Source organism: Mycoplasmoides alvi ATCC 29626 (assembly GCF_000701785.1).
Lineage (GTDB): Bacteria > Bacillota_I > Bacilli_A > Mycoplasmatales > Mycoplasmoidaceae > Mycoplasmoides > Mycoplasmoides alvi.
In genome coordinates, this window is sequence record NZ_JNJU01000007.1 from 1 (window position 1) to 57,671 (window position 57,671).

At 26.5% G+C, this 57,671-nt stretch carries 40 protein-coding genes, 3 tRNA genes and 3 rRNA genes (1 of these 46 running past the window's edge); 6 read left to right on the plus strand and 40 right to left on the minus strand.

Annotation, left to right across the window (positions count from 1 at the left end; all coding sequences use genetic code 4):
- Positions 1–57 precede the first annotated feature (57 nt).
- From T383_RS0101885 to cas9, 4 genes are read right to left on the minus strand one after another with little or no spacing between them, the layout of a single operon-like run.
- Positions 58–816, minus strand: coding sequence for a hypothetical protein (locus T383_RS0101885; RefSeq protein ID WP_033160003.1), 759 nt, complete (start codon positions 814–816; stop codon positions 58–60).
- The gene (gene cas2 / locus T383_RS0101890; RefSeq protein ID WP_052664010.1) at positions 817–1,146 is read right to left on the minus strand and encodes a CRISPR-associated endonuclease Cas2; all 330 of its coding nucleotides are present in this window, start codon (positions 1,144–1,146) and stop codon (positions 817–819) included. It lies immediately after the preceding gene.
- The gene (gene cas1, locus T383_RS0101895) at positions 1,139–2,026 is read right to left on the minus strand and encodes a type II CRISPR-associated endonuclease Cas1 (protein ID WP_033160005.1); all 888 of its coding nucleotides are present in this window, start codon (positions 2,024–2,026) and stop codon (positions 1,139–1,141) included. The genes cas2 and cas1 overlap by 8 nt, the downstream gene beginning before the upstream one ends.
- A 14-nt stretch (positions 2,027–2,040) precedes the next feature.
- On the minus strand, positions 2,041–5,676 hold the full coding sequence (gene cas9 / locus T383_RS0101900) for a type II CRISPR RNA-guided endonuclease Cas9 (RefSeq protein WP_033160006.1): 3,636 nt from the start codon (positions 5,674–5,676) through the stop codon (positions 2,041–2,043).
- 405 nt (positions 5,677–6,081) lie between these two features.
- Between cas9 and T383_RS0101905 the strand changes: the two genes are divergently transcribed.
- Complete coding sequence (locus T383_RS0101905; RefSeq protein WP_033160007.1) at positions 6,082–7,047, plus strand: hypothetical protein; 966 nt, start codon at positions 6,082–6,084, stop codon at positions 7,045–7,047.
- 634 nt (positions 7,048–7,681) lie between these two features.
- On the opposite strand, the gene T383_RS03950 is transcribed toward T383_RS0101905, so the two are convergent.
- The 3 genes from T383_RS03950 to T383_RS0101920 form a co-directional block, all read right to left on the minus strand.
- On the minus strand, positions 7,682–9,832 hold the full coding sequence (locus T383_RS03950) for an MAG2960 family serine endopeptidase lipoprotein (RefSeq protein ID WP_033160008.1): 2,151 nt from the start codon (positions 9,830–9,832) through the stop codon (positions 7,682–7,684).
- Positions 9,833–10,417: 585 nt separating this feature from the next.
- Entirely contained in the window at positions 10,418–11,770 is a 1,353-nt protein-coding gene (locus T383_RS0101915; protein ID WP_033160009.1) for a hypothetical protein, read from the minus strand.
- A 12-nt stretch (positions 11,771–11,782) separates the two neighbouring features.
- Positions 11,783–13,123, minus strand: a complete 1,341-nt coding sequence (locus T383_RS0101920; RefSeq protein WP_033160010.1) for a hypothetical protein — start codon at positions 13,121–13,123, stop codon at positions 11,783–11,785.
- Positions 13,124–13,387: 264 nt separating this feature from the next.
- On the opposite strand from T383_RS0101920, the gene T383_RS03895 reads away from it, so the two are divergent.
- Positions 13,388–13,534, plus strand: a complete 147-nt coding sequence (locus T383_RS03895; protein WP_156940244.1) for a hypothetical protein — start codon at positions 13,388–13,390, stop codon at positions 13,532–13,534.
- Positions 13,535–14,250: 716 nt separating this feature from the next.
- On the opposite strand, the gene pepF is transcribed toward T383_RS03895, so the two are convergent.
- The 14 genes from pepF to T383_RS0101990 all read right to left on the minus strand — a co-directional run bounded on the left by pepF (position 14,251) and on the right by T383_RS0101990 (position 28,086).
- The gene (pepF, locus tag T383_RS0101925) at positions 14,251–16,095 is read right to left on the minus strand and encodes an oligoendopeptidase F (RefSeq protein ID WP_033160011.1); all 1,845 of its coding nucleotides are present in this window, start codon (positions 16,093–16,095) and stop codon (positions 14,251–14,253) included.
- A 3-nt stretch (positions 16,096–16,098) separates the two neighbouring features.
- Positions 16,099–17,322, minus strand: a complete 1,224-nt coding sequence (tyrS, locus tag T383_RS0101930; RefSeq protein WP_033160012.1) for a tyrosine--tRNA ligase — start codon at positions 17,320–17,322, stop codon at positions 16,099–16,101.
- A 16-nt stretch (positions 17,323–17,338) separates the two neighbouring features.
- A complete protein-coding gene (locus T383_RS0101935; RefSeq protein ID WP_033160013.1) occupies positions 17,339–17,965 on the minus strand; it encodes a ribonuclease HII in 627 nt (208 codons plus the stop codon).
- Positions 17,952–18,779, minus strand: a complete 828-nt coding sequence (gene ylqF, locus T383_RS0101940; RefSeq protein ID WP_033160014.1) for a ribosome biogenesis GTPase YlqF — start codon at positions 18,777–18,779, stop codon at positions 17,952–17,954. The genes T383_RS0101935 and ylqF overlap by 14 nt, the downstream gene beginning before the upstream one ends.
- Before the next feature lie 2 nt (positions 18,780–18,781).
- On the minus strand, positions 18,782–20,203 hold the full coding sequence (locus T383_RS0101945; protein WP_052664011.1) for a DUF2179 domain-containing protein: 1,422 nt from the start codon (positions 20,201–20,203) through the stop codon (positions 18,782–18,784).
- Positions 20,204–20,259: 56 nt separating this feature from the next.
- Complete coding sequence (gene rplS / locus T383_RS0101950; protein ID WP_033160015.1) at positions 20,260–20,643, minus strand: 50S ribosomal protein L19; 384 nt, start codon at positions 20,641–20,643, stop codon at positions 20,260–20,262.
- Positions 20,633–21,337 (minus strand): tRNA (guanosine(37)-N1)-methyltransferase TrmD, encoded by a 705-nt coding sequence (gene trmD / locus T383_RS0101955; protein ID WP_033160016.1) that lies wholly within the window; start codon positions 21,335–21,337, stop codon positions 20,633–20,635. Before trmD ends, rplS begins: the two co-directional genes overlap by 11 nt.
- A 17-nt stretch (positions 21,338–21,354) precedes the next feature.
- Positions 21,355–21,636 (minus strand): 30S ribosomal protein S16, encoded by a 282-nt coding sequence (gene rpsP / locus T383_RS0101960; protein WP_156940245.1) that lies wholly within the window; start codon positions 21,634–21,636, stop codon positions 21,355–21,357.
- A gap of 76 nt (positions 21,637–21,712) precedes the next feature.
- Complete coding sequence (rlmB, locus tag T383_RS0101965) at positions 21,713–22,462, minus strand: 23S rRNA (guanosine(2251)-2'-O)-methyltransferase RlmB (protein ID WP_156940246.1); 750 nt, start codon at positions 22,460–22,462, stop codon at positions 21,713–21,715.
- Between the two features lie 11 nt (positions 22,463–22,473).
- On the minus strand, positions 22,474–23,781 hold the full coding sequence (cysS, locus tag T383_RS0101970; protein WP_033160017.1) for a cysteine--tRNA ligase: 1,308 nt from the start codon (positions 23,779–23,781) through the stop codon (positions 22,474–22,476).
- Between the two features lie 116 nt (positions 23,782–23,897).
- Positions 23,898–24,638 carry a P-loop NTPase family protein gene (locus T383_RS0101975; protein ID WP_033160018.1) on the minus strand — a complete coding sequence of 247 codons (741 nt, stop codon included), beginning with the start codon at positions 24,636–24,638 and terminating at the stop codon, positions 23,898–23,900.
- Positions 24,639–24,644: 6 nt separating this feature from the next.
- On the minus strand, positions 24,645–25,298 hold the full coding sequence (gene rsmG, locus T383_RS0101980; RefSeq protein WP_033160019.1) for a 16S rRNA (guanine(527)-N(7))-methyltransferase RsmG: 654 nt from the start codon (positions 25,296–25,298) through the stop codon (positions 24,645–24,647).
- Positions 25,299–25,301: 3 nt separating this feature from the next.
- Complete coding sequence (gene mnmG / locus T383_RS0101985; RefSeq protein ID WP_033160020.1) at positions 25,302–27,173, minus strand: tRNA uridine-5-carboxymethylaminomethyl(34) synthesis enzyme MnmG; 1,872 nt, start codon at positions 27,171–27,173, stop codon at positions 25,302–25,304.
- A 7-nt stretch (positions 27,174–27,180) separates the two neighbouring features.
- The gene (locus T383_RS0101990; protein ID WP_033160021.1) at positions 27,181–28,086 is read right to left on the minus strand and encodes a hypothetical protein; all 906 of its coding nucleotides are present in this window, start codon (positions 28,084–28,086) and stop codon (positions 27,181–27,183) included.
- Between the two features lie 196 nt (positions 28,087–28,282).
- On the opposite strand from T383_RS0101990, the gene T383_RS0101995 reads away from it, so the two are divergent.
- On the plus strand, positions 28,283–28,726 hold the full coding sequence (locus T383_RS0101995; RefSeq protein ID WP_052664012.1) for an Ohr family peroxiredoxin: 444 nt from the start codon (positions 28,283–28,285) through the stop codon (positions 28,724–28,726).
- Here the strand turns inward: T383_RS0101995 and ligA are convergent, their stop codons facing one another.
- From ligA to T383_RS0102010, 3 genes are all read right to left on the minus strand, one after another.
- Positions 28,727–30,721, minus strand: coding sequence for an NAD-dependent DNA ligase LigA (ligA, locus tag T383_RS0102000; RefSeq protein ID WP_033160044.1), 1,995 nt, complete (start codon positions 30,719–30,721; stop codon positions 28,727–28,729).
- Positions 30,722–30,734: 13 nt separating this feature from the next.
- Positions 30,735–32,600, minus strand: coding sequence for a hypothetical protein (locus T383_RS0102005; protein WP_156940247.1), 1,866 nt, complete (start codon positions 32,598–32,600; stop codon positions 30,735–30,737).
- Positions 32,601–32,636: 36 nt separating this feature from the next.
- Positions 32,637–32,710 (minus strand) — tRNA-Gly (locus T383_RS0102010).
- Positions 32,711–33,530: 820 nt separating this feature from the next.
- Between T383_RS0102010 and T383_RS0102015 the strand changes: the two genes are divergently transcribed.
- Entirely contained in the window at positions 33,531–34,013 is a 483-nt protein-coding gene (locus tag T383_RS0102015) for a hypothetical protein (protein ID WP_033160023.1), read from the plus strand.
- A 74-nt stretch (positions 34,014–34,087) separates the two neighbouring features.
- Here T383_RS0102015 and T383_RS0102020 read toward each other — a convergent pair whose 3' ends face one another.
- Positions 34,088–35,797, minus strand: coding sequence for a ribonuclease J (locus T383_RS0102020; RefSeq protein WP_033160024.1), 1,710 nt, complete (start codon positions 35,795–35,797; stop codon positions 34,088–34,090).
- 271 nt (positions 35,798–36,068) lie between these two features.
- Here T383_RS0102020 and T383_RS0102025 point away from each other — a divergent pair.
- Positions 36,069–36,152 (plus strand) — tRNA-Leu (locus T383_RS0102025).
- A gap of 118 nt (positions 36,153–36,270) precedes the next feature.
- Here the strand turns inward: T383_RS0102025 and T383_RS0102030 are convergent.
- The 6 genes from T383_RS0102030 to ptsP all read right to left on the minus strand — a co-directional run bounded on the left by T383_RS0102030 (position 36,271) and on the right by ptsP (position 44,617).
- Positions 36,271–38,316, minus strand: a complete 2,046-nt coding sequence (locus tag T383_RS0102030; RefSeq protein WP_052664014.1) for an APC family permease — start codon at positions 38,314–38,316, stop codon at positions 36,271–36,273.
- A gap of 38 nt (positions 38,317–38,354) precedes the next feature.
- Positions 38,355–39,569 carry an arginine deiminase family protein gene (locus T383_RS0102035; protein ID WP_033160025.1) on the minus strand — a complete coding sequence of 405 codons (1,215 nt, stop codon included), beginning with the start codon at positions 39,567–39,569 and terminating at the stop codon, positions 38,355–38,357.
- Between the two features lie 98 nt (positions 39,570–39,667).
- Positions 39,668–40,891 (minus strand): aminotransferase class I/II-fold pyridoxal phosphate-dependent enzyme, encoded by a 1,224-nt coding sequence (locus T383_RS0102040; RefSeq protein WP_211246831.1) that lies wholly within the window; start codon positions 40,889–40,891, stop codon positions 39,668–39,670.
- Between the two features lie 54 nt (positions 40,892–40,945).
- Positions 40,946–41,179, minus strand: a complete 234-nt coding sequence (locus T383_RS0102045; protein ID WP_033160026.1) for a hypothetical protein — start codon at positions 41,177–41,179, stop codon at positions 40,946–40,948.
- Between the two features lie 106 nt (positions 41,180–41,285).
- The gene (locus tag T383_RS0102050; RefSeq protein WP_169735592.1) at positions 41,286–42,722 is read right to left on the minus strand and encodes a phospholipase D-like domain-containing protein; all 1,437 of its coding nucleotides are present in this window, start codon (positions 42,720–42,722) and stop codon (positions 41,286–41,288) included.
- Positions 42,723–42,883: 161 nt separating this feature from the next.
- The gene (gene ptsP, locus T383_RS0102055) at positions 42,884–44,617 is read right to left on the minus strand and encodes a phosphoenolpyruvate--protein phosphotransferase (protein ID WP_033160028.1); all 1,734 of its coding nucleotides are present in this window, start codon (positions 44,615–44,617) and stop codon (positions 42,884–42,886) included.
- Between the two features lie 454 nt (positions 44,618–45,071).
- Between ptsP and T383_RS03955 the strand changes: the two genes are divergently transcribed.
- Positions 45,072–47,039, plus strand: coding sequence for a hypothetical protein (locus tag T383_RS03955; protein WP_033160029.1), 1,968 nt, complete (start codon positions 45,072–45,074; stop codon positions 47,037–47,039).
- 99 nt (positions 47,040–47,138) lie between these two features.
- Here the strand turns inward: T383_RS03955 and T383_RS0102065 are convergent.
- The 9 genes from T383_RS0102065 to tmk form a co-directional block, all read right to left on the minus strand.
- Positions 47,139–47,215: transfer RNA gene (locus T383_RS0102065), tRNA-Arg, on the minus strand.
- Positions 47,216–47,369: 154 nt separating this feature from the next.
- Positions 47,370–47,474: ribosomal RNA gene (gene rrf / locus T383_RS0102070) — 5S ribosomal RNA — on the minus strand.
- Between the two features lie 58 nt (positions 47,475–47,532).
- Positions 47,533–50,444, minus strand: a 23S ribosomal RNA gene (locus T383_RS0102075).
- Between the two features lie 281 nt (positions 50,445–50,725).
- Positions 50,726–52,240: ribosomal RNA gene (locus tag T383_RS03640) — 16S ribosomal RNA — on the minus strand.
- The 16S, 23S and 5S rRNA genes sit together here with 1 tRNA gene alongside, the layout of an rRNA operon.
- Before the next feature lie 292 nt (positions 52,241–52,532).
- The gene (locus tag T383_RS0102085) at positions 52,533–53,867 is read right to left on the minus strand and encodes a DUF2130 domain-containing protein (RefSeq protein WP_033160030.1); all 1,335 of its coding nucleotides are present in this window, start codon (positions 53,865–53,867) and stop codon (positions 52,533–52,535) included.
- 242 nt (positions 53,868–54,109) lie between these two features.
- Positions 54,110–54,898, minus strand: a complete 789-nt coding sequence (locus tag T383_RS0102090; protein ID WP_033160031.1) for a TatD family hydrolase — start codon at positions 54,896–54,898, stop codon at positions 54,110–54,112.
- On the minus strand, positions 54,898–56,256 hold the full coding sequence (gene mnmE, locus T383_RS0102095) for a tRNA uridine-5-carboxymethylaminomethyl(34) synthesis GTPase MnmE (RefSeq protein WP_052664015.1): 1,359 nt from the start codon (positions 56,254–56,256) through the stop codon (positions 54,898–54,900). The genes T383_RS0102090 and mnmE overlap by 1 nt, the downstream gene beginning before the upstream one ends.
- Positions 56,249–57,097: a DNA polymerase III subunit delta' gene (locus T383_RS0102100; protein WP_052664016.1), complete on the minus strand. Its 849-nt coding sequence runs from the start codon at positions 57,095–57,097 to the stop codon at positions 56,249–56,251. The genes mnmE and T383_RS0102100 overlap by 8 nt, the downstream gene beginning before the upstream one ends.
- Positions 57,078–57,671 carry the 3' portion of a dTMP kinase gene (gene tmk, locus T383_RS0102105; RefSeq protein ID WP_033160033.1) on the minus strand. The gene runs 69 nt beyond the window's last position, so only the last 594 of its 663 coding nucleotides appear in the window; its start codon lies off the right edge, out of view; the stop codon is at positions 57,078–57,080. The genes T383_RS0102100 and tmk overlap by 20 nt, the downstream gene beginning before the upstream one ends.

Consider the following 57,671-nt stretch of genomic DNA (forward strand, 5'->3'; position numbering starts at 1 on the left):
AGTTTAAGTCTACTAAAGAATGCTATCACACCAAAATGTCAAAATCAACCATTTTTTTTAAATGTTTTTTAGAAAAAAATTAATTTTGTGACTTTTTTCATCATTATGTTTAGATAAAAAATTGTTCAAATCTTTTTGATCTATGGGCAAAGATGTTTTCATTTCTAAATAAGAAATAAGTTTGTCAATATCAATAATTTCAAAAAAATCATTTTCTTTTACATAGGCACAAATTTCTAATTCATTAAAATGATTTATCACTTCTCTAATATCAGTTGTAATTATTAACACATTAAAATTATTAAGAAGTTTTTGGCAATTTTTATATGTTGCATTTTTAACATTATCAAAAATAATTAGTTTCTTTTCATCAAATTCTAGTTTCAAAAAGAAATCAAAAAAAGTTTTTGAATCAATATTTGAAATATCATTGATTTCCATAGATGAATTAATTAATTTATAGACATCATATTGTGGAATCAAAAGATCATTTATTTGAAAATCTTTATTAATTTTATTAATTACAAAATTTACTAAATTGTTATCTATTAATGTTTTATCACCTATTATCTCAACAATTTTTTTATACAAAACATTAGATTTGGACAATGACAAAAAATCACTATATTTAGATAATTCATTTACATAAATAACATTTTTTCATTTTATTACTTTACTATCAACTACTAAATGATGGTTTTCATTATCATCAGTTAAAATTGATTTAATAAAATGAGTTGGAAAAGTTGTTTCTAATATTTTAATTCCATTAAAATCTAAATTATGTCAATTATTTTGATAATAAATTTGTAACATTTATATTTTTATATACCTTTTAGAGTTATTGTAAATTTCATTTACATTTTTATGACCTAAAATAATTTCCATGTTTAGATATTGTTTTTCTGTTACATGTAAAATTCTAACATTCCCTGAACGAGGAATAACTTTACGAAACTTATCTATTTCTCGATCTAGTTTACTATATGAATTAGTAGCTTTAACATAAACAGAAAACTGCATCATTACATAACCGTTTTTAATTAATGCATTGTGAAACTTACGATATTCCTTTTTTTCGTAATCTTCTCTAGATGGCAGATCAAACATTAAAATAATTCTCATATATCTAACTTTGTTACTCATAATATACCGGAAATTGCAACTCTGGAATTGTTTGTTCTTGAACTATTGAATCAATAAAAATATCAATTGCATTATTAATAAATTGCTCTTTTTGATTTAACAAAACTTTTTTATTAAAGCATTCAATAAGTTTTTGCTTAGATTCAAATCAAGGATTTTTCATCTTCTCAATTTTAACAATTTTTAATACTTCATTATCAATAATAACTCTAAATACTTCCATCAAATCTGAGGCTAAAGCAAAATGATTATGAAATGATTTATGAAAAATAGAAATTCTTGGATCTAAACCTTTTTTAACAATTGATCGCGAAAAATAACTTCTTAAAATTGAATATCCATAATTTAAATATTTATTAATTATATTGTCATCATCATGTCGATTAAAATCTACACCAAATAAAGTGTGTCAATAAATTTTAGATGCATGCCCTTCACGATTTGTAACATCATATTCTTTAACATTTTTATACAAATTTTTCATTTCATAAATTATGGTTTTATTTGGTTCAAAATGATTAAGAGTTGAAATTTGATTTAAAATCTTTTGTTGAACAATTGCTTTTCATAATTTTGCTTTAAAAATATGATTTCATGATAATTGAGCATTTAAAATTTTTAAAGAATTATAATTACCAATCATTGGAATTAAATGTACATTAGGCAAATGCCGATTATCACAAAGTATAACATTTACATTAAAATCAGCTAATTTATTTAACAATTGAATTGATAAAGTAATTTCCACATTATCAATTATTAATGTGTCAATATCATTGATTGGAATTGTTATTTTATTATCTTCACGATAAATAACTAAATTATTCAAAAATAAACGTAATCGTTCTGCTTTTTGTATTTCTACAATTTTTCAACCCATAAAAATAAAAATAATTATTTGTTTAATGATATTTTTGTTTTTGCTAAATTATCAAAATATTCACCAAAAGAAATTACATCATAAATATTGCCTAAAGAATCTACTTTACATAATTTAAATGTTTTGGTAATTGTAGAAATTGCTACATTCTGTTGCAATCTTTTTTTCATATTATCATCTTTTTGTAACTTAAAAATTGGTTCAATTTCTAATTTATCAGAAGATCTGTCCCCTCCGCCTACAAAGCAATATAAGTTATCTTTTTCTACTTTAAATTTTTTATTATTAACATCTTCAATACCTAAAATTGCCATTCCTCGTTTAATAAATAAATAATTATTTGGGTCTACATCTTTAGGAAGAATTTTTTGAATTTTCTCTTCATTAGGTATAAGTTTCTTTTTATTTTTATCTCAATTCAAAGTTAATGCATTTAAAAATATAGTTATGTATTTCCCATTATTTTTTCTATAAATTCGTACCCCTATGGGTTTCAATGAATCATAAAATGATTTGCCGTTACTCTTACTTTTATTTTGGGGTTTAATATTTTTAGAGCATAATAATTTATCACTAATATCAACCTTATCACCTTTGATCTTTAAACTTTTTATTAAATGAGTAATTTGATTTTTGTCATTAAAAATTGGTAGTTTATCAATTAACTTAATTTGATCATCTGTATAATTAAAATCTTCTCCCTTATATGTTTTCTCAATATATTTCCTAAAAGGATTGGTTTTATCATTTGGATCAAAATTATCATTAAAAATAGTGTTTAACTGTTTGTATAACTTTTTTTCTTTTGTGTAAATTAGTAATTTGCTGAGTTCTTTTTCATTGCATGAATCACCAAAATATTTTTTGAGCTCGTCAATTTTTAAACTTTCATCTAACAAATTTAACTTAGTTATTTTATAAGAGTCTTCAATCCTTTCATGAGTTTTCTCATCTATCCTAGAATAAGTTCGTAATGAATACAAGGTATCATTTGCTAAAGGTGAATTTTCTTTTGAAATAATCATTCGAGAAAATTTAATATTTTTTTCTTGAATGTTTTCATTTAAAAAATCTCTCATTTGATTTCTAAAGTTTAAAGCAACTGCTTTCAATTTATCATCAAAAATATTTAACACATCATTTTCTGTAAATATTAATTCATTATTTTCTGAATTATCTTTGTGATAGCCATCACCTTTTTTTATAACTTTATATCTTAATAACTTAAAAATTGTTTGATTCAAGCCTAAAAAACCAATAATACTTGCATCAATCGCATGATGATTATAAATATCACGATTTTTATTTAATAAGAAGCCTTCTTCTTTACTTTCTTTAAACAAATTACGTCTAGCATATGTTGTTATTGCGCCATTAACTGCATGAACAATAATTTTATTTGATTTTCATTTTATACTTTGACTAAAGAACATTTTTAAATATTTTATAAATTCTCTAGAAATATATCTTGTATCATTCAATTGACGAGAAACAAATCCTAATAATTCTTCTTCTAAATTGCCTTTGTATAATAGATAATTTTTTACCTTAGATTCTAGTTTTGAACGTCTTTTCTTGTCATTAACTTTCATTTGTTCAGAAAGTTTATTACATCTGTCTTCATAAGCTTTAAAAGCATTACCATCCAACCACTTATAAGGAGTTCTTTCTCCTTTAGCTTGATTATTTTCTGCACTAGTTAAAACTTTATTTTGCATAGAATCAATAAATGACAAAGAATAAGGCAATACATGATCAATATTGTATTTATTGGGTTTGTTTAATAATTCATATAAATCTATTTCTTTGTCATCATACAAATCTCGTCCATTTTGCTCTAATCACAATAAAAACTTAAGACGATTTTCGCCTTTTTTTAATAATTCCTCATTTACTTCTGGGTGTCGATCAATTTGTTTTTCTAAATATGATTTATTTCTTTTTAGTTCATTTTTTATTTCTTCTTTTACTTCTTTAGAATTAAGTTCTCGAGCCATTTCAACCATAACATATGCAAGTTCATATTTTTTAGAATACTTTCGTAATATCTCATTTAAAACTTTAGTTGTTTGATTAAATGCCCGCTTTACGGTCAATGGCATAATTTCATTTGCAAAATAATTTTCGGGAAAGTATGTATAGTTAGCAAAAATACTTTTTTGTAAGTGATTGACATTTTCTTCAAAAAAATTCATTTGATTTTTGCCAATATTATCAATATTAGAATCTAAAGTAAATTTAATAAATTCTTTTTGTGCTTTAATTGATAATGATGATGTTCCTGAAGAAAAAATATTTGCCTTCGCTAACTCTTTAATTGATTCTTCATCTAATTTATTTAATGAAAATTTATTTAGAATTGGATTTTCGTTAGAATTAAATTTTTCATTAAAACCATTTATACGTTCCATTGAATTTTGAAAACTAGATCCTATTTTAAAAATTTCATGTAATAAATCTAAATCATCAAAATTATTTAAATCAATTTTAGATGTAATTTTGTTCTTAATTAACCAATTTCCAATTTTTTTAGTAGATTCACATTTTTCTATTTCAAATTTTTCGTTTTTATCTTTTCTAAGGCCTGAATAAATGCCATTTTTTGTGTCTATTTTGAAGTGTTTGCATATTTTATCTAAGGTAATCTTAGATAAATCAAATTTAAGAATTTCAGATTTTTCTTTACTATTAAATTGTCTAATTTCGCCATTTTCATCTACAAATTTCATATTTGCTAAATCATTTAGCAAATTAAATATTTCTGTAATTGGTGATTTTTTATAATTACGTTTTTCTTCTGGATAGTAAGTACATTTACCAATTAAATTATCCCAAAGGTTACCACCCTTTCATTTTTTAGGTTCTTTGGTTTTTGGATCAATTTCTCAACGCCCATAGGGACTAAAACTTTTCTCTGAACCAGGACCTTCTGAATAATGACGATGGCGTGCAAATAAACCTAAATGTTCTTCTCCGTCTTGCACATACCCAAGAAATTGATTTTTAAATTCATCTGAAAGATTTTGATTTCTAAAAATTTCGATAATTTCTTTTTTAAAATCTTCATTACTAATTCCTAAATTGCCTCGGTTTCCCAAAACTTTGCCACTAATTTTAAACCATTCGAATTGGTTTTCACAAGGAAATTTATTTGAGTCAAAAAACTTACTTGCCTCGTTTTTTTCTTTTTCACTTTCTTCTGTTTCAATTGTTAATAATTGACCACGATGTTTAATGTAGTTATGAAGTATTAATACAAGTTCATGATTGCTTAGTTTATTTTTTAAACCTTTAATTTTGATTTCAACAGGCATTAAATATTTACTATAATTTTCATCATAAAATGATGTTGTTATGTACTTTTTAAATTCATCTTCATTTGCAACAAGTTTTTCTTTTATACATAATTGCATTAAATCTTTTTTTCGTTGTTGCAAACGACGAATACGTCTTCTTGTCCCTCTATATTGGCGACGTTTTTCTGTATTTGAATCATTTTCTGCTGGATCATCAAATAATCTAACTCCCATATCAACAATATGGAAATTTGTTTTCTTATCATTTTCACCTTCATCATATTGGATTATTGATCAGCCTACTGATGTAGTGCCCAAGTCAAAAGCAATTGCTATTTTAGGTTTAGTATTCATAATTATTAAAATTTTATATATTTCTCTTTTTGATAAATTTTTAAAAATTTATAACTAAATTGTTATAGGTTATATTGTAAAAAAAAAAAAAAAAAGAGAGAGAGTCCTCATTGAAGTTCTAAATTTTTTGTATGAATTAACTAAAGTTCTTTATGCTTGATATAATGAATGCATAATTAAAGACATTAAAAATAAATCTATTAGAAAAAAGTATTATTTGACTAAATCTATATTAAGAGTACTTAAATTTGTGTTAAATATTTTAGGTATCTCTACTCCTAGTGAAATAAAGCATATACAAAGTTAAAGTTTATCTTGGGCTAAACTTATTAATGTTTATTTAGTAAAATAAATAAAATTTTTAAGTATTAAAAATATTTACAAATTAATTGTAGAAGGTAAAAAATGAGCAAGAGAAAAATAAAAAGTTTTAAATTATTTGGATTAATGTCTATATTTTCAATTCCATTAATTGTTATGCCATTATTTTTGACATCTTGTTCTGAATCATCACCAGAACAAAATGAATCAAATAATTCTAATGATAATTCAAGTAATAATTCAAACAATAATTCAAGTAATAATTCAAACAATTCATTAGGAATTAAAGTAAGTGATATAGTTCAACTTACTTTAAAAGATAGTACACAAACAATTGGTCGTGTTTCTCAAATAAACTTAAATGATTTTACTCTTGACACAAATAGAAATTTTAAATTTAGTGATGTAAAAAGTGTTTCTAAAATTTTAATAAATGTAAACAAGGATATACTTAAGGTTCTTTTAAATGATGACACATTTATTTTTGGTCTTGTTACAAAATTAAATTCTGATGGTTTGCAATTAGCAAATAAAGATTTTAAATTTAGTAATATTAAATCTATTGAAAATATCACTTTTTCTGCTGGAAACTATGTTCAAATTGGAAAAGAATATCCTTTTCAATTTGGATATGTAAATAATGTATATTCAAGTGGTATTATCATAAACAACTCAACTGATTTCATAAATTGAAACGACATTAAAGATATTCAAAAATATATTCCGCCTATCAATAAGTATGTTCGAATTTGAGGGAAAGACACATTACTACGTCATAAATATGGTTATTTGTCTAATTGCATTGAAAATAAATTAATATTATCTGACAATAGATCCATTGATTTAAGTACAATAACCTATGTGGAAGTATTAGATCTTAAAGAAGGTGTTCAAATAAAAGTTGAAACAAGTAAAGGACCTTCTTACACTGGGACTATAAAATCAATTTCTAATACTCAAGTTGTATTGGGAATTCAACAAACCGATGGTTCTATGAAAGATATAGAAATAAGTTGAAGTGATATAGACTACATTAAAATACAATCATAATATAACATGATGTTGATTTTGAACCTAGTGTTGTTAAAGATCTTAAATTTAAATGAAATAGAATTGTATTTTAATTTGTAAACAATTTAATAAGTAATGTACATATAATTTATGATATGCATTGTTAAATAATTAATAAATTATTAGTCTCTTTCAAAATCATCTTTATTTTTAGTTTGATCTTTTTGTTCTGACACTAAAATACCTTGAGCTTGAAAGAATTCATTTAAATCTAAATGGTTCTTGCTTAGCAAGAAATCACTTAATTATAATGGATTATATAATGGATTGCTTTGCAACAAATCAAATTAATTTTTAATAGACATAACCAAAAATAATTTAAATAATTCATCTAGTGACAGAAAATATGCTGAAGATATTTTTAATTCTAATATTAATGATAAAAACATTAGAAATATAAATGTTGATAATGCCAATATTTTTATAATATTAATAACATTAATATAAATAAGTTAAATTAAACACTTAATATTTCCTTAAATCATAAAGTTTAGTCAAATCATTAAACATATCAATAAATAATGGAAAATTTTTATGAAGAAATTTTGCGTAAATTTAATAAGAAAATAACAATAGTAAGGGGATAAAATACAAAAGTTAAAACATAGAACAATTATGGGTTCAATTTGTATGTTTTTATATTATCTCTAACTAATTTTTTTAAAAAATCATCAAAAATGCTACCATTTCATTCTGAATCATCATTTTCTTTAACAGATTTAAATAATGTAATAGCATTACCAACACCATTATTACTTGAATTATTTAGATCATTATATGCGTAAAGACTTAAAACTCCAATGGGTTCAAAGCGTGAATTAATAGCAAGTGAACCACTAGCTCCTTGTTCTAAGTATTCATCATTTCATGGTTTAAAATAATAAGTAGAACCTTGCTGATTAGCATATGTTAATGTCATTCCATGATCAAAATCTTTAAATTTTTTTTGATATCATTTATACCTATTATTAATTTTATTCCGCTCTAAGTTTATTGCTTCATCATATCGTGCCCAATAACTAAAAAAATCAAATGAAGTTGTTTCTTTTGATACATATCTTTTTTTAACATTAACTCTGCCACTACTAGAATATGTATTTTCTCAATTTCCTGATAAAGGGAAGCCGCCAACCATTATAGACTCACTTGGAGAAATATGTTCCCCTTTATGATTTAAACCTATATACCAACTAGCCTCATCTTTAGTGTTTAAAACTTCATATAAAGATGGAAATAATTTTTGAATTTGATTTTTAGTAAATTGCATTTTAGAAATAGCAAAATCAATTCCACCATTTTTAAGGGTGCCAATTCTAGTACTTTTATCAACACAATCACTTTCAAAAATTTGATCAACATCAGCTGCAAATTTAGATTTAACACCAGAGGATTCAAACAAAGGAGTATAGTACACAAGATCTATATATGTACTAGAGTTTTGGTTATTAACATTTTCTCAAATTGGTGTTGAACTTTCAGATAAATCAGTTACATTTTTTTCATCATATTTCATAACTTGAACTGGAATAGGAGTAGTTCTTTCTTGTTTACTTAACCCCTCATAACTTTTTCCCTTAACTATGTATTGTTGAGTTGTATCCTTATAATCATTAGATCAAAAACCAGCATTTCAATATTGTTTAAATGCTTCACTTGCTGAGTAATAAGATTCATTTGCATACATATCATATGTATCATGTAAATCAAATACATGTGTGTTTGAAGCTACTAAAAATTCATAAATATCTGAATTATCATTTTTAATACGATCTATTATTCAACCTGTACCCATTTGTTTATTCTTGATAAATTTATATTTTGGTGTTTCATAAGTTGATGCAACATTTTTGTAATTATATACATCAAATCTAATCCTAAAAGATCGATCATAAATATATTGTCAAAAATCACTAACTTGTTTTAATGCACTATTTTCTTTGTTAAATAAATACCTCAAAACATTGTTGCTAGTGTCTTTAATAATTAATTCAAAAATACCAAGTTCATCATCAAAATTGGCCTCAATAACTGCAATATCATTTACTAAATTAAACAAAGTTTTTAAATCACTTAATTTAGTGTAATAAAAAATTTCTGACAAATTTGATGGTAAATATCCAAATGGATTATTTTCAATAATTTTATTAAGATTAACATTTGTAGAAATGGAAATTGATGAATAGTCTTGTGATAATTTAGGTAAAGTTTTCTTTTTAGTAAAATTATCAAATGTTTCATAAATAGGGGATTTATTCACTCTCTCCTCTATTGTGTTTCCAATATTTCCATAAAAACCATATTCTTGAATTTTTTCAAAAAAAGACTTTGTCATTGTCTCTTCATCAGTTAATCTTTCAAAATTTATTGTTGGATCTAATAAAATTGAATTAATAATTTTTTCTTTAGTTGATTTAAATCATTCAGTAGATTCAATAACTTCAATAGAACTATTTTTACTCAAAATACTTTTTAAATCTAAACAATGTGCGTCCTTGCCATCACTCGAAACTGGAGGTTTAGGTTCTGGTCCAGGTGTTGGATCAGGAGTGGGCTCTGGTGTTGGTTCTGGTTTTGGGTCTGGTGTTGGAACCGGAACTTCAGGTTTTGGATCAGGTTCAACTGATGGCTTATTTGTATCTAAATTATTGTCAGTTCCAGTTGATTCTGAAGAATTTGTATTTGAAGAACATGAGACAATAAAAAGACTACTTGATGCAAGAAAAGCAAAAAAACTTAATGTTAAAAATATTTTTTTATATCGCATAATTTAAAAAATATTAAATAAAAAATAAATTATTAAATAACAAATATTATACTGAAATTACACTTAAAGCGCAATGCCTATATTAAAATACATAGTAAATATAATTTTATTTTAGCTCAAAGAAAATATTAAAAATGTTTCTATCATAAATATCTTTTTCACAATAAAAAGTATTTTGAGTTTAACATTTTTTAAACAATATTGTGCATGTTGCCAAGACAAATTTTTAAATAAATTAAAAGTGATAAATTATTTATTAAAAAATAAACTAAAAGTTAAAAGTATAACAATTGATAATTAAATTGAATTTAAAAAAATATCTAATGAGGAATTAGATGAAGTATTTAATTTAATTAATAAGTTGCCTAAAAAATTTTGAATTGAAAAACTAGGATTTAATTATTTAATCAATTAAATCTTAATTAAGTCATTTTAAATACATAACAAAATGCACCCATTGTTTTTTTGTGGATGCATTTTTTATTTTGATGATTATAATAACAACACAACATCTAACATAATATTGTAAATGTAAGGGTTACAGTTAGAGTGTCGCTCTGAGTAAAAATAAAAAATTTTTAATAATTATTCTAACACCATTAAGTTATACAAACTAAAACCTAAACTATAATAATAACCAACAACATTGTGCAATAAAGTTTGTAACTTTTTTGCCATTTCTGGAATTGTTATTTGTGCTTGACCTTGGCCTAAATCATCACTAGTTTCTTTATTAGTCAAAACATTTTGTTGTTCTTTAAGAAGATTAGTTAATTTTTGATCAAGGCTAGTTGCATCAGCAATTAAAGTACTTTCATCACCAAAAATTTGTTTTAATAAGGCTGCTAAATCTGTATAAATAGATGGATTATTAGAATCATTAAGTTTAGATATAAAATCCTTAAGGTGATCATTAGTAACTCTACCAATTTTTTTAAAACTATCAACAATATTAACAAATGGTTTGTTACTTGAAGTATCACCCAGACTTGCTACATCTAATAGATCAATTTTCCCTTCAATAAACGATGGTGAAATAGTCAATTCAGAATTTTGTTCTAATTTACTAGCTTGATCTAAGGTTGATGAAATATCTTTAAAATATTCTGTTTTTTGCAAATCAACATATTTTTCAATTGTATCTTGAACTGTTTGGGCACTAACACGTGCTAATTCAAAAATATTAATCATGTTTGAAGTTTTGCTTTGGGTTGTTTGTTCACCAATTAATGCTAATGTTCTTAAATCTCCTAAAGGAAAATTTACAGTTGCATCACACAAAGATAAATTATGAATTGAGATTGTATAAATGTCTTTTGTTTTATTTTCAATAGATGGAATAAAAGATGAATCTTTATATGTTGACTGAGTGTATGGAACATTTTTTTGGATTTGAGTTGTAAAATAATCCATTTTAAAAATTTTATCTTTTAATGCATTATTTGAAACAATAGGCGCAAATCACTCAGTAACTGGAGTATATTGATTAGTTGAGCATTCAACATAAGGATAAAGACCAAGTTCTTTGCCCCCTTGTTGTGAAGTAACAACAAAATCATCATTGTGCATATTAATAACATTTGTAATTAATTTATCTAAATTACTAGGATTTGTATAATCATACAATCAAACTAAATGTTTTAAAATAGCTTGATTTTCTTTTTGTTTGTTACTTAATCATTCTTTCAAGTAAACGGGTATAGTCTCTTCATTGTCACCAGTTGAATCTGATCCTGAATTAGAATCTGAATTGTCTCCAGAACCTGAACCATTATTGTCTGAACCTGATGAATCACCACCTTGATTAGGATTATCACTTGGATTATCTGAAGACTGTTGTTCTTGAGCACAAGAAACAATAAATGGAGAGATAATGCCAAGCAAACTAAATAAACCTAATAATGGTGTTAAAAATTTAATTAGTTTTATTTTTTTCATAAAAAATATATGTTATTTCTTAGAAATAGAAACAGGGTTAGGCATATTAACTACTTGTACACAATTTAATGCCAATTGATAAAGTTCTTTAGCAAAACCTACATAAAATAGTACTGTTGAATATAATACCTTACCAACTTCATCTACTATTTGAACCACTTGGTTATCTGTTATTCCAACTGGATTGGTATTGTTACTAATGTTTGGGTTTCCTCGATAATGTTCTTTTATTTCTGTTAAACCATCAACAATAGCTGAAACAATACTAAATAACTTATGATCTTCATTATCCACTACATTAAACAATTGATATATTATGCCTTGAATTATTTGAAAAACTTTAGCATCTTTCACACTCAAAGAACTAATAACATCAACAGCATTACTCATATTGTTTATTTCACTAAATTCCTTAAAAAGATTTTTTAAATCAACTTCATTAAAAGGTTGGACACCTGCTTTATCATCTAAGCCATCTATGGTAGTAATAAAATGATTTATTTGTTGTAAATAAGACATATCACTACCAGTAGATGGAACTGTTGCAATATTTTGGTACTTTTGCATAAGATTTTCAACACTAGTTGGATTTGGTCTTTTCATATCTAACAAAACCAATGAATTATCAATTTCAGCCTTACCACTAGTTTGTTCAACAGTTGCCATAGTTCTAGGGTCTCCATTAGGAAACTCAGATGTAGAATCACTTAGTGTAAGTTTATGAATAGTCAATTTATAAGAATCTTGATATGAAGTATCCAAATTATCACTTGATGATTGTTGTGTCGATGGAACATTAGCAAGAGCAACAGTTGGTATAAAATAATCCATAGTTAAAATTTTACCTTTTAATGCAGGATTATCATTAGCAACAAATCAGCTATTTTTAATTTCAGTTCCAGTGGGACTAGTAGTAACTACATTTATTGGTGTGTATTGATTTTTACCACACTTAACATATGGATAAAAATTTAAATTGTTACTACCATTTTGCATATCTGTAATGATTTTATCATCACCATTAAGATCATAAACTTGTCCAATGGCTGCATCAAGATTTTTAGGAGTTAAATCTGCATTAATTGAATCTTTATCGCTTTGTGTGTTTGATGACTTATAAAACCATCTTATATTTTTTAAAATTTTTTCATTTTCAATTTTTTTATTTGCAGCTCATTCATTAACTACAGATGTAGATGTAGAATCAGTTGCTTTTGATGAATCATTAGCAACAGTTTGGTTTTGATTATTAATTTGTTCTTGCCCACAAGCTGTTGTCACAATTGGAATAATCGTTAATGAACCAACACCCAATAAAGGTAATAAAAAATTTATTAACTTAATCTTTTTCATAATAACTCTCTTTTTAAATGCATTTAGTAAATTTAATATTTTTTTTAATATGTAAGGGGTATTGTAAAAAAAAAAAAAAAAGCAAATTTTGGAAAAATTACAAAATAAAAACTTTTAATTTCTAAAATGACATTTAAAGTACAATGCCTATATTAAATCATTTAAATAAAAAGTAATTTTTACCAAAACTAAAGAGCAAAACAGACATGAAAGAAGTTAAGGAACGATAACAATTTTTGAAAAACAAAAAAATTGGGTTTGATGATGATCATAAAACCACCTCAACAAATAATTTTAGCATGGTTTAAAATGTGGAATGAACAAGTATTTGTTTTACTTGTTCAAGATATTAGATATCTAAAAGAAAATGCAGTGATGGAAGATAAGTTTAAGAAATTTAAAACTCTTTAAAACCATTTGCTTTTAAATCTAAAAAGTAATTGCTATTCCCTAATTTCAAAATCTATTATTGCGAGTAGCAGTAATAGGTTTTGCATTATGTAAATAAAAACAAAGAGTTATTTCACAAACTCTTGGTTATATGAATTTTTAAATTTGAATTTCCTAATAGACACTTCAATAATATTGAAACATTTTTAATTCAAAATAAATATTTTTAAACAATTTTAATAAATTAAAAAATTTATGTAATTTTATATATTTAGTAAACCTAAATACAAAATCCTAAAGTGACACCTAGGAAAAAAATTTTTTATATCTTATTATTTATGTTTTTACTAATTTGATTTTAAGTACATATAAATAAAAAACATCTGCTTTAAAGGCAGATGTGGTTGCGGCACTAAGACCTTGTCTTGGCATGCATAGACATTCTTTAGTAGACTTGGATACTATAAAAGAATCCACTCTTATTATAGCACATAATTATAAAAAATAAATAACTGTTAAATTTTGTTTGTTGCAACATCCCTAATATATAAAATTTGCTCTAAAAAAATTACTAAATTTGTCTACTCAAAATTATAAGTCTTAATTCATTTTAGTTTGTTAATAAATTAAACATATCATCATATATACTTTTAGAAATCTTCAAAGCTAATTTAAACATTATTAAAACCAAGGTTAAAACAAAATAATTAAAAATTATTAAAATACAAATCAGTTTATTATTTGATCAATTTTATTTTTTTAAGTTCTATTTTTAATAATTTAATTCAATCTTGAACAATTTCAAATGATTCTTTTCAAATTTCTTTACTAGTTAAATCAATATCTAATAAACTTATTGTTTCTAAAGGTGGTAAAGAATTTCCAGAAGACAAGAATTTCATAAAGTTGCTTAAAGCATTTGACTTTTTGTCCATAATTCGCTTAGCTGCAATAATGGCTGCAATCTGACCCACAGCATATTTATAAACATAAAAAATACCAGCATAAAAGTGAGGTACAGCTGTGATAATAGATAATCCTTTTTTATAATCTCCAGATTTTAATTTTTTTAGTTGTGTTTTTGAATAACCTAAATATTTTCTATACATTTCTGCATATAAATCAAATGCTGTTTCACTACTAAATTCTTCACCTTTGTTAATTTTTTCATTAGCTTCAAACTCAAAATTACTAAACATAATTTGGCGTGTGGTTGTAGCAAAAAAATTTTGAATCATTTCAATTAAAATAATGATTTTCATTTTAGAATCATTTTTATACTTATCTAGCAAATAATAGTTTAAAAACATTTCATTTGCAATAGAAGAAATTTCTGCATAAAAAATTGAAACATCAGTATAAATTTTTTGATTTTCCAAAAGTTTTCATGTATGCATTGAATGACCTAATTCATGAACAATGGTATAAACTGATCTTAAAGTTTTATCAAAGTTCATAGAGATGTAATACTTAGTTAATCCTTCGGCACTTCCTATTGAATAAGCTCCTGTTTGTTTTCCAGGTTTGGGCAACCATGATATTCATCTATCATCAAAAGCTTTTTTAACCATATTTACATAATTTTGTCCTAATGGTTTTAAAGCTTCAAGTGCAATTCTTTGAGCATCTTCAATTGAATACTTAGTATTTTTTTTAAAAAGAGGTATAGAGACATCTCAAGGTTCTACTTTATTAAGATTAAATTTATTTTTAATTGCAATCTTAGTTAGTAAACCAAATTCTTTAACCAATGTTGTAAATTTAGATGTTTCTTCATAAATTAATTTAATAAAACTTACTGGGATTTCATCATTGAAAGCAGTTTCGCTCACATAATCATCATGTTTGCGAATTTTAGCATTAGTATTAAAATTCAAGTAAGCATGATATAGTAATTTAGTTAATGTTTCTTTATATCGATAAAATCCATTATATTCAGACAATCATGCAGATTTACGTAACTTTCTATCTGAAGATTTTAACAAAGGAGCTACATCTGATAATGTTTTAATTTTATAGTGTTTACCTTTTGATGATATGGCATCTTCAAATTGAATCTCAGATCTAGTTAATGTATCAAAAATGTCTTCACTTGCATGATTTAAAATAGATAGTTTTGACAAAACTTGTTCTTCTTCATTAGTCAAAATGTGCTTTTCATTTCTAAATGATAAATAAAAATCACGTTCGTATTCTTTGTATTTAGGTAATTTTAAATATTCTTTTATTTGCTTTTTGTTTTTAATAATGTCATTAGATAAATTAGATAATTTTTGTCCTAATTGATTAGATTCAATTGTTATTTGTTGCGATCATCCATTTCATTTAGAATCGGCAATATTTTCATTTAAATTATTGGAAACATAATTAATTAATCTATTAGATAAAAGTTGTAATTTCTTAGATTGTTTTAAAAAATTATCAAATTTATTCAATGTTGAAAAACATTTACCATTATCATAAATATCAATTAATTTCTGATAACTATTTTTCCATTCTTTATGTAAGTCTTCTAATTTAGATTTTTCTAAAATCGCATCAAGGTCTCATGTATATTTGTCATCTAATTTTTTTTTATTCATAAATTAATCTTTTAAAACCACCTTTATATGTTGTTTTTTGCCTTTATGAAGAACAAAGTATTTTGTACTTACTAAGTCTGCAGCTAAAATTGATTGTGGATCAGTTATTCTAGTGTTATTAATACTTATACCTCCGGCTAAAATTAATCGCCTAGCTTCACTTTTAGATTTTGCTAATTGAGATTCAACCAATAAATTAGCAATTGAATAGTCTTCCAAATTAACTGTAATTGTAGGCATATTGTCAATATTATTGTCAGAAAAAGCAGCAATAGATTTTTCTTTTGCATTATCCGCAGCATTTTTTCCATGAACCATTTTAGTTAAAGTATAAGCTAATAGCTGCTTAGTCTCTACAATATCTTTGCCACATTTATTTACAATTTGGTTAATTTCTTCTTCTTCAAAGTCTGTTAACATTAAAAATAATTTTTTCAATTCTTTATCATCTACATTAATTCAATATTGATAAAAAGAATACGGACTTGTTTTATTTGGATCTAACCATAAAGCTCCACTTGCAGTTTTACCTATTTTAGTTCCATCAGATTTAGTCAAAAGAGTCAAAGTCATTCCGTATGCAGTTTTTAACTCTATTCTTCTAATCAAATCCACACCTGCAATAATATTAGATCATTGATCATTACCACCTAATTGCAAAGCAACATCATAATTTTGATTTAAATACAAAAAGTCATAACCTTGCATCACCATATAATTTAATTCTAAAAATGTTAACCCTCTTTCTCATCTAGATTTATAAGCATCAGTTGAAAGCATTTTGTTAACTGAAATATGCTGTCCAATTTGACGTAAAATATCAATTCACTTTAAATTAAGAAGTCAATCAGCATTATTTAAAATAATTGCTTTATTTTCTCCTGAAAAATCTAAAAATTGCTTAATTTGTTTTTGAAAGTTAGTTACATAACCATTTATGTCATTAGTTGATAACATTTTTCTCATGTCAGTTCTGCCTGTTGGATCGCCAATATAACCAGTGCCTCCACCAAGAATTACATATGGTTGGTGACCATGTTTTTGTAAAATATGAGCAACTCTTAAGGTCAATAAATGACCAATATGTAAACTATCAGCTGTTGGATCAAATCCAATATAAAATTTAATCTTTTTATTATTTACCAAGTCTTTTAATTCATCAGGAAAAATAGTTTGAGCAATTAATCCTCTATTAGATAAATATTCAAATACTTTTTTTTTATCCATATGTAATGACCAACTTTTATTCTTCAAATAATTTTATCAATTTAATTGGTTTATAACTAAAACGATGTACATTCATAATAGGCCCATATTTTTTTAATGCATTTGTATGTTGTTTAGTTCCATAACCTTTATGATTTTTAAATCCATAATTTGGATATTTTTTATCAAGTATAATCATTTCTTTGTCACGGTACTGCTTTGCTAAAATACTAGCCATAGCAATTGCATAAGAGGTACAATCGCCTTTAATTAAAGCTTGATATTTATATTTGGAATTTGGTAAATTTTCATAATCTATTAAAATTTTAGAAGCTAAATGTCCATATTCATTAATAATTTCAGTCATTAAAATTTGGCTCCCTAATTTAGGACCATATTTGTCAACTTCATTAGGATTTAATGATTTAATAAAATAAGTAATCTTGTTTTTATTTATGTCATTTACTATTTCTTCACGTTCACAAAAAGAGAGCAATTTACTATCTTTAATCTTCTCATTAAAATAATTACCATTTACTAAAACTCCGCAAACAATTAAATTTCCAGCTCAACACCCTCTGCCCACTTCATCAAGTCCTAAAACATATTCATTTATTTTTAAATTTTGGCGATCATAATGATAATAACTGTTAGTCTTTTTCATAATTTATTTTACCAATAGTACCATTTACTATATTGTTAAATAAAGTTATTAAAGCCTTATTAAAATCTAACTCATTTTTATTAGTGATAAAATTTCTTTTTTTAGCTAAATCATATATAAAATCTTCAAAAGTACATGAAGTTGTAAAATTATCTAAATAATTTATTAACAATTTGGGATAAAAGGTTTTTAAATAATCAAAAGCCCAAATTAAAATATCAGCAATAGGAACAACATGCTCTTTAATAATTCCCATTAAAGTTAATTTTGCACCAGTTATAAATTTATCTATTTTTTTAAATAAAATTCCTGGAGTATCAATTAAGTTAAACATTGAATTTAATTTTATAACTGAAATTGATTTTGTTACTCCGGGTCGATTTTCAGTTTTTACTTTAGTTTTTTTAGATAAAACATTAATAATTGTACTTTTACCAACATTTGGTAGTCCAATGACCATGACATTATAGTTAGGCAATAACAAACCTTTGCTATTTAATTTTTTTGTTTTGCTAAGCATTTTTTGCTCAAATTGATTTAGCAACAAGTGCCGTAAATTATTTTGATACTTATTTGCAAAAATAATTGTGTGATCTTTGGTAACACTTAAATCTGCTAAATCATTCTTTAATGCCAATTTAATTATAGGTTTGTTTGGAAATAAATTTAATAATTCTAGATTACTAGATACACAAATTCCTCTAGCATCTATAATTTCTAAAATTAAATCAATTTTTTTTGCCATATTTTGAATTGCATCTGTTGCAACCTTCATATGACCAGGAAATCAATTAATTTGTGTTTCTTTATCCATTCTTATATCTTCTTCTTATCAGGTTCTGATAGGTAAATATACCCATCAATACCTCTAATAGAAGTAATTGATACTAAACATTTGTCATCAATTGCTCGAATTTTGCGAATTAATCTAGGCACATCAATATACATTGATATGGTAACAATGACTTGACGTTTATCTAGACTATATCCGCCCCTAATATCTTCAATTGATAAACTATGTTGATGACCATCATCATTTAGCATTAAATTGCGAATTTCCATTGTTTTATCAGTATAAATTTCAACTCTTGCTAAACGGTATTTTGGGAATAAAGAGTTCATTATTTGAGAAAACAATACTAAAGATATCAAAGTTCCAACTATGTTAGGCGAAAAGAAAATAGGAACTGATCATGCAAGTTCATCTAAAGTAATAGGTTTTACTTCGCCTGACAATAAAGTATCATATGATCCTGTACCAATGCCTGAATCTTTAAATCTTTCTAAGATCATACTTCCAGGAATATAAGAACCTAATAAAACACCTAAAAGTAGAGTTATCAAATTCACATATACAATTATTGTGGCAATTGATTTATATTTTTTGGTGGCATATCATTGAGTAATAAAATCTGATCCTCCAGATGAACCTCCTGAAATAAAAATAATTGTGTAAAAAAATGAAGATGTCAAAGCAAATAATAAACCATAGCACAATAAACCTACATTTCTTCCAACATCAGCATTAACTTCTCAAAGTCCGGGAACAAAACTTAAACTATTTAAAAAAGCTTTATCATTAAATAAATTAATTACAACTGGATTGGGGTTATCTTTATAAGCTTGTAAAAGTAAATTATGAACTGCATTATTGTTTACATTAGTAAATAATGACAAATCTTCAATGCCAGGTATTTGACCCAGTGCAAAACCAAAAAGATTAGTAATAACTAGATAAATTGTTGTATATAAAGTAAATCTACGCCCAATTTTAAATCATGAAAAAAATATCAAAGGTATATTAATAAAAAGATATAATAATCAAAAAACTAATTGATAAATTAAATTAATATCAATTTTAGCTCCAGTCAATGATAATTGAACGTATGTTATTCTTGCTAACCCCTGAGTAACAGAAGAGATACCAAAGTTGTATAAACCAGTATTTTGAATTAAAAGAATTGATAAAAAACCTTGTATTAAAGCACAAACAATAATTATAAAAATTCGATATCAGGAATTTTTTAATTCATAGAATGAAGCAAAATGTAATAAAGAAGTTGTTAAACGTACTCTTTTAACGTTTGTATATTTATCCGTACTATTGCCAGAAGCAAATGGATTATACTTAACTATTGTTGTGCCAATACTTTTATTTTTAATTGGCAAATCATAAGTGTTTTTTGCTTCCTCATTTTTGAAGTTATTATTTAAATCCATATTTTGTTTATTGCTCATATCTTAAGTTAACAACTAACTTATTAAAAGTTGATTTAATAAAATTTTAGATATATTTAGTTAGTTGTTGCAACAATTTTGTTTTTTTCTTTAATTCTTGCTGATTTACCAGAACGTTCACGCATGTAACTAATGTATGCTCTTCTTACACGACCCTTCTTCTTTAGTTCAATAGAGATATTGGGATTATGAACTTGAAAATTTTTTTCAACCCCAATTCCATCTGTTTCTTTTCTAACAATAAAAGTTTCAGAAATTCCTCTACCCTTTCTTCTTAAAACAACTCCTTCAAATTTTTGAGTTCTAGTTTTTTTATTTTCTATAATTTTGATAGATACAACTACAATATCTCCAGCTTCAAATGCAGGTACATTAGTTTTTAGTTGTGATTTTTCAATACTTTTTAAAATTTGATTTCGATTAATTTTTTTATTTTCCATGGTTTTTTTCCTTTTTAAATTTTAAGTATTTTAAATATAAATCTGGGCGTTTCTCTTTAGTGATACGAATTTTTTCTAAATTATTAAATTTTTTAATTTCCTTGTGATTTCCAGACAATAAAATTTGTGGTACTTTGTACCCATCATAAATACTTGGTCTAGTATATGATGGTTTATCTAATAAATAATCATCAAAAGATTCACTTAACAAACTATCTGAATTAATTACATTAGGTAATAATCTAACAATTGAATCACAAACTACCATTGCTGGCAATTCCCCACCTGTCATAATATAATCACCTATTGATAATGCGCCATCTACATAGTTATAAATGCGATGATCAAATCCTTCATAATGACCAGCAACTAAAATTAAATGTTCAATATTCTTAGACAAATCATATACTAGTGACTGATCTAATTTGGTGCCATCAGGTGATAATAGATAAACTTTAGAATTTTGTGTCCTTACATTTTTTAAGCACCTTACAATTGGATCAAGCATTAATAACATTCCTGCCCCACCACCAAAAATATTATCATCAACTTTTTTGTGTTTTTCAATTGAAAAATCGCGAAAATTAGTAACTTCAATTTGAACTAACTTTTGATCAATTGCTCGTTTAATGATTGAAGTTTCTAGAAATGACTTAATCATTTGGGGAAAAAGTGTTAAAATTGTTATTTTCACAAAAATGCTTACAAAATTTATTTACTTTCTTTAGATGCTTTTTTTACCTTAGAAAGCATAAATTTAGACCAAATACCATGCTGACTTAGTATGTTTTTAACTGTATCAGTTGGTTTAGCTCCTTTATTTAATCATTCCAATACTAATTCTTCATCAATAACAAATTTACCATCAATGGGGTTCATATTGCCTAAAAGTGCAATATACTTACCATCACGTTTAACTCTAGAATCAACTGCAACAATTCTAAAACTAGGTAAACGCTTACGACCCATACGCATTAATCTTAGTTTAACCAATGTTTTAACTCCTAATATGAAAATTAATTCATTCTAACAAATGAATATTTATGTGTCAAGGTAAAATACCTAACACTTATTTATTTAAATTAGAATATTGAAATAATAAAATTCCCGTTGCAACTGAAACATTTAAAGATTCAATTTGAGAATTTATAGGAATATGAACTCTATAATCTGCTTCCTTGACTAATATAGGGCTTATTCCCTTTTCTTCATTTCCCACAATTAATATCATTTTGTCAATATTAATATTCTTATAATTTTCACTACCAGACCCTAAGTAAGAAGCTACTGATCAAAAACCAACATTTTGCAATTTTTGAATTGCATATCGTAAATTAGATACTACAACTAAATCTAAATAAAAAATTGCCCCCATACTCGCTTTAACAACATGAGTATTTATGGGTGCTTGATTGTTATTTTTGTATATTATTCCATCAACATTTGCAGCCAAAGATGTTCTTAAAATAGCTCCAAAATTACCTGGATCCATAATTTCATCCAAAACAAGAATTAAACTTTTATCTTTATCTTTAACTTTATCAATTAATTGATCAATACTCTTATGTAAATTTTGTGTCAAAACTCTAGCAACAATTCCTTGATGATTAACAGATTTCCCAATTTGAGTATCAAATCAATTAATTGAATGCATTTCAACTTTAATGTTGCCTTGTTTTGCTAATGAATAAATGTCTTTGTCTTGTTTTAGCAAACATACTAAATCAATATTTAAATTATTTTTAATAGCATCATAAACACTTTTTTTACCTATCAAATAAATAGGTGAATTTGATATTTTATTTTTTTTATAAGTCATAATTTATAAATTTATATTAGCTTTTTAAGAATTAATTTTGAACGTAATTTATCTGCAATTTCAAATTCTTTATTTTTTATTTTTAAATTTCATTCTTTAATTAATTCAATATTAGATTTTGTATGAATGTTTGGAACTTTAATTGCATAAATTGATAAACATCATAACAACTCTTCACACAAAGTAATTAATTTATTGTAATCTTTGTTATTTTGAGCAGCATTGATATTTGAAACTAAACTTCAAATTGCTTTCGTTGCATTAGCAAAATTTAAATCATTTTCAATAGCTAAACTAAATTCATAATTAGGAGTCAAATTAGTAGGAAGTGATTTATTTGCTAATATTAACAAGGTTTTACTTTTGTTTAAAGTTAAAAAAATTTTATCAATATCTTTAATTGCAGATTGCAATAATGAATTATTAAAATTTAATGGTGATCGGTAATGTGTTTGATAAAAAATTCATCTTATTACTGAGTAACTATAATTTTCTAATAGATGTTTTACGTATATAAAATTATTTGTTGATTTAGACATTTTTTCATTGCCAATGGTTAAATGCCCAATGTGCATTCACACTTTAGCAATATTTTCATCATAAAGTGCATAATGCTGAGCATTTTCATTTTCATGATGAGGAAATCTCAAATCTATTCCGCCACCATGAATATTAATTGATTTGCCATTAAAATGTGTGTTAATTAAATAAGAACACTCTGTATGTCAACCCGGTCTTCCTTTACCTCACGGAGATTCTCAAACCTTTCCAATTGATGTTTTTTTTCACAAAACAAAATCTAAAGGATTTTTTTTATCTGGATTAACATCAATACGCTCTCCAATAGATAATTCTTCTAATTTCATTTTAGATAAACTGCCATAGTGTGGAACAATTGAAATATCAAAATAAACATTCCCATTAATTACATAAGCAGCATTTTTGCTTATTAATTTGGAAATATAATTAATTATCCCATCAATGTTTTCTGAAACACGAGGATTTTCCATAGAAGTAACATTTAATTTATTGATTAACTCTAAGTAAGCATTTGTATAATTTGCAGATAAAACAAGTTCTGGAATGTTTTCAATTTTAGCTTGATTGATAATCTTATCATCAATATCTGTTATATTATGAACATAATTAATTTTTATTTTTTTAAACTGTAAATATTTAACTAAAACATCAAAAGTTATTAAAGGTCTAATATTGCCTAAATGAACATTATTGTAGACTGTTGGACCACACACATATAAGCTTATAAATTTATCTTTTAATTCATAATATTTTTCTAAGTAATTATCAAAAATTTTCATACTTTAAATTGTTTATGAAACCATTAATTCTGTTAATCTATAATTTTTATCCAGGATTGATTATAAAATTTAACCTAAAATAAAACAAAATTATGCATTGCTGTGTTTTTTTAAAATTAAATTAAACCTAACAAATGGACAATTTTAATAAAAAATTTTCTTGTTTTAGTTAATCATATTTTAGTAAAAATAAGTTCATCCATATTACTAATATAAATAAGTTCTTTAATAATTGGTATATGATATTCAATTAAAGCATCTGAAAAAGCAAAACTACAATGTTCTGTAACTTGCATTGTTTTTTTTGAAAATTCAATAAATTTATTAAACAATAAATGAAATTTAATTTTTTTATTTGTTTTTATTTGAGCATATTGAAAAAGTAAATTTAAATTTTGATTTTCAAATTCTAAAGGATTAATAATAAAAAATAAGTTGTTTAAATGATTAAACAAAATTTTATTTAATTTATTAGTTACAGACTCAAAAAAATTTATTATTACAAAATCATATTTTTTAAAAGAATATATAGTTTTTAAAAAATTAGATATTAGAGTAGATAATGAATTCTTATCCATTGACATTAATCATTTATAGTCAGATTCCTGAAGATTAATTAAGTCTAAATTGATAGAGTGCACTCTTGTTATAATATCTTGAATTTTATTCTGTTTGTTTACATAATTTGTAAAAGTTCCATTGCAATATGTTGTTAATAAGCTATTATCTTGACATAAATAATTTAAATTTATAAACAAAACATTGTTGCCGGCCACTATTAAAGAGTCTGCTAATCCTAGTGCAACTGATGTTTTTCCTGTTTTGTCAGTAGAAGACATAATGCCAATTATAGTCATATAAAATTAACTAAATTTAATTTCTTTTCAAGAGCGAGGAAATTTTGAAGCAGTTTTTTTTATTTTTTGAAATCATACATTAACATTTAATTTAGGTTTTAAAGAAATTATTTCATTTTTTAAAAAAACTAATCCCAATTCATTTAACATGGGTTCAGCATTTAAAATTTCTTTTTCAAAATTTAAAGATTTTAAATGTAATATGTATTTACCTTGTTTTATTCATCTACAAAACAATTCATTCATTATAGAAATAGAACCAACAGCTCTACTAATTCCTAAATCAAAATTTTCAGTTAAAGTAAAATCTAAATTTTCAGCTCTTTTTGAAATTATATTCACATTTTTTAAATTTAATTCATTAATTACTTTTTGCAAAAATAAACACTTTTTTTTGTTAGCTTCCACCAATGTTACTAATATATTTGGATAAAAAATGGCTATTACAATACCAGGTATGCCATTCCCAGAACCGATATCAATAATTTTATTAATTTTAAAAATATTATCATTTAAAAAAACTATTGAATTTAATGTATCTAAAATTAAATTGGAATTAATATCTTCTTTATTTTTAAAACCTGTTAAATTAAATTTTTGATTAAATTCAAAAATAAGATTGACATATTTTTCTGCCAGTAATTTATTGTTTTTTTGCATTTTTTATTTTTTGCCTTTTTTTAGATTTAGTAAATTAAATTTAATTGCAATTAAATCTGGTAAATTAATTCCGCTAATTCTAGATGCCTGTGATAAATTTAATGGTTTAATTTTAGTAAGTTTATCAATAGCTTCGTTGGATAAATTAAGGACAGAAGAATAGTCAAAATTCTTTGGTATACAAATTTTTTCTAAATTATTCATGGAATTAAATGTTTTTAAATTATTTTTTATATATCCTTCATATTTAATTTCAATTTCAATAATACTAATTTCATTTTCAGTTAACTTAAAATTGTTTAAGTTTAATTCATTAATAAGTTCTTTTAATTTAATTTCTGGGCGCTTTAAATATTGGTATAAAGTAAAATTGGTATTTTTAGTTTGCTTTCTTAAATTTTCATATTTACCAACGTTATTTTCTTTTAAAAAAGAAATAAATTTTTTAATTTTTTTACTTGAAAATAAATAATTTGAATAAACTGCATGGCTTACTAATCCAATTTTTTTCCCATAAGTAATCAATCTTAATTGAGCATTATCATGACGTAAAATTAACCTATGCTCTGCTCTTGAAGTCAAAAGTCTATATGGTTCAGTCACTCCTTTTGTTACTAAATCATCAATCAATACACCTATGTATGCTTCATTTCTTTTTAAAATTAAAGGTTTTTTATTTTGAAGTCTCAAAGCTGCATTAATACCTGCCATTAAACCCTGTCCTGCAGCTTCTTCATAGCCGCTAGAACCATTGATTTGACCAGCAGTATATAAATTTCTTATTAATTTGGTTTCTAATGTTGGCAAAAGTTGCAAAGGATCAATAGCATCATATTCAATTGCATAACCATATGAGATAACTTTACAATTTTTTAAACCTGGTAATGTTCTTATTAACTTATCTTGAATATCTATAGAAAATGAAGTAGAAAAACCACCTAAATACATTGTATTTAAATTTAATGATTCCGGTTCTAAAAATAATTGATGTCTTTCTTTGCTTGAAAAACGAAAAATTTTATCTTCAATGCTAGGGCAATATCTTGGACCGACACTTTTAATTTGACCAGAAAACATTGCTGAATCTTTAAAATTTTTTTTAATAATATCATGTGTTTGTTTATTTGTATGTATCAAATAACAAGGAAGTTGTTTAGATAAAGGAATAAATTTGTTAGTTGAATAACTAAATGAATATTTCCCAGAACTTCCTAATTCCATGGATGTTTGAGAATAATCAATTGTTTCCTTGGCAATACGTGGGGGGGTCCCTGTTTTTAAACGAATTAATTTAAATCCTAATTCTAATAAATTTTTAGATAAACCATCACTTCTTAAAAATTTTTGCGGCCCTTCTTTGAATTGATTTTTACCTTGGTGAACAATAGATTCCATATATGTTCCAGTTGTTAAAATCACAGCATCGCTTTTTACAGTTTTTTGCTTTCTTAAACAAACACCATAAACTTTATTATTTTTAGTTAAAATTGAAACCACTTCATCTTCAATAATTTTAATATTTAAGTTTTTTTTAATTTGTGCCAAAAACCACTTATGATATTTAACCTTATCTATCTGGGCGCGCAATGCTTGAACTGCTGGACCTTTAGAACTATTTAATAATTTCATCTGTAATTGACAAGCATCTGCTGCCAATGCTTGCATTCCACCTAAAGCATCTATTTCCCTAGTAACAATACCTTTAGCAGGACCACCAATAGAGGGATTACAAGGACAATTAGCAATATATTTTTTGCTAAGAACAATTAAAAGCACTTGGCATCCCATTTTAGCACTACTAAATGCTGCTTCTAAACCAGCATGACCTGCTCCAACTACTGCAACAATTGGTTTTTGGTTATTAATTTTTGGCATTATTTATCTAATTTAAATCTAATAGTATTTTATTGACTATTGGAATATTACTCTTTATTTGATTACTTAAATGCTTTCAAAAACTAGTAGACAAGTCTAAAATGTTGGCATTAACATTTTTTTCAATTAAATTAATTGCTTTTAAAGAAATATCAAATTTTTTATTATATTCATAATCATCACTTAAAAAATTTACCACACAAACAGTATTAAATTTTAAAAAATGATTTTTATGCATCTCTTTTTCATAAATAGACTGAATCTTGTTAAAAAGATCTATTTTAATTCTACTAATGTCAGTGTTTTCTAAAAAAATACTAGAACCATATATAGGCATTCATTGTGTTTCCATAACTTCAAAAGGTAAATTAAAAAAATTCCCTAATTCTACTAACTGTTCTTTAGTAAGATTACGCAAAGGTTGCAAAATAAGTAAATTTAATTCTTTTAAGCTTTGCATATATTGCAAATAAATTTCTTTGCTTTCGTTGTAAACATTATTAAAAAATGTTCCATCAGATATACAATAAATAGGTAAGTTTAAATCATACATAGTTTTAGACAATACATCAATAAATGTATTAGTAATGGTTGCCAATTGATTTTGTAAACCCATTGTTTGAGAAATATTAGTTCAAAATGCATCATTTGCCTTAATAGTTATAAGTTTTAAATTCAAAATTTTTTCAAACAAATTGGAAACTTTAGTTTTTTCATCTTCTGAAATTAACCCTGTATCTATATGAACAAATAAAACCTGATGACCAAGAGCTTGTCTCAAAATGGTAGCAAGAATAGCTGAATTTAAATCATAATTCACTAAACAAATTACATAATTTTGTCCTATTCTTGATCGAATAGAATAAATTTTATCTTTAAGGTATGAACTAGGATTTCAACTACTATTTATCATTATAAAACTTACTGCCCTTGTAAATGTTTAATATACAAAATATTTATTTCATAGTGATTATTATAAATAATTAATTTATTTATTTGTAATTAAGACATTTTGAATTAAAATAGAATGTAAATAACAAGACAAACAAACAAATAAAATATAAAATTTAAGTTGAATAATACATTTATATATTTACGAGGTTCTTAATATGTCATTAAAACAAGTTTATGAAGCTATTGGAATGGCTGATACAGGTAGAATTGGATACGTTCATAGTGATGATGAAAAATGTCATGTTGAAATTGATTTACCAAAAAGTGTAGGCGGCAAAGGTGAAAAAAGTAATCCTGAGCAATTGTTTGCTTGTGGATATGCTGCATGTTTTTCATCAATTGCATTGTATACATGTAAAAGATGAAAACTTAATGTTGAATCTCTTCCTGTAACTGTTAAAGTAAAACTATACAATGAAGATACTAATCCTTTTGCTTTTCATTTAAAAGTTGAAATTCATGCTTGAATAAAAGATGTAAGTCAAGAAGATGCTGAAAAAATAATTAAAGAAGCTCATCACAATTGTGCATACTCAAATATTGTAAAAGATGGAGTAGTAGAAAAATTATTTGTTAATGATAAAGAAATTATGCTTTAATTAATCTTTTCAAATTTCTTCAAATAATATAGGAATGCCCAAATCTTGGGCATTTTTTATTTTTAAATTTGTGGGATTTTTGCCAGCAAGAACATAATCTATGTTATGACTAACTGTACTTTTAAATGTAGCATTAAATTTATTTTGCATTATTTCTTTTATTTCGTTTCTTGAAATTGAAAATGCACCTGTAATTAAAAATGATTTATTTAAATATGGAGAATTTAAATTTAATGAATATTTAGAATTTAGATTTTCATCCATATTTATTTTCAATTTTTTTAATTGATCTAATAATTCTTGGTTGCCAGGAGTATTAAATCAATCAACAATTGATTTAGCAACAATTGGACCCACATCTTTTATTGTGCATAAATCATCTAATGAAGCAAGTTTAAGATTATCCATAGTTTTATATCTATTTGCTAAAATTTTGGCAGTAGTAAGACCAACATGTCTAATGCCTAAACCAAATAATAAATTACTTAAATTTCGTGATTTAGATTTTTCAATGGAAATTAAAATATTATTCATTTTCTTATGTTTAATTTTAAATGCATTAGCAATAATATTGTCTTGCTTTTCTCATAAATAATACAAATCAACAATACTTTCAATAAACCGGTTTTGATAAAGAAGTTCAATTATTTTATCTGAAACATTTTCAATATTCATTGCATCACGACTACAATAATGAATAATTCCTTGTAATGTTCTTGCAGGGCAAAGTAAATTAATACAATATTGATCAACTTCCCCCTCAATTTTTTCCAAAGGTTGTTTGCATTCAGGACAACTAGTTGCGATTTCAAATACTTTAACATTGTTGTTTCGTTTTTCAATTATCACATCTAATACTTTTGGAATAATATCTCCAGCTTTGTAAATAGAAACATAGTCATTTATTCTAATATCTTTGTCTTTAATGTAATCATAATTATGCAATGTTGCATTGGAAATAGATGTGCCATCAATACTAATAGTTTTCAACTTTGCAATATAATTAATTTTTCCAGTTCTCCCCACTGTTGTTACAATATCTTTTAATTGTGTAATTACCTTATTGGCTGGAAATTTATATGCTATGGCCCAACGAGGAAACTTGCTTGTATTCCCAATTAAAGAATACTTGGAAATATCATTTAATTTAATAACAACTCCATCAATAGAATAATTCATATGCAAACGTTTTGAATGAAATTCTTTAATTTTAATTCAAGCATCATTTATGTCTTGAGCAAAATTAATTTCAGGAGCAACTTCAAAACCTCATTTTTTAATTTGTTGAATAACATCTCAATGAGTTTTAAATCCTAATTCAAAAGCATTAGGAATATAATACAAATACGCACATAAATTACGCTGTGCAGTTATTTTGGAATCTAAATTTCTTAAAGAACCAGCTGCTAAATTTCTTGCATTAGCAAATTTTTTATCATCTGGTAAAATGGAATTAATTTTTTTAAAATTTTCTTTTGTAATAAAAACTTCTCCCCTAATTGTAAGTTTTTTAAGACCAGATTTAATTTTTAAAGGAATAGATCTAATAGATCTAACATTTTCTGTTACATCCTCACCATTAATTCCATCACCTCTAGTAATGGCATAAGTAAGTTCATCATTTTCATAAATTAACGAAATACTTAGTCCATCAATCTTAGGTTCAATAACATATTGATTATTAGAGGTGTTGATTATTTCATTTATTTGTTTGTTAAAATTTAGAATATCACTTTCGTTAAAAGCATTGTTAAGTGAAAGCATGGGAAATTCGTGTGAAACTTTTATAAATTTACTTAAAACAATACCTCCTACTCTAGAAGTAGGAGAATTTTTATCTTTTCATTCAGGGTATTTTTTTTCTAATTGAATTAATTGTTTTAATTTCTCATCATAAATTTCATCAGGAACAATGGGGTTGTCTAATGCATAATATGCATGTTCTCATTCTAATAATAGTTTAACTAATTCATCCATAAGTTTTTTATCAGACATAATTGAACCCACATTAAATAAAGTTATAAATTCCTATTAAAGTTGTAATAAATAGCGAAAATGTTGAAATAAAAATAACAAAAAATATTTTAGTATATGTTTTACTTATAGATAAGTCATTTAACAAAAAACTAATTAAAATTACAAAGAATAATCAAGATACATTAAAATTTAAACCTAAATTAATTCTATCAATAATATTTGTAGATAAAGGATTTCATACTACTAAAAATAAAATAATAGAATTTAATAAATAAAAGTTTTTTTCAATATCAATTTCAAATAAATATTTTTTCTTGCCATTTGTAATGGTTGAGTTAGTTAAATTATTTTCTTGATTTATTAGCAACAGTTTATTATCATTGTTTAAGCAATAAGATTTTTCTTTTACAAAAAAAGTAAATCGCTTTTTTTTATTTAAAAGAAAAAAGTTTAGTTTGTTGAAAATAACTAAATTTTTAACAAAAATAACATAAAAACAATATAAAAACAAAATTACATTTAAACATCAAAAAGAGATATTTATAGTTCAGCAAAAAATATTATTAACAAAATTTTCTGAATAACTAGAATATAATGTTGAAAATTTATCAATAAAAAAAGTTCATGAATTTAACTGAAAATGAAAAATACCACCACTAAAGGACAAAAAAATAGAAACAAAATATAATATCAAAATAAAAAAAATTATTAATGTCCAAATGTGATTACTTAAAAATAATTCTATTTTTTTAATAAATATTTTGAATTTAACTAGCCTAATACATGCAAATCATGCAATGTAAATAAATATTAAAATTATCAATAAAATAATTGTAGCAATATATCAAATATTTAAAATTAAAAAAATTAATATTAGTGCAGGCCCTAAGGAATAAATTATAAAACTAGTTAAATAATGTTGTTCTCTAGATATGATATTAATTAAGAACTTTGTAAATGTAATAGCAAATATGAGAAAAATAAATATTTGAGACATTGAATAAACAGATAAAATAACTAATGTATAAAAGAAATCTGATTGAAAACCAACTTTATTTTTTAAAGAATAAAATGTTAAATACAATAACAAAATTGATATTGGAATTAATCAAGATATCCCATTTAAAGAATTATTTAAGAATAAAAATAAGATAGTATTTAGTGCAACAACAACAAAAAAAATAACAATTAATTTTAAATAATTATGTTTACTAAAATAATTTTCAAAGCAACCAAAAATGGTTAATGATGTAATAATGGAATAAATGCTTAATAATGAATAAACACCAAAATATGAATTATAAGGGCTAAAGAGAGTGTCTTGTTGAATTTGAAACACAAAAATTCATAACTTATTTAATGAATTTCAAGCACTATATTGAATAATATTGGGATCTATGCTAGGACTAAAAACTAGATCATTTCAAGTTACATTCCTAGAAAAATATTGATATAAAATACTTTCATAAGATAAGTAATCCTGTGATGCAATTAACTCATTGTCATGTTTAATATTATTTGATAAAAATCATGTAGCAAATAAAAATAAAGAGAAAAAAAATATAAGACATAATTTTTTTCAAGAAATAATTTCAAAAGAAATGCTATATTTCCAATTAAAACAATAAATAAAAAATAAAAAAACTTGAACAATTATCAAAATTATGCCATAACCAATAAAATTAACTGGTGATACAAAAATTGGTATTGAAACAATAAAAACAACAGTTTGGAAAATAAAAAATCCTAAACTAGTTGTAATTAGAGAATTGTAATATGGAAATATTTTTTTAATAATTTTTCCAATAAAATAACTATTAAAAAAATAAAATAGCGGGATCACGCACGCACCAACTATGGTTAAGGGCAAGCGAACCAGACCTCCGCTAATTATCATTGTTCTTGAATTAAAAATTAATTCAGATTATCATAATGGAGCAGATGACGAGAATCGGACTCGCGTCTCAACCTTGGCAAGGTTGCATTCTACCATTGAACTACATCTGCACTAATATAACAAAAAAATTATACCATTAATTAACATATTTTTAAATTCTGCTTATATGTTATGTTCATTATTTATTATGTATTATATTTAATAAATTTTTTATGTAGTTTTAGGCATCACTAAGTTAAATTTTCATATTTTATATAACGCTAAATAAATCTATTGCTTGTAATTTAAAATTTTGAACCACAACTAGCAATAATAACAATATTGCTTGATATGCTTATTTAGACTAGTTCATTATTTATAATTCTTTTTTAATGTTGTATATTCTAATTGAAGTAATTTATTGTAATTATTTAATGAATCTTTTATTGTATTTTTATAAAGCAAAAAAACACAATTAAATTTTAAATACTGCATAATTTAAGCAAATATTTTAATTTGAAAGGTTATATAGAAAATGAATAATCAAAAAAAATCTAAAAATAAAATTACTAAAAAAAATATGCATGATTTAAATGATACAAATGAACATGAAGATAAACACTCTTCGATGAAAATTAAAAAAATGAAATAATTAATGTTTTAAGACTAATAACTTAAATCTCTTGCATAAAACCAAATTAACTACTAAATGTAACTTTATTGTTATTTTCTCTAAAAAATACATATAGGCATAAAAATTCTAATCTAAATAAAGGTTAGAATTTTTTGTCTATTTTTACTTAATTTAAAAATAAACATAAATTTTTTTAATTAAAAGAAATAAAATTTGCAAAAGAAATTATTAAAATAATTAAGTATAAATTCTAAATATTAGATACAAAAAAATAATTTTTTAAAAATTTTTATTAATTAAGAAACGAATAAGTTTTTATGAAAAAAGTAAAATTATTTTTACCTTGATTATTTTTATTTTTTGGATTCACATTTATTGCTATAACGTCATGTTCTACTTCAGAAAGTGTTTCAAAAGAATTACTTCCTTACGATAACAATCAAGAATCACTTAACAAGATTGGAGATAATGTAGAATCATCTGATTTTTATATAAATAAAGATTTAACATTAGAAAGCATTGAAAGCAAAGATATTTCATGAAAATATGCATCAAACTATCCGCAATTAAAAATGATTGTAACTATTGAAGCAAAAAAAGATAAAGATTTAATTGCAAGTTTGGATAAAGAAGTAAATAATGTTGTGTACTTTAAGTTCTCATTACATGATGGTATAAATAATTTGAACTATTATAGTAACTCTACATATTTTAGTATGGTTTTAAATAAATTTATTGCTTATTTATACTTTAAGTTTTTAGTATTCTGACTAATTTTAATTACTATTAATTATTTTTAAAAGATTTTTGATAACTAATTTTTTGAATAAATATTCTTTTTAAAAAACATATGACTTAAGCATAAAATTTAATATTACATATGATGAATAATTGTTTTAATTAAAGGGTTTCTTCTTTTATTTCTTCAAATATAATGATTTGCAATATTAGATGCAACTTCTGAAATAGAACTTTCATTAAAAGTTTTTTTATCAAATTGTTTTTTTAATTCTTCTTTGATAGCTTGTTTAATGACATGAGTCATTTTAGTAATTAAAGGGGCAGATTCTTTAGCAAAAAAGCAACCTCTTGTAATAACAATTGGTAAATTAACAATGTCATTTTTTTCTTTGTTTATAAGAAGAATAATTGTAAATATACCGTCTTCACTCAAAATTTTTCTTTCTTTTAAAATTTTAACTGAATTATTAGATGTTGCATGACCTTCTATATAAACTGATTCAGCATTAAAAAATTGGTCTGAATAATATAGTTCATGATCAATTAAGTAAAGCATATCTCCATTTTTAGCAATAACAATATTCTCACTATCCATGCCAACTTCAATAGCAATTTTTTTAATTTTTTGAAACATTTTATATTCACCATGAATTGGCATAACATACTTAGGATTTAATAAACGCAACATTAATTGCAATTCTTGTTTGGTTGCATGACCTGATGCATGTAAACGTAATTGTGGAGAATTTTCATAAATGATTACTCCATGTTTAGATAATTCATTTAGTAAATGCTCTACGCTTGCATAATTGCCCGGGATGGGATTAGAAGACATAATAATTGTGTCAGTTGGTTTTAATGTAACTCATGAGTGTTTGCCCCTTGCCATTACATTTAAAGCAGCTAACTCTTCGCCTTGTGAACCTGTACAAAAAATAATAATATTTTCGTCTTCATATTTTTTTAATTCACGAGGTGATATTAAGTCAGAATCTTTGATGTTAATATATCCAACTTTTCTAGATGTTGTAACATTAGCTTCCATTGATTTCCCTAATAAACAAATTTTTCTTCCTTTGTTTAAAGCTATTTCAATAACCTCATTAATTCTTGTTGTATTGGATGCAAAAGTTGTCATAATGACTCTGCCAGGAGCATCAGTAATAATTTTGTTTATATTCGCATATATCCCTCGCTCAGATAAACTAAAACCTGGCACTTCAGCATTAGTGGTTTCTGTCATAAATAAATCAATACCGCGGTTAGAAATTTCTACAACTTTTTGCATATCTAATTCTTCATTTTGAGATGCAAAATCAAACCGATAATCACCACTTTCAACAATATTGCCATTTGGGGTTTGAACACATACACCAAAAGAATCTGGGATAGAATGGTTTACCCGATAAAAATCGATTGTAAAATATTTAGTTTTAAATTTAGAAAAGTCATCATACACAACAATATTGGTTGGATTAATATTTTTATGTTCTTGAATTTTTCTATTAATAAATTCAGCAGCAATTTTAGGAGCATATATTACTGGAACTTCAATATCTTTAAGCAAATATGGTAATCCGCCAATATGGTCTTCATGACCATGAGTTATAACAATAGCTTTTAATTTATTAGCATTTGTTTTTAAATAACTAAAATTTGCTACTATTCCATCAATTCCTAATAATTCTTCATGAGCAAATTTAATACCACAATCAATTACAATTATTTCATCTTTATACTCAATTCCATACATGTTCTTCCCAATTTCATCAAGTCCACCAAAAGCATAAATTTTTGTTGGTTCTTTTCCCAATAAATTTGATTTATCTATTTCATTAATCATTTTTATCTCCGATAATAATGTATATATGCAAACTTTTCAAAGTTTCCCAGGAATTTCAATGTTAAAAAATTTAAATAATATTTAAGATATAATTTATTCTTATTGAACCGTGTTTATAAATAGCACATTTGTAATAAATATCTCAATATCTATTTTTTAGCATTTAATAAATCTGTATTCAAAATATAATTACATTATATTAAATTAGAATAAAATTAGTGTTTATTAAATTTTATTTTTGTATTTAAATATATTATAACTAAAATTAAATATCAGGGTGGTGGAAAGGTAGACACGTAAGCTTGAGGTGCTTATGGGTAAAACTGTGCCGGTTCAAGTCCGGTCCCTGATACCATTTATAAAAACAACTAAAGTGCATCCATATGCACTTTTTTTAGTTAAAACAAAAAAACCAAAAGAGTTATTAAACAACTTTTGGTTTTCTGTAATTTTTATTTTAAATAACTACTAAATTAATGTGGAGCTTTTCTAACAAAATATCAATGCTTATTGTTGTAGTTGTCAATACAAATAGAAGTTAATTCAATTTGCTTATCCAATGATCACAAAGCTTCCTTTTTAAAATTAAATGAAGAATCTACTTGCATTAAATATTTGTATTTAGAAAAAGCAACTAATTTAGTAGCAACATAATTAGCATCATTATCATTAACATTAAAATTAGTTTTTAATACATTAGCAAAGTCATTCATATTGTTTTGCATTATTGCAGTTTTTGCTTTTGTACATATTTCATTATCATGGTTAATTAAATTACGAAGAGTCTCTAGTCGGTTGTAACGTTTATTAGCAGATTTTTCCTCAATTAAAACTGGGCCAAAACATATACCTGCAAATGTGAATAAAATCACACATAACAAGATATTTCCAGTTAATGAATCATTTAAACTTAATCGATAATCTTGGACACTTCAATTAGGATCATTAGAATTATTAATTAAATTAGTTAAATCAGTATCACTTAAACCTATCTGATGACCAACTAAACCTGTATTTACAAAAGGTTGAATAACACTCAATAATAAACTAAATGAGACCAAAATAAAACTTGCTCATCCAGTAAATTTGAAATATTTATTTTGTTCTGTTTGAACTCGATTAGTTTTTCGATTCATTAATCCGCCAAAAATTGCAAATGCAATAAATCCAAAAGCAAACAATGAAACCCAAGTTGCCATTAAATCAGCAAAATTAATTAATTTAGCTTGTGAAGAAAAACCAGCACCATCGTATGCACCAGCATAACCGCCAGGGAAATAACCTAAACCACCTATTGTACAAAAAATGATAATTGCTGGAATACTTAAAGCACATGTATATAATGTGCCTAATCAAGGGCGTGGTTTATTTAAAAGAACTAAAGATTTAGTTGGAACAACTAATTCACCTTCTTGTACAAGATCTTCAACAAAACGTGGTGCTCATGCCCCAAAACCATTAATAATTCCTAAAACACCAACAGCAATTAAAATATTAATTACACCAAATAATCATGAAACATTTTTAGACTTTAATCAATCTTGGAAAGAATAAAAACTACCACCAGCACTACCCAAAGACATTGAGATAGCAATTGTTAGATAAATTATAGTAACTATTACCAATCCAATAAAAATAGCTTTTGGTGTTTTTTTAGGTTCTTTCATTTCTGATTGTAAACCAGCAGTTACATAAAAACCATCAAATGCGAAGAAAATAGCAGCCATTGCTCCAAAAATTCCAAATCCAGGAGTTAAATTAAAAAAGTCAACTGCTTTATTATTTCATCATTCAGGAGCATCTGTATTATTTATTCCACCTGAAATAACAGTTCCAGTAGCATCTGTAACTGGCATTGCAGCTAAAACAAATCCTAAAATAGCAACAACAGCTAGTGGAATAAATTTTAAAGAAGTAATAATTCAATTTTGAATATTTGTTGCTTTAGAAGAAAGACCACAAACAAAAATAAAATACACAGAAATAACTAATACAATAACCATTCAAATAGCTCAGTCATTGGCTGTATTAAAACTATTATTAACACCAAAACCAGCTAAAGCATCTTGAAGCGAGACGATTACATAAATCGGCATGAAGAAAAAAGTTAAGGGCAAATAAATGAAGGTCATAAAGTACTTACAACCTTTGTAAATATATTTACCATTAAATTCTTTACACCATCCAATTAATGATAAATTGTCATTTCGAGCACTTGCAATTTCAATTAAAGCTAGTGCCATACAAATTACAGCAAATGCTGCAACAACTCAAGCAAAAATAGCTCAATATAAATTTGCTCCTGAATATTCTAAAACTTTGCTGGATTTAAAAAAGATACCAGCACCAACTGAACTACCAATAACAATCATAATTGCACTAATAAAACCAATTTTCTTGCTTGTAGGGGCATTAGCAAGAGATCGTTCAGGTTCAGGTTTTTTCATCTTATTCTTATAAATAACTAGCGAACCATCATTCGCATACTCATTATTTATTGAACCATTATTAAGACTCATAAATAACTCCAATCAAAATAAATAATTTTTTTATTGTTTTAAACATCTTCTCGATACAAAGGCATTGACATACATCTTGCACTGCCCATACCCAAAGACAATTGATTGCCATGGAAAGGCAATACTTTAATACCTGCTTTCACTAAAGCTTCTTCAGTTTTTTTATTTCTAGAATAACCAACAACTACTCCTGGTTCAATAACAAGATAATTGGTTGCATCAAAATTAGTTTCAATATTTATATCAATTTGTGAAGCATTTGCGCCGGCTACTGGAATTAAAATTGGTTTTTTACCAATAATCATGCTTAAAGCTTTTTCTAAATTCACATTTAATTCTTTTGGCGCAGATACTTTGTTATTAGATATATTAATTTCTCAAACCTTTAAAACAGATAACATGTTTGGTGAATACAAAAATTTATTGTAATCTAACATTGTTAATCATGTATCTAAATGCATTAAATTTGGCATTTTAGGTACATTAATTGCATAAATTTTAGTGAATGTACATTCTTTATTCTTAGAAATATTTTTAGCAAGTTCTTTAATTGTTTCCATTTTGGTTCTCTCAGAGACACCAACAACTAAAGTTTTCTTATTGTAGACAAAAACATCACCGCCTTCAATATCTAATCCTTTTGTAGGTGTAATATATTTAGGGGTATTTTGAAAACGTTCATTATATTTAAAAATAAAATTAGCAAATAAAACTTCACGACGTCTAACATTATGTTTCATTCAATGAATTGTTGCTCCATTTCCTACACTTGCAAAAGGATCACGTGTAAAATAGAGATTAGGCATTGGTTCTACAATTAAATAAGGTTGTCCTTTTATATTTAAATCAGAACTTAAAATACCACCCATCATGAAGTCAACCATTTCACGATTACTTTTTTGTTTGGTTAAAAAATCATAAACTTTTTTACTTAGTTCAGATGTTAATTTAGGTGTCGCTTCATTTAAATATTGATCAATAAATTCTTTTTTAACTTTGCTATCAACTTTAGAATAAGTTTGTGAAACAAGGTCTGCTAATTCAATTACATTAACTCCTTGATTTTTTAATACTGTTGTAAAGTTATCGTGTTCTAAACGTGCAGTTTCTGGTTCTAATGTAGCTGCAAATAGCAATTCATCTAATCTACTTGGGTCTAAAAAATTTAACTCCCTACCAGGACGGTGTACTAACACGTCACGTAACTTTCCAATTTCACTATAGACATGTATACCATTTTCTTTTATGCTCATAAATATAAATTGTCCTCTATGTTACAAAGCAACTCTAACTTAATGTTAAAGTTAGTTAATTTTAATACAATAAATATTTTATTAATTAATATTTTTATCTATTTATTTACAAACAATTTTAAAATGTCCTCATCATTTTGAGGAATTCTAGAAAAAGTATCAATAATTATGGAAACAGCTTTATCAATTAATTTAGTTGTTATATTGCTTTGTAAACTCAAACGAATTAAACAATTATTTGCTGGAGCTGCTGGCGGCAAAATAGGATTAACATAAACACCATTATTAAAAAGATATTTACATAAAACTAATGTCCTTAATTCTGAACCAGAATATATTGGAATAATTGGAACATCTATATGACCTCCAATTTTAATATTTTTACCAGCTAATTTATTTCTTAAGTAATGTGACATTTCTTTTAAATGTGCAATTCGCTTTGGACTATTTTTAATAATTGATAATGCTTTTTGAGCACAAGCTAAATTAGCAGGCGGCAAAGCTGCAGCGAAAATGAAAGGTCTTGATGTATGCCTAATAAATTCCATAATTTTTTTAGGTCCAGCAATATATCCGCCTAAACTTGCTAATGATTTACTAAAAGTCCCCATAATAATGTCTACATCTTTTTCTAACCCAAAATATTCAGGAGTACCACGACCAGAAACTCCTAAAACTCCAAATCCATGGGCATCATCAACCATAATTCTGACATTGTACTTTTTAGATAATTCAACAATTTTTGGTAAATTACATAATTCTCCCGACATTGAAAATACACCGTCAGTAACAATTAAACTACCAACATCTTTGTCTGAATATTTTTTTAGTCTTTCTTCTAGATCATCCATATCATTATGATAATAGCGTTCTAATTGAGCAAAACCTAACTTAATACCATCATAAATAGAAGCATGATTTTCACGATCACAAAAAATTACATCATTTCTATTTCCAATACAAGAAAGAATGCCCAAATTTGCATTAAAACCTGAAGAAAAAATTATGCAATCTTCTTTATTTAAAAAATTAGCTAATTCTTTTTCTAATTGAACATGAAGAATTGTTGTACCATTTAAAAATCTAGAACCAGATACACCTGAACCATATGTTTTTAATGCATTAATTCCAGCATTAATTACTTCATCATTATTAGTCAAACTCAAGTAGTTATTTGAACCAAGCATGATAACTTCTTGCCCGTTCATTTTAACAACAATATCTTGTTTAGTTTCAAGTTGTGTAAAGAAAGGATACACATCCATTTGTTTAATTGAATCTAAATGAGGATTGGAATTACATTTGCTAAAAATGTCTTTCATAATTTGAAAATATACATATATAAACTAAATAATTTAAGATTATTTTAAATAAATCTATCAAATTAATAAAATAATTTGATTATAAATTCCGATTGAATACAAATCACAAATTCAAGCAATAAAACCAATAATTGGAATTAAAGAAATAAGACCAAATAATAATGTTTGCTTATCTGTCTTTTTTTCAAAATAATAAACGATTCGATAGATGGCACTAAAATAACCTAATGTAAAAAATACAATTAAAAATTTAAGTCATTTATTTCAACTTTCAAAGGTTTTGACCATAGTAAATTTCTTCCTAAGCTTTCATTTAATAAAATTTAATGAGGATGCATTTACATACTTCCTTTTTACATTATATAGTTTTTATTGATTTTATACTTTGTTTTGCTTATAACAATGGGTGATAAATATTAATAAATAACATTTTAAATCTAATTCAATTCCATTCGTGCTTAGTTAACATATTTTCATTTACCAAATTAGATGAATAAAATAATTTCATCATTTCTTCTTGAAATTTCTCAGCAACTTTTTTATCCTTAATTAAAATACCCGACTCATAGTTTATGATTAATGATCTAAAATCTAAATTACTAGTAGTTGAAATAGTCAATTCATCATCAATTAATATCATTTTTGCATGATCAAACCCATTATATTCATAAATTTTTATACCTGTTTGTAATAAAGATTTGTAATGAGATCGATTAATTGTAAGAATGTATTTTTTATCATCTGGATATCCTGGTACTATCAAACGCACATCAATTCCAGATAAAGCAGCAAACTTTAATAAATCTGTAATGCTATCGCCCGGAATATAATATGGAGTAGATATTCAAATACGTTTTTTAGCATTAGCAAATGCACTGATTAACATTGTTGTCATATTAAAATCAGCATAACTTGCTGTTCTTTCAAAAACTTGTGCAATTGTTTTGTTATTAAACTTATTTACATCAATTTTAGTGTCTAAATAAAATTTCTTATTATCTTCTAAATCATCCATATCTTTTTGTCATGCAGGAATAAAACAATTTACAGTTAAATCTAAAGAGAAAATTAAATTTAAAGTTTTAACACATTCACCAGACAAAATAATATTATTATCATACCAATGAATAAAATCGGGTGAATAACATATATATTCATCTCCAATGTTAGAACCACCATACAAAGCTTTTTCATTATCAACAATTAAACACTTACGATGGCACCTAAAATTAGTACGTGCAGTATATTTAGTAAATTTTTTAGGATTAAAAATACCTACGATAATGCCAACTTCTCGCATTTGCTCAATAATTTTTTCATGCTTTCTTCTATAAGAACCAACTCAATCATAAATAAATCGTACTTTAATACCTTTTTTGGCTTGTTTAATTAATTCATTAGCAATTGATCTTAATCATATACCATCTGATATTATGTAATATTGAATATGTATGAATTTTTTCGCTTCACGAATCAATCTAATTGATTCTGAATATAATTTGGTTGAATCTATAATCTCAATTTTATTATTTTCATATATTGGTCTTTTTTCCAAACTATAAGCATAATTAAATAAATTTTGATAATAAGAATTTATAGTATCATCTTTCAAAAATTTCTCAGTAAATTCAAAAGATTCATAATGAACTCATTCTTTTTGATTTTGCATATAAGTTTTTTTATCCATTCTTAATAATGGATTTAATCCAAATATAAGAAAAATAAATAAACCCACAATTGGAATGCAAAAAATTACAAGAATTCAGCATAATCTAACATTTATAATTCTTTTCTTAGAATTAAAAATACAAAAAGCAAATCCTATGCTCATTAAGTAAAAACAAATAATTAATAAAACTGCATAAATTCATGAAGCAAAAAAAATTAACGTAAGGATTGATGCTATCAATGTTAGAAACGAGAATGTTCCAACAAATAAAATTCAAATTTCCTTACGCTTATTCATTAATAATTATTAACTAAACAAATGAACTATATAGAGATATTATTAGCTTTCAAAAAATCTTCAACTAATTTTATAACTTCTATATCTGATTCGCAATTTAAAGCTTGATCAACTAATTTAACACAAGCTTCATAATTTAATTGACAAATTAATTTCTTAGCTTTAGTAATAGATGATGGAATCATTGACAATTCCTTAATATTCAAACCAACTAATAAAGGTATTGCTGTAAAATCACTTGCCATTTCCCCACACATACCAACTCAAATGCTAGATTTATTAGCACCATCAACAGTATATTTAATTAAACGCAATAATCCAGGATTCATTGGTTGATATAAATAATTTACTGATTTAGACAATCTATCAGCTGCAAATGTATATTGAATTAAATCATTTGTCCCAATTGAAAAGAAGTCTACATTTTTAGCAAAAGCATCAGCTTGCATTGCTGTAGCAGGTGTTTCTACCATTATTCCAATCAAAGGTTTGCCAGTATTTACTTTTTCTAATTTTAATTCCATTTCACAATACAATAAAAAATCTTTTAAGCGTTTTAATTCTTCTAATGTAGTAACCATTGGAAACATAATTCCAATTTTACCAAAAGCAGCAGCACGTAAAATTGCTCTTAATTGAACTTTTAAAATATTAGGTTGACTTAAACAAAAACGAACTGCACGATTGCCTAAAAAAGGGTTTAATTCATATTCAAATTTATAATATGGTAGCATTTTATCTCCACCAATATCTAATGTGCGGATAATTACCAATTGGTCTTTTGCTTTTTCAACAACTTCTTTATATGCAGCAAACTGCTCTTCCTCAGTAGGCCAATCATGACTATCCATATATAAGAATTCTGTTCTAAATAATCCAATTCCGCCTGCACCATGCTTAATTGCATTATCAAGATCTGATGGCTTACCAATGTTAGCGCAGACATCAATTTCTTTACCATCAGTTGTAATTGCCTTTTTACTAATGTACTCATCAATTGAATTATCAATAGCAAGTACAATTTCTTCACTTTTAAGTCTTTCCATTTCAGTTTTAGTTAAATCAAAATGCAAAATACCTTTAGTTCCATCAATAGCAATTATCTCACCATTTTGAATGCTATCCAAACCTGTTTGGATTCCTAATATAGCAGGAATTTCTAAAGTTCTTGCAATAATTGCTGCATGACTAGTTTTGCCGCCCATACTAGTTACAAAACCTTTTACATAATTTTTGTCTAACAAAGCTGTTTGAGATGGAGATAAATCATCTGCAATAATAATAACACTTTTATCAAGTGACAATAAATTTGGTAATTCTGAGTCTGTCAAAACTGATAAAACACGATTTTTAATATCAACTATATCTGCAGATCTTTCACGATAATAAGCATCTTCCATGCTAATAAATTTTTCATATGTAGCATTAAAAACAGTATTAACTGCATGCATTGGATTGCAAAGTTCATTTCTAATTAAATGGCGAATATCTTCTAAAATAGTTGGATCATTCAGAATTTCAATGTGAGCCTGAAAAATTTTGGCTTGATATTCCCCAATTTTAGCCGCTGCATTTAATTCAATAGCTTTTAACTGACTTGTAGCCATTTTAAATGCATTTTCTACAAATTCTAAATTTTTATTAACATCTTTTGGACGAATTTGCTCATTAGTTATATTAAATGTTGGTGCAGTTAACTTATAAGCACTAGCAAGCGCAAAACCATCTGATGCAGCAATACCATTAAGTGTTTTTGACATTATTAGATAACCTTTTTAATTACTATTAAATCATGTTTATATATTATATTTTAATATTTACAAAAAATAAACATACTATTTATTATGTACTAAATGTTCTTATTTAAATTTATTTTTTAAAGATTTTATTAATAAAAACTACAAGCAATAAACATGACTCTTACTTATTAAATAAATCAATTGAAAAGATCTTGTAGTAAATAAATTATGACATAAATGCTAACTAAAGTAGTAAAATTTTATTATTAATATAATTGTTAATATTAAGTAGTTAATCTTGAATTGTAAATTTTTATTGTTTTAAATTTGTTCCAATTGTTTAAATAGCAGTTAGTAATTGTTATGAGTACCTTTATTCTTATATTAAGAATTAAATTTTTTAACAAATAAATCAATTTAGTAATTAAAAATTGCTTTGTTTTTATTCTTTTAGTGAGATTAGAGTAAATTAATAATGAATATAAAAAAGACAAAAGAATTAAAATATAATTCAAAATTTTTATTTTTAATTTTCAAGATATTGGCTATTACAATAATTTTAGGTACATTCAATTTATTATTTTTTTTCACAAGCTTAGATAATCAAGTTTATAGTTCTTTAAAATCAAGCACAAAAAATGAAACTATCCCATATGTTAATATTAAAGTAGATATTCCAGAAAATGAAGCAATTGTCATGACTGATATGGAGCCTACATTTTCTTTCCATATTATTAATTTCAATGAATTAATTAATACAACTTTTGAATTATCAAACAAAGATTTAGTTAGCATTAATTGTGATAAAAATGGAGAAATTAACTTAAGAATTCTAAAAAGAGGAACTGGTTTTTTAACAATTAATGCAGACAATGCCTTTGATCCATATCAAATTAAAATTGATAATGGTCTATTTAAAAAAAGTGATATTTTGTATACAAATGATAGGACATTTGTGACAAAGCGGGGTGTTATTTGAACAAATAATGATGATTATAACCCGACATTTAACTGAATATTAACATCTACTTGAGTTGCACCTAAAAAAGATGATATCATTCTTTCTTCATCTTACATTATTGCAACTAAATATGGAATTTTTGACACATATGATGGTAAGCAAATTTTAGAAAATATATATCCAAATAAAATTCAAAATAATGAGATTCTTGGCATAACTGATGAGATTATAGTTACAAGAAAAGGGATTTTTAATTATAAAGGTGAAAAAATTGCTAAGGATATATATCCAAGTGTTTCTAGAGATGATATTATTAAGTTAAAAGGTAACATTATCGAAACTAAACAAGGAACTTTTAATTCCAAATCAAAGCAAATATTTTCATATTCAAAACAAACAGAATATTGCATTTATGTCATCCACTATTATTTTTGAAAAAGCATAATTGTTGCAAAATATGGTGTTTTTGATTCTGATGGTAATGTTGTAGCACGACCAACACAAATTACAAATTGACATGCAACACTATTGTTGCCAGATATTTATTATGGTTCATCACAAAATTTTATTATCACTAGATTTGGGGTTTTTAATTCAACTAAGAACCAATTTTACTCTAATATTAATCTTGAAGATATAATTGCAATTGGTAATAAAGTATTAATAACTAAACAAGGCTTTTATTCATTTTATTCTGATTTAAGATTTGCTCCATGATGAAATGATGAAATTCATAAGTCTGATATTCTTTATATTACTGAAGAAGTAGTTTATACAACTCATGGACTTTTATATGTTAATTCTTCATATAAATATTTCCCAATTCAATTAAATAAAGAAAATATTTATTCTATAAATTCATTTGGTGAATGAGTAGGTATATCAGCAATTATTCAAAATTTAGGTTTATATTCTTTTTCGTGTGATCAAAATCATGAAATTCTAATAAATCATGATCATTGAAAACTATATAAAAATGAAATATTTAAACTTGGTTCCTTATCTTTATGACTTCCAAACTCATATTATTTGTGGAACAAAGGTGCTGAAGTCACTAAAGAAATTAACTATTGCAATAATTCTTGGCACCTTGACCCTATTCCTCCTGCACCAACTCCAACACCAACTCCTGAACCAACACCAACTCCTGAACCAACACCAACTCCTGAACCAATTCCCACTCCTAAACCACAACCTATAGATCCTGGTACCACTTATCAAAAATATGATAATTTAATGTTGATTATTATTTTAAGCAGTATAATTTTTTTAATTCTTTTAATAATGGGAATCTTGCCATTATTAATACAAAAAAATAGAAAAAAATATGAATTAATAAGAAAATTAAAAAAAAGAAAAAATGTATGTATAAATGTAAAAAATTTAAATAAAGTATCTAAAAATTTAAAAACAAAAAGTTATTCACCTATAAACAATTATATTAATGATACTAATCCGCATTCTTTAAAAGATAAAAAATAACAAAAATGTAAGATTCAACTTTTTAGTTTTTGAATCTTACATTAATTTTTTGACCTGTCAGCACTTTAGATTTATAAAAAAGTGCCCTTAAATAATAAATGGCGTCGCCGACAGGATTTGAACCTACAACCCTCAGCTCCGCAAGCTGATGCTCTATCCAATTGAGCTACGACGACAAACTAACCATATAAAATTATAGAAAATAAAAGTTAAAAATAAACAAAATATTCTAAAAATTATTCTATTAAATAATTAAATTAATTATAAAAAATAGAATAGGCAATCAAATTTTAAAAATTTTTTCACCTATTCTATTTATTTAAAAAAGAAGCGTGGTACTTTCCTACTCTCAGTTTCCCTACCATTGGCTCCATCGTGCTTAACTGCTGGGTTCGGGATGGGACCAGGTGTTTCCACGACGATATGGGTACCACACAAAAAATGGTTCTCTGAAAACTAAATACAACTTCTTTTTTAAATCAAAAAACAATGGAAAAATAAGTCCTCGAACGATTAGTATTATTCACCTAAACATTTCACAATGCTTGCAGCTATAACCTATCAACGTCATGGTCTATAACGGTTCTTACTCCCTTGCGGGATGGGAAGATTATTCTTAGAGTTAGTTTCACGCTTAGATGCTTTCAGCGTTTATCTATTTGATACGTTGCTACCCAGCGGTGCACCTGGCGGTACAACTGGAGCACAAGTGGTATCCTCACTCCGGTCCTCTCGTACTAAGAGCAAATCTCTTCAATCTTCCTGCGGGCACAATAGATAGGGACCAACCTGTCTCACGACGGTTTGAACCCAACTCACGTATCTCTTTAATCGGCGAACAGCCGAACCCTTCGAACCTGCTTCAGCTCGAGGATGAGATGAGTCGACATCGAGGTGCCAAACACTGCCGTCGATGTGAACTCTTGGGCAGTATCAGCCTGTTATCCCCAGAGTAGCTTTTATCCGTTGAGCGATGGCCATTCCATTCTGAACCACCGGATCACTATGACCTAATTTCTTACCTGTTCGACTTGTAAGTCTCACAGTCAAGCACCCTTATACCATTACACTCTTAACACGATTTCCAACCGTGCTGAGGGTACCGTTGCGCGCCTCCGTTACCTTTTGGGAGGCGACCGCCCCAGTCAAACTGCCCACCTAACACTGTCCTGCCACTGGATAACAGCGGTCAGTTAGAGAAAAATTTAAGCAAGGGTAGTATTCCACCGATGACTCCGCAAGTCCTAGCGAACTTACATCAAAGTCTCCTACCTATGCTCTACATGCTGAAATTCTGCTCAATATTAAGCTACAGTAAAGCTTCATGGGGTCTTTCCGTCCCGTTGCGCCTAACGGGTGTCTTCACCCGTACCTGGATTTCACCGAGTCAATAGTCGAGACAGTCAAGAGATGGTTACACCATTCAAGCGGGACGGAATTTACCCGACAAGGAATTTCGCTACCTTAGGACCGTTATAGTTACGGCCGCCGTTCACTGGGGCTTCAGTTAAGAGCTTCGCTTACGCTAACCCCCTTCCTTAACCTTCCAGCACTGGGCAGGTGTCACCTCATATACATCGGCTTGCGCCTTAGCATAAAGCTGTGTTTTAGTTAAACAGTCCCCCCTCGTTCTTCACTGCGGCTCAAGTTTTAAGTTGAGCACCCCTTCTCGCGAACTTACGGGGTTAATTTGCAGAGTTCCTTAACTATTGTTAACTCGCTAACCTTAGGATATTCTCCTTGACTACGTGTGTTCGTTCTCGGTACTGGCAACCATGCAATTAACCCTAGAAGCTTTTCTTGGAAGCGTGATATATGATTCTTCGCTACTTGCCGAAGCGTTCACTCGTACTCATAACTTGACCTTAAATGTGGCGGATTTGCCAACCACAAAGTCTTATTATTTAACCCTAAATCCGTTAATAGGGAACCATTAACCTTCTCCGTTACTCCATCAGTTGCATTGTTGGTACAGGAATATTAACCTGTTGTCCATCGATTACGCTTTTCAGCCTCACCTTAGGTCCAGACTAACCCTGGAAGGACGACCCTCGTCCAGGAAACCTTAGTCAATCGGTTTGAGAGATTCTCACTCTCAAGCGTTACTTACACCGGCATTCTCACTTGTATTCAGTCCACCAATCCTCACGGTTTAGCTTCATCCCAGAATACAACGCTCGTCTACCACAATACTTTCGTATTATCCATAAATTCGGTAATATGCTTAGCCCCGTTACATCTTCGGCGCAGAAACACTCGACAAGTGAGCTGTTACGCACTCTTTAAACGGTGGCTGCTTCTAAGCCAACATCCTTGCTGTTTAAGTATTTCAACATCCTTTTCCACTTAGCATATTTTGGGGACCTTATTTAATGATCTGGGCTCTTCCCCTCGTGACAATGAAGCTTATCCCCCACTGTCTGACTGCAAGAATAGATAAATTGGCATTCGGAGTTTAATTGTAATCAGTACAGCAAGGCGCCGCCATCATACATTCAGTAGCTCTACCTCCAATTCATCGTGATCTTACGCTAGTCTTAAAACTATTTCGACGAGAACCAGCTATCACGGGTTTCGATTGGAATTTCACCCCTAGTCACAGGTCATCCGCTGTCGTTTCAACGAAAGTCGGTTCGGTCCTCCGGTAGATGTTACTCCACTTTCAACCTGCCCATGACTAGATCAACCCGTTTCGGGTCTATAATGACAAACATACATTTCGCTGTATTTCAAACTCGCTTTCGCTATAGCTCCCCTTCTAAAGGTTAACTTGCTTGCCATCATAACTCGCCGGCTCATACTTCAAAACGCACGCCATCACACATTAATGTGCTTTGACACGTTGTAAGCATATGGTTTCAGAATCTATTTCACTCCCATCCCTGGGTTCTTTTCACCTTTCCCTCACGGTACTTGTTCACTATCGGTCACTGACTAGTATTTAGGCTTACCCAATGGTTTGGGCAGATTCCGTCAAAATAACATTTTCCGACGTACTCAGGATTCTACTTAGGTATTAAATTAATTTCGGATACGGGGCTATCACCCTATTTTGCATGGCTTCCCAACCATTTCTCCTATCAATCTAAAGTCCATATATTGTAGTCCTACAACCCCAGAATTGCTTCTGGTTTGGCCTATTCCGCTTTCGCTCGCCACTACACACGGAATCACTTTCGTTTTCTTTTCCTGTTGCTACTGAGATGTTTCACTTCGCAACGTGTCGCTTTTAACCTCTATGAATTCAAAGTTAAATAGAATATTTCTCAATATTCTGGGTTCCCCCATTCGGATATTTACGGATTAGCGTCTCTAACCGACTTCCCGTAACTTTTCGCAGGTTCGCACGTCCTTCATCGCCTGTCAGTGCCAAGGCATCCACCATAAGCCCTTAGTAACTTATTTTTGATATCCATTAGCATTTTGATATTAATACAGTAATTTTTTACATTACCATACTAGAACTAGAAAGATTTGTTGTATTCAGTTTTCAAAGAACCATCTCTATTATTTAACTTTACTTAAAGAAAAACAATAGGAGAGATAACTTCTCTCAAAACTGGATAAAATCATGACCAAAAAAACATTTACATCAAATTGCTTTGCGATGGGTTGAATGTTTAATTTGGATTTTAATATATTAACACCTAATAAAATGGTGTATAAAACTTGTTTATACTCCGTAGAAAGGAGGTGATCCACCCCCACGTTCTCGTAGGGGTACCTTGTTACGACTTAACTCCAATCACCAGTCCTACCCTAGACATGCGCTTCCTTACGGTTAGCAACACGGTTTTAGATATTACCAGCTCTCATAGTTTGACGGGCGGTGTGTACAAGACCCGAGAACGTATTCACCGCGACATGGCTGATTCGCGATTACTAGTGATTCCGACTTCATGAGGGCGAATTGCAGCCCTCAATCCGAACTGAGACCATCTTTGCAGATTAGCTCCACCTTGCGGATTTGCAACTGTTTGTAATGGCCATTGTAGCACGTTTGCAGCCCTAGACATAAGGGGCATGATGATTTGACGTCGTCCCCACCTTCCTCCAACTTGCGTTGGCAGTATCGCTAGACAAAGTAACTAACGAAAAGGGTTGCGCTCGTTGCGGGACTTAACCCAACATCTCACGACACGAGCTGACGACAACCATGCACCACCTGTCACTCGGTTAACCTCCACTATATTTCTATAGCTTTGCCAAGGATGTCAAATCTAGGTAAGGTTTTTCGTGTACCGTCGAATTAAGCAACATGCTCCACCACTTGTGCGGGTCCCCGTCAATTCCGTTTGAGTTTCATTCTTGCGAATGTACTACCCAGGCGGGATGTTTAATGCGTTAGCTGCGGCACCGAGGTGATCGCCCCGACACCTAACATCCATCGTTTACGGTGTGGACTACTAGGGTATCTAATCCTATTTGCTCCCCACACTTTCAAGCCTAAGCGTCAGTAATGGCCTAAGTTCTCGCCTTCGCAACTGGTGTTCTTCCATATATCTACGCATTCCACCGCTCCACATGGAGTTCCAGAACTCTCTACCACACTCTAGACTAGAAGTTTCCAATGCATACAACCGTTAAGCAGTTGTTTTTAACACCAGACTTTCTAATCCGCCTGCGCTTGCTTTACGCCCAATAAATCCGGATAACGCTTGCAACCTATGTATTACCGCGACTGCTGGCACATAGTTAGTCGTTACTTATTCAAATGGTACCGTCAAACCAATAGCATTTCCTCTATTGGCAATTCTTCCCAAATAAAAGAACTTTACAATCCATTAAGACCTTCATCGTTCACGCGGCATTGCTCCATCAGACTTTCGTCCATTGTGAAAAATTCCCTACTGCTGCCTCCCGTAGGAGTATGGGCCGTGTCTCAGTCCCATTGTGGTTATTCTACCTCTCAGCATAACTACACGTCATCGCCTTGGTGGGCCGTTACCTCACCAACTAGCTGATATGCCGCACCCTCATCCCATAGCGGTCCAAACGGACCTTTAAAATGCTTCTCATGCGATAGTGCATTTATTATGCGGTATTAGCTAATCTTTCGACTAGTTGTCCCCCACTTTGGGGTAGATTGGATACGTGTTACTCACCCGTTCGCCTCTAGCGTATTGCTACGCCCGATCGACTTGCATGTATTAGGCATGCCGCCAGCGTTAATCCTGAGCCAGGATCAAACTCTCAGAAAATGACAGATTTTATCCAGTTTTCAAAGAACTATCTTGAAAAATTTCTAAGCAAAAAATTGCACAAAAATTAACAAACACAAACCACTAATATAAGTTAGTTTGCGTAGATATTATACACAAAAAAAGTTTATTTGAAAAATTATTTTTCATTGTATCTAGTATTTTGCCCAATATTTAAAACCTTGATTGATAATATGGGTTAAGACTCCAAATAAGTAGTTTCTTAGAGTCATAGTACTTATATTAAGAGATAACTTATAAAGAAGAACAATGATTTTGTTTAACAAGCACTTTAATTTATTTCATTAATAATTTTATGAATTTTGAATTGATCTAATTGATTTTTTAATTGTTTAATATGTGTATCAATTATAATATTTAAACTCTCTAAAATTTGATTTGCAGAATGATTAATTGTTTCAGCATTCTTTTTAATTACTTCTAACTTTGAGCTAATATTTTTAATTTGAACATTCATTATTTTATTTTTCATATCTTCAAAATCATCAAGAATTTTTTGTCGATCATGAAAATTAATTTGCCCAGTGTTTTTTACAATTTCTTCACGTTTTTTATAAATTATTTTTATTATTGACAAAAAAGGTATCATTGCCAATGGACGACACATGTACATGTTTTCATATTCATGTACTTTTTTAATGAAAAATTCTTCATTTGGTTCACGTTCTGTAACTAGTAAAGCAAAATCAGATTTGTGTTTTTTGCGATCTTTATCTAATTTATCAAAAGACGTAGCGTTTTTAGTCTTATCTAAAAGGTCTTTTTGTGCTTTAGCTTCAATTGTAACTGATCCAATAATTTTGTTAATATCATTATCAAAAAAAACTTTAAATAAAAAATCAGGCTTAGTTCCTTCAATATTTTTATTTGTTTTTTCTAGGCAACAATCTTCTGAGAATTGCAAGGATTTATTGTATTCATTTATTATTCATTGTTCTAAATCTTCGCCTATAAGTTTGCTGTTAATATTTCTACGTCTTTCAAGATCATCAATATGTTTTTGTTTTTGATCTATTTTTTCTTTAAATTCTTTTTCAAGTTCTAACTCTTTAATTTTTAATTTTTCTTTATGTGTGGATTCTAGTTCAATATTTAATTTTGTTAATTCTTGAATTTTATTTTTAAGATCAATGTATTCTTTATCTTTGCGAAATTCTTCAAGTGTTTTTAATTTTTGATTTTGTAATTCATTTTCTTTTAATTTTAAATTACTAAGTAATGTGTTTTTTTCATTAATTAAAGTGTTTTTTTCATTAATTAAATTTTGATATTCAGGACTTTGCTTATAATTATTAATTGCATTATTAACCTTTTCAGATTCTACTCTTATATCACTTGTTAATTTATTTATTTGGTCTTTTAAAGACTTATATTCTTTAGTTTGTTTGTAATCATTAATTATGTCTTTTCTTTTTTCTTCAAGTAATTCTGTTAGCCTTTGATTAATTAATTTATTATTTTTATCATTTATTTGTTTTTGTAATTCACTAAAATCTATTTCATTAAATTCAGATAAACAAATATAATCACCTATATTTGCTGTTTCTTTTAAAGTAAATTCTAGTTTATCAGCATCTCTAAGTTGAATTTTAATTTGCTTTTCCATTTATAAACTCCATTTAATTGACATTTTGAATTACACACATCTATATATTAATTTATAACCATAAATTGAAATTTATACAATGTGTGTTTGTTATTTCTAAAGTATGCTTTAGAGAAAATTTAAATTCAATATGTTTATTTTTACATTATTTTATGATCTAAAACTTTGAAAGTTACTTTACATTAAATTTATGGTGCTATGTAATAAACAAAATTAGAAAATATATTGTTGCAAAAATTGACTTATCTTTTTCTAAATAAATTTATTGAATTAACAAAAGTTTTATCAGCAACTTCAACAAAATCAAGTTTTTTTAATTCGGCAATTTTTTCAATTGTATATTTAACATATAATGGTTTATTTTCTTTGCCACGATAAGGCATTGGGGCCAATCATGGGCTATCAGTTTCTACTATCATTAATTCTAGTGGGATTTCTTTAACTGCATCCTGTAAATCAGCAGCATTTTTAAATGTTACTATTCCTGGTATGGAAAAATAAATATTCAAAAACTGTTTTAATTCTAATAATTTTTTAGCATCTTTTTTATTCCCACTAAAACAGTGAATAATGATAGGCACTTTTGGAGAATATTTTTTAAGAAATTCAATTATTTCATCATAAGCATTTCTAACATGCAACATTAATGGCAATTTAAATTTGTTTGCTAATTCTAAATGCATTAGTAAAAATTTATATTGAAGATCTTTATATTTATCTGAATAATAAAAGTCTAACCCACACTCTCCTATAGCAGCTATTACATTTAGGTTTTGTTCACAAATATGAAATAAAATTTTTTTAGAATCATTAAAATCAAATTTTTGAACATCATTTGGATGAATAGCTACACATGCTTTAGCTCATTGAAAATGTTTGTTTGCTATTTTAATAGCCAACTTAGAAGATTCAATGTCAACACCAACTACATTAAAATAAATGTTATTTGATTCTGAATCATTAATTATTTCAGATAATTTATGAGTTAAAGGCTCTAAATTAGGATGAGCATGCGAATCATATATTGCCATTATTTACCTAAACAAAAGTTTTTAAAAATTTCATCCATTAAATTATAATCTGTTAATTTTCCTAAAATTTTTAAAAGAAATTCATTAGCTGCCTTCAAATGTTCAACCAAAACATCTAAATATGGCGTTTTATCCAATGATCCTTGAAATAACATTAAAGATTCAATAGTTTTGATTAAATAATTTATTTGTCAATTTGAGCTTAGAAGAGAAACATTTAATTCATTAAATAAGTTTGCTTCTAAATATTTTTGAATCTGTTTAACTAAATTATCAATATTTTTCTCTTTTGCACTAATTAATAAACCTTGCTTGCTTAATAATTGAATTTTTGTCTTTGAATTAATTAAATCCTTTTTATTGAAACAAATAATATACCCTTTCTTATTGTTATTTAAATATTTGAGAATATTTTCTTCGTCTTTTGTCACACCTTCAGTTGCTGAGCAAACCAAAATAATTAAATCTGCACTATCTATTGTTGCATATGTTCTTTTAATGCCCTCCTTTTCTAAATAAGAATAATGGTTTCTTATTCCTGCTGTATCTAAAAAAGTAACATCAAAGTTATCTAATTGTACATTAGCTTCTATAACGTCTCTTGTTGTTCCTGCAATAGATGATACAATTGCTTTGTTTTTATTTAAAAATGAATTAAGCAAAGAAGATTTCCCAACATTAGGTTTACCAACCAAAGCAATTTTAATTCCATTATTAATCTCTAAAATTTTTGAAGAATTTGTTTCTATTTTTTTTAATTTTTTAATCATCGATTTTATTTGATTTTTAACAATATCAAATTGAACAATTCCTTCTTCATATTCGGGATAATCAATGCCAATTTCGAAATTACCAATTAGATTAAATATTTTTTGTTGTATCTTTTCTAGTTCAAATGATGATTTTCCTAACAAAGAATTCACAATTGAATCACGCACATATTTATTTTTTGTTTTTATAAATAAATCAACTGAAGCAGCTTGATTTAAATCCATTTTTTTGTTAAGAAATGCTCGTTTAGTAAATTCTCCAGGTTCTGCTAATTCAGCATCACAATACATAATAATTTGATTAATTATTTCTTTAGCAACATCAACACTACCATGACAATTTATTTCAATTAAATCTTCTCCTGTATAACTTTTAGGAGAGACAAATTTCATTAATAAAACATCATCAATAATTTTTTTAGTTTTTTGATCAATTATTTGATTGCGTTGTATTGAATAACCTTTTCTTGTGATGGTTTTTGCACATATTTTATTTAGTTTATTATAAACATTAAATCCTGATACTCGGACAATATGAATTGCTCCTGTTGCATAAGGTGTTGCTAAAGCTACAATCAACTTATTCATTACTATCCTCAACAAGCTTTATTATTTCTCAAAAAATAGCATTTTTAATTGGATTAAGATGCAATACACTGAGTAATTTAAAAATTTCTTCATGATTATTTGCACTTAATCTAGACAATAAATAATTTAAAATTAACTCTATTTTATTGTAAGACAATTGTTTAAAAGAATCTTGTAAAAATTTAAGATCTTTAATATCTTTTGGTTTTTTTAATAAACTATCAATTAATTTTAACATGTTTAAATAATCTTTATTTTTAACTGATAAAATTAAATCATCAATGCTTCAGTAAGTTTGAAATAATTTTTTTAAATCCTTAGTAGAAATTTGATATTTTTTTGAAAAATCATTTCAATCAAAATTTTTATTTTTTGATAAAAAATATTTTTGACAACGACTTTTAATAGTTGCTAATACTAAATTTTCATTTCTTGTTGTCAAAATAGCATATGTGTTTAAAGGGGGGCTTTCTAAAAACTTTAATAAGGAATTTGCAGCTTCCTTAGTGCTTTTTTCTATTTGTTTAATAATATAAATTTTTTTGTTTCCCTTTTCTAACCCTGGGTACATAAATTGATTTTGTAAACTTAAAATTTTTTCTTTAGAAATTGTTTCAACTAAACCATTAATAACAATTAAATCATAATAATTTTCATTATTAATTTTTAAACAATTAATGCAGTTATTGCAAAAATAATTATTCTTGTTATTTGAACAAACAATTAATTTTAAATAATTATTAACAAATGGCTCTAAATAACATCCCTGTTTTTCAACAACTAATATTGAAGAACATAATTTAATAAAATTTAATTCCATATTATTTATAATGATTTTCAATTATTTTTTTCAACTCAAATCAAATAGTATTTGTAACTTGGGCAATTGGTTGAGAAGCATCAATTGAAATTGCTTTTTGCTTAGTTTGTTTATTTGAGTTAATTTCATCAATTCGTTGTTTATATAATTCATAAATTTTATTTTGAAAATTAACTTCAACATCATCTAGTCTATTTTTTTGTTTTGAATTCATTCTTTTAATAGCCATCTCTGGAGATAATAATAGAAAAAAAGTAATGTCCGGGCATAGCCCATTAATTGCATATTTATTAATATCTATGATTATTTGTTTATCAATATTTTTGGCATTCTGATAAACTATTGAAGAATCTACAAATCTATCAGTTAATAATAAATTATTTTTATTTAAATGCTGAATAGCACTAGAATTTTTTGAAAATAATTCAGCCCTAGAAGCTGCAAATAAAAAAACTTCTGTTATTGGTTCCATTTTATTATCTTGCAACAACAATAATTTACGAATTTTTTCGCTGATTTCTGTGCCACCTGGTTCTCTAATAACCATTAAATTTATACTAGAAAATTCTTCTTTTATTTTTTTTTCAATAATTTG